47 protein-coding genes, 1 other RNA gene and 1 other annotated feature (1 of these 49 running past the window's edge) are annotated in these 57,671 nt (G+C 37.9%); of the genes, 7 read left to right on the top strand and 41 right to left on the bottom strand.

Annotated elements, in window-relative coordinates; genetic code table 11:
* The 26 genes from ftsW to recJ form a co-directional block, all read right to left on the bottom strand.
* On the bottom strand, positions 1-984 hold the 5' portion of the coding sequence (gene ftsW / locus H0Z36_RS07150; RefSeq protein ID WP_296864935.1) for a putative lipid II flippase FtsW. It extends 117 nt beyond the left edge of the window; 984 of the gene's 1,101 nt are visible here — the first part of the coding sequence; its start codon is at positions 982-984; its stop codon lies beyond the left edge, outside the window.
* A gap of 34 nt (positions 985-1,018) precedes the next feature.
* On the bottom strand, positions 1,019-2,386 hold the full coding sequence (gene murD / locus H0Z36_RS07145; RefSeq protein ID WP_296864933.1) for a UDP-N-acetylmuramoyl-L-alanine--D-glutamate ligase: 1,368 nt from the start codon (positions 2,384-2,386) through the stop codon (positions 1,019-1,021).
* A gap of 28 nt (positions 2,387-2,414) precedes the next feature.
* Positions 2,415-3,416 carry a phospho-N-acetylmuramoyl-pentapeptide-transferase gene (mraY, locus tag H0Z36_RS07140; protein WP_296864931.1) on the bottom strand — a complete coding sequence of 334 codons (1,002 nt, stop codon included), beginning with the start codon at positions 3,414-3,416 and terminating at the stop codon, positions 2,415-2,417.
* Positions 3,417-3,443: 27 nt separating this feature from the next.
* Positions 3,444-4,847 carry a UDP-N-acetylmuramoyl-tripeptide--D-alanyl-D-alanine ligase gene (gene murF, locus H0Z36_RS07135; RefSeq protein ID WP_296864929.1) on the bottom strand — a complete coding sequence of 468 codons (1,404 nt, stop codon included), beginning with the start codon at positions 4,845-4,847 and terminating at the stop codon, positions 3,444-3,446.
* Positions 4,847-6,316, bottom strand: a complete 1,470-nt coding sequence (locus H0Z36_RS07130) for a UDP-N-acetylmuramoyl-L-alanyl-D-glutamate--2,6-diaminopimelate ligase (RefSeq protein WP_296864927.1) — start codon at positions 6,314-6,316, stop codon at positions 4,847-4,849. The genes murF and H0Z36_RS07130 overlap by 1 nt, the downstream gene beginning before the upstream one ends.
* Positions 6,317-6,345: 29 nt before the next feature.
* The gene (locus H0Z36_RS07125; protein ID WP_296864925.1) at positions 6,346-8,463 is read right to left on the bottom strand and encodes a stage V sporulation protein D; all 2,118 of its coding nucleotides are present in this window, start codon (positions 8,461-8,463) and stop codon (positions 6,346-6,348) included.
* 24 nt (positions 8,464-8,487) lie between these two features.
* Positions 8,488-8,991, bottom strand: coding sequence for a cell division protein FtsL (locus tag H0Z36_RS07120; RefSeq protein ID WP_296864923.1), 504 nt, complete (start codon positions 8,989-8,991; stop codon positions 8,488-8,490).
* A 28-nt stretch (positions 8,992-9,019) separates the two neighbouring features.
* On the bottom strand, positions 9,020-9,937 hold the full coding sequence (gene rsmH, locus H0Z36_RS07115; RefSeq protein WP_296864921.1) for a 16S rRNA (cytosine(1402)-N(4))-methyltransferase RsmH: 918 nt from the start codon (positions 9,935-9,937) through the stop codon (positions 9,020-9,022).
* A gap of 10 nt (positions 9,938-9,947) precedes the next feature.
* On the bottom strand, positions 9,948-10,379 hold the full coding sequence (gene mraZ, locus H0Z36_RS07110; protein ID WP_296864919.1) for a division/cell wall cluster transcriptional repressor MraZ: 432 nt from the start codon (positions 10,377-10,379) through the stop codon (positions 9,948-9,950).
* Positions 10,380-10,683: 304 nt separating this feature from the next.
* Entirely contained in the window at positions 10,684-11,568 is an 885-nt protein-coding gene (locus tag H0Z36_RS07105) for a copper amine oxidase N-terminal domain-containing protein (protein WP_296864917.1), read from the bottom strand.
* A gap of 35 nt (positions 11,569-11,603) precedes the next feature.
* On the bottom strand, positions 11,604-13,553 hold the full coding sequence (locus H0Z36_RS07100) for a hypothetical protein (RefSeq protein ID WP_296864915.1): 1,950 nt from the start codon (positions 13,551-13,553) through the stop codon (positions 11,604-11,606).
* Between the two features lie 20 nt (positions 13,554-13,573).
* Complete coding sequence (locus H0Z36_RS07095; RefSeq protein ID WP_296864914.1) at positions 13,574-14,068, bottom strand: hypothetical protein; 495 nt, start codon at positions 14,066-14,068, stop codon at positions 13,574-13,576.
* Between the two features lie 271 nt (positions 14,069-14,339).
* On the bottom strand, positions 14,340-14,771 hold the full coding sequence (locus tag H0Z36_RS07090) for an ACT domain-containing protein (RefSeq protein WP_296865092.1): 432 nt from the start codon (positions 14,769-14,771) through the stop codon (positions 14,340-14,342).
* Positions 14,772-14,779: 8 nt separating this feature from the next.
* On the bottom strand, positions 14,780-16,081 hold the full coding sequence (locus H0Z36_RS07085; protein ID WP_296864912.1) for a phenylacetate--CoA ligase: 1,302 nt from the start codon (positions 16,079-16,081) through the stop codon (positions 14,780-14,782).
* Positions 16,082-16,095: 14 nt separating this feature from the next.
* On the bottom strand, positions 16,096-16,776 hold the full coding sequence (locus tag H0Z36_RS07080) for an endonuclease III domain-containing protein (RefSeq protein ID WP_296864910.1): 681 nt from the start codon (positions 16,774-16,776) through the stop codon (positions 16,096-16,098).
* A gap of 29 nt (positions 16,777-16,805) precedes the next feature.
* Positions 16,806-17,507 carry a tRNA threonylcarbamoyladenosine dehydratase gene (locus tag H0Z36_RS07075; protein ID WP_296864908.1) on the bottom strand — a complete coding sequence of 234 codons (702 nt, stop codon included), beginning with the start codon at positions 17,505-17,507 and terminating at the stop codon, positions 16,806-16,808.
* A 44-nt stretch (positions 17,508-17,551) separates the two neighbouring features.
* Positions 17,552-17,732: non-coding RNA, 6S RNA (ssrS, locus tag H0Z36_RS07070), on the bottom strand.
* A gap of 98 nt (positions 17,733-17,830) precedes the next feature.
* A complete protein-coding gene (gene aspS / locus H0Z36_RS07065; protein WP_296865090.1) occupies positions 17,831-19,591 on the bottom strand; it encodes an aspartate--tRNA ligase in 1,761 nt (586 codons plus the stop codon).
* A gap of 14 nt (positions 19,592-19,605) precedes the next feature.
* Complete coding sequence (gene hisS, locus H0Z36_RS07060; protein WP_296864906.1) at positions 19,606-20,868, bottom strand: histidine--tRNA ligase; 1,263 nt, start codon at positions 20,866-20,868, stop codon at positions 19,606-19,608.
* Positions 20,869-20,904: 36 nt separating this feature from the next.
* Complete coding sequence (hemZ, locus tag H0Z36_RS07055; protein WP_296864904.1) at positions 20,905-22,383, bottom strand: coproporphyrinogen dehydrogenase HemZ; 1,479 nt, start codon at positions 22,381-22,383, stop codon at positions 20,905-20,907.
* Between the two features lie 11 nt (positions 22,384-22,394).
* A complete protein-coding gene (gene pheA / locus H0Z36_RS07050) occupies positions 22,395-23,207 on the bottom strand; it encodes a prephenate dehydratase (protein ID WP_296864902.1) in 813 nt (270 codons plus the stop codon).
* A gap of 1 nt (position 23,208) precedes the next feature.
* Positions 23,209-24,051 (bottom strand): 3-deoxy-7-phosphoheptulonate synthase, encoded by an 843-nt coding sequence (aroF, locus tag H0Z36_RS07045; RefSeq protein WP_296864899.1) that lies wholly within the window; start codon positions 24,049-24,051, stop codon positions 23,209-23,211.
* A 44-nt stretch (positions 24,052-24,095) separates the two neighbouring features.
* Positions 24,096-24,464, bottom strand: a binding site (T-box leader).
* A gap of 68 nt (positions 24,465-24,532) precedes the next feature.
* The gene (locus H0Z36_RS07040) at positions 24,533-25,153 is read right to left on the bottom strand and encodes an MBL fold metallo-hydrolase (RefSeq protein ID WP_296864897.1); all 621 of its coding nucleotides are present in this window, start codon (positions 25,151-25,153) and stop codon (positions 24,533-24,535) included.
* Between the two features lie 28 nt (positions 25,154-25,181).
* Complete coding sequence (dtd, locus tag H0Z36_RS07035; protein ID WP_296864895.1) at positions 25,182-25,631, bottom strand: D-aminoacyl-tRNA deacylase; 450 nt, start codon at positions 25,629-25,631, stop codon at positions 25,182-25,184.
* Positions 25,632-25,633: 2 nt separating this feature from the next.
* The gene (locus H0Z36_RS07030; RefSeq protein WP_296864892.1) at positions 25,634-27,817 is read right to left on the bottom strand and encodes a bifunctional (p)ppGpp synthetase/guanosine-3',5'-bis(diphosphate) 3'-pyrophosphohydrolase; all 2,184 of its coding nucleotides are present in this window, start codon (positions 27,815-27,817) and stop codon (positions 25,634-25,636) included.
* Positions 27,795-30,608, bottom strand: a complete 2,814-nt coding sequence (gene recJ, locus H0Z36_RS07025; protein ID WP_296864890.1) for a single-stranded-DNA-specific exonuclease RecJ — start codon at positions 30,606-30,608, stop codon at positions 27,795-27,797. Before recJ ends, H0Z36_RS07030 begins: the two co-directional genes overlap by 23 nt.
* 151 nt (positions 30,609-30,759) lie before the next feature.
* Between recJ and H0Z36_RS07020 the strand changes: the two genes are divergently transcribed.
* Positions 30,760-30,972, top strand: a complete 213-nt coding sequence (locus H0Z36_RS07020; protein ID WP_296864888.1) for a DUF896 domain-containing protein — start codon at positions 30,760-30,762, stop codon at positions 30,970-30,972.
* Positions 30,973-30,998: 26 nt separating this feature from the next.
* Here H0Z36_RS07020 and H0Z36_RS07015 read toward each other — a convergent pair whose 3' ends face one another.
* The 7 genes from H0Z36_RS07015 to H0Z36_RS06985 form a co-directional block, all read right to left on the bottom strand.
* Entirely contained in the window at positions 30,999-31,709 is a 711-nt protein-coding gene (locus tag H0Z36_RS07015) for an ABC transporter ATP-binding protein (protein WP_296864886.1), read from the bottom strand.
* The gene (locus H0Z36_RS07010; RefSeq protein WP_296864884.1) at positions 31,702-32,478 is read right to left on the bottom strand and encodes an ABC transporter ATP-binding protein; all 777 of its coding nucleotides are present in this window, start codon (positions 32,476-32,478) and stop codon (positions 31,702-31,704) included. Before H0Z36_RS07010 ends, H0Z36_RS07015 begins: the two co-directional genes overlap by 8 nt.
* A complete protein-coding gene (locus H0Z36_RS07005) occupies positions 32,430-33,527 on the bottom strand; it encodes a branched-chain amino acid ABC transporter permease (protein ID WP_296864882.1) in 1,098 nt (365 codons plus the stop codon). Before H0Z36_RS07005 ends, H0Z36_RS07010 begins: the two co-directional genes overlap by 49 nt.
* Positions 33,528-33,542: 15 nt before the next feature.
* Positions 33,543-34,415, bottom strand: a complete 873-nt coding sequence (locus H0Z36_RS07000; RefSeq protein ID WP_296864880.1) for a branched-chain amino acid ABC transporter permease — start codon at positions 34,413-34,415, stop codon at positions 33,543-33,545.
* 84 nt (positions 34,416-34,499) lie between these two features.
* Entirely contained in the window at positions 34,500-35,645 is a 1,146-nt protein-coding gene (locus H0Z36_RS06995) for an ABC transporter substrate-binding protein (protein ID WP_296864878.1), read from the bottom strand.
* 215 nt (positions 35,646-35,860) lie between these two features.
* Positions 35,861-37,237, bottom strand: coding sequence for a sigma-54 dependent transcriptional regulator (locus H0Z36_RS06990; protein WP_296864876.1), 1,377 nt, complete (start codon positions 37,235-37,237; stop codon positions 35,861-35,863).
* Positions 37,230-39,149, bottom strand: a complete 1,920-nt coding sequence (locus tag H0Z36_RS06985; protein WP_296864873.1) for a transporter substrate-binding domain-containing protein — start codon at positions 39,147-39,149, stop codon at positions 37,230-37,232. Before H0Z36_RS06985 ends, H0Z36_RS06990 begins: the two co-directional genes overlap by 8 nt.
* 249 nt (positions 39,150-39,398) lie before the next feature.
* Between H0Z36_RS06985 and H0Z36_RS06980 the strand changes: the two genes are divergently transcribed.
* Positions 39,399-40,496, top strand: a complete 1,098-nt coding sequence (locus tag H0Z36_RS06980) for a PRK06851 family protein (RefSeq protein WP_296864871.1) — start codon at positions 39,399-39,401, stop codon at positions 40,494-40,496.
* A gap of 32 nt (positions 40,497-40,528) precedes the next feature.
* Here the strand turns inward: H0Z36_RS06980 and glp are convergent, their stop codons facing one another.
* Positions 40,529-41,737 carry a gephyrin-like molybdotransferase Glp gene (gene glp, locus H0Z36_RS06975; RefSeq protein ID WP_296864869.1) on the bottom strand — a complete coding sequence of 403 codons (1,209 nt, stop codon included), beginning with the start codon at positions 41,735-41,737 and terminating at the stop codon, positions 40,529-40,531.
* A gap of 132 nt (positions 41,738-41,869) precedes the next feature.
* Here glp and H0Z36_RS06970 point away from each other — a divergent pair, with 132 nt between their 5' ends.
* A complete protein-coding gene (locus H0Z36_RS06970) occupies positions 41,870-43,786 on the top strand; it encodes a molybdopterin biosynthesis protein (RefSeq protein ID WP_296864867.1) in 1,917 nt (638 codons plus the stop codon).
* Between the two features lie 269 nt (positions 43,787-44,055).
* Here the strand turns inward: H0Z36_RS06970 and H0Z36_RS06965 are convergent, their stop codons facing one another.
* From H0Z36_RS06965 to H0Z36_RS06940, 6 genes are all read right to left on the bottom strand, one after another.
* Complete coding sequence (locus tag H0Z36_RS06965; protein WP_296864865.1) at positions 44,056-44,862, bottom strand: ABC transporter permease; 807 nt, start codon at positions 44,860-44,862, stop codon at positions 44,056-44,058.
* Complete coding sequence (locus H0Z36_RS06960; protein WP_366508876.1) at positions 44,846-45,598, bottom strand: ABC transporter ATP-binding protein; 753 nt, start codon at positions 45,596-45,598, stop codon at positions 44,846-44,848. The genes H0Z36_RS06965 and H0Z36_RS06960 overlap by 17 nt, the downstream gene beginning before the upstream one ends.
* A gap of 38 nt (positions 45,599-45,636) precedes the next feature.
* Positions 45,637-46,644, bottom strand: a complete 1,008-nt coding sequence (locus H0Z36_RS06955) for an ABC transporter substrate-binding protein (RefSeq protein WP_366508878.1) — start codon at positions 46,642-46,644, stop codon at positions 45,637-45,639.
* Between the two features lie 327 nt (positions 46,645-46,971).
* Complete coding sequence (locus tag H0Z36_RS06950) at positions 46,972-48,354, bottom strand: aldehyde dehydrogenase (protein WP_296864861.1); 1,383 nt, start codon at positions 48,352-48,354, stop codon at positions 46,972-46,974.
* Between the two features lie 241 nt (positions 48,355-48,595).
* Positions 48,596-49,042 (bottom strand): hypothetical protein, encoded by a 447-nt coding sequence (locus H0Z36_RS06945; RefSeq protein ID WP_296864859.1) that lies wholly within the window; start codon positions 49,040-49,042, stop codon positions 48,596-48,598.
* Between the two features lie 54 nt (positions 49,043-49,096).
* Entirely contained in the window at positions 49,097-49,339 is a 243-nt protein-coding gene (locus H0Z36_RS06940; RefSeq protein ID WP_296864857.1) for a hypothetical protein, read from the bottom strand.
* Between the two features lie 917 nt (positions 49,340-50,256).
* On the opposite strand from H0Z36_RS06940, the gene fdnG reads away from it, so the two are divergent.
* From fdnG to H0Z36_RS06920, 4 genes are all read left to right on the top strand, one after another.
* Positions 50,257-53,319: a formate dehydrogenase-N subunit alpha gene (gene fdnG / locus H0Z36_RS06935; RefSeq protein WP_296864854.1), complete on the top strand. Its 3,063-nt coding sequence runs from the start codon at positions 50,257-50,259 to the stop codon at positions 53,317-53,319.
* Between the two features lies 1 nt (position 53,320).
* Positions 53,321-54,121, top strand: coding sequence for a 4Fe-4S dicluster domain-containing protein (locus H0Z36_RS06930; protein WP_296864853.1), 801 nt, complete (start codon positions 53,321-53,323; stop codon positions 54,119-54,121).
* Positions 54,121-54,801, top strand: coding sequence for a cytochrome b/b6 domain-containing protein (locus H0Z36_RS06925; protein WP_296864851.1), 681 nt, complete (start codon positions 54,121-54,123; stop codon positions 54,799-54,801). Before H0Z36_RS06930 ends, H0Z36_RS06925 begins: the two co-directional genes overlap by 1 nt.
* Positions 54,802-54,895: 94 nt before the next feature.
* Complete coding sequence (locus H0Z36_RS06920) at positions 54,896-55,729, top strand: formate dehydrogenase accessory protein FdhE (protein ID WP_296864849.1); 834 nt, start codon at positions 54,896-54,898, stop codon at positions 55,727-55,729.
* 273 nt (positions 55,730-56,002) lie between these two features.
* Here H0Z36_RS06920 and H0Z36_RS06915 read toward each other — a convergent pair whose 3' ends face one another.
* Positions 56,003-57,343, bottom strand: coding sequence for an FAD-dependent oxidoreductase (locus H0Z36_RS06915; protein ID WP_296865087.1), 1,341 nt, complete (start codon positions 57,341-57,343; stop codon positions 56,003-56,005).
* Between the last annotated feature and the right edge of the window lie 328 nt (positions 57,344-57,671).

Raw genomic sequence — 57,671 nt, 5'->3', positions numbered from 1 at the left:
AGCCCCTGCAACTACTCCAATATTGATTGCCGCCTGAAAAACTATCATGGTAGTAATTCCTGCTGCCAGCAAACTGCTGAAATTATCCGGTGCATTTATAGCTATCTTAAATCCCCGCCAGGCAAAAAGGAGAAATAGTGCAATTACCAAAAAAGCACCTATAAAACCCAACTCTTCCCCTAAAATAGCAAAAATAAAGTCGGTATGCTGTTCAGGTAAATAAAAAAACTTCTGCCGGCTACGTCCCAACCCCATGCCGAATAAACCGCCTGAACCTAAAGCATATAAAGATTGAATAGTTTGAAATCCTTCATCAGAAGCATATTTCCAGGGATTCCAAAAGGCAATAAAACGTTCCAATCTATATGGCTCAAGCATAATCGCAGCAAAGACAGCTCCTAAACCTGCTACTGACAACCCTACTAAATGTGACCACCGCGCACCTGCCGCCAAAAGCATAAAGAAAACCGTACCTGCTATGGCAAACGAAGTTCCCAAATCCGGCTGCATCATGATAAGGCCACATACTATGGCAAGCATTATTAAATAAGGTAAAAGCCCTTTTTTAAAAGATTTTATATTATCAATATTAACTTCCAGAGTTTTAGCCATAAACATAACTATTGCCAGCTTGGCCAACTCCGAAGGGGTAAAAGAGAGAAAACCTATCCCAAGCCAGCGGCTGGATCCTTTTGCTGCTATTCCCAAGGGAGTAATAACTAAAATAAGACATATTAAAGCAAAAATCGCCAAGGGATAAACTAAAGCCTTAAGCTTGGGAAGGCTCATTCGCATGACAACTATCATAGCTGCTGTTCCTATACATGCCCACATCAACTGCCGCTTAAAAAAATAATAAGGATCACCATATCTGACATTAGCAGTAACCGAACTCGAACTGAAAACCATAATGAGTCCTATCCCTACTAATGCTAAAATAGTTATAAAAAGGACAAAATCAGGTGGTCCTTTTTTAAGCCGCATTAACCTCCCCCCCTAATCACAACAAGAATTATTCTTAATCAGCCAAATCTTTAACAAGTGCACAGAAACAATCTCCCCTGTGTTCATAGTTCTTAAACATATCCCAACTGGCACATGCCGGAGATAATAAAACAACATCTCCTTTTTCAGCCAATTTTTTAGCAATCATGACTGCTTCACGCATATTAAAAGCTTCATATATAAACTTAAAATCTTCTTCTATAAATGCCTGTTTTATTTCTTCTTTGGCTTCTCCCAAAAGAATGAGATATTTGACTTTGTTCTTTGCTGTCCGGGCAAAATTTCTAAAATCAGCCCCTTTATTCCTCCCCCCAGCAATAAGTATTACAGGACTGTTATAAGCTTCCAAAGCTTTTAAAGCTGATTCTGGATTGGTGGCCTTTGAATCATTAACATAAAGAATACCATCAATTATTCCCACTTCTTCCATTCGATGTCTTACACCTTTAAAAGTCCGTAAGGTTTCTTTTATAACCTCTCCCTTAACACCTGCCAAAAGGGCAATTGAGGCCGCACATAAAACATTCTCTAGATTATGCTTTCCTTTAAGTAAAATATCTTCTAACCGGCAAATTTCATTTTCTTCTCCATTTAACCTGACAACTATCCTATCTTTTTTAATAAATAAACCTTCATTTAATATATGACTAATTGAAAAAAATATTACTTTCGCCTTACTCAAAGAGGCTAAATTTCTTACCAGATCATCATCATAATTTAAGACCGCAAAATCCTCTGCCCTTTGATTAGCAAAAATCTTAGCCTTAGCTTCAATATATTTCTGCATATTTTTATGTCTATCCAAATGATCAGGAGTTATATTAAGAATCCCGCAGATATCAGGTCTAAAACTTTTTATAGTTTCAAGCTGAAAACTTGAAACCTCGGCAGCAATAACACCTTCTTCTAATTCATCCATGATCTTAGTAAGTGGGATGCCAATATTACCACCCATCAAAGAATTTTCCCCATTTTTTTCAAAAATAGCCTGCAGTAACGCGGTAGTAGTAGTTTTGCCATTGGTGCCTGTAACTGCATATATTCGCACCGCAGGAGATTTAATTAGATAAGCAAGCTCAAGTTCTCCAATAATAGGAACCCCTTGCCTATAAGCAGCCTGAATTGGCTCTATATCAAGGGGTATTCCAGGGCTTAGTACCAAAAGGTCAAAATCTTCTTTTTTTATTTCCGGATAACCGCCAATAAAAATATCAAGTCCTTTATCTTTCAATTTTTCCGCTGTTTCTTTAATCTGTTCAGAACTGCCGCCATCGGCTATCGTTACAAAAGCCCCACGCTTAAGCAAAATATCAACCGCAGCCAAGCCGCTTCTAGCCATACCTAAAACCAACACTCTTTTTCCTTTAAAATCTTCCACCATGATTTACGTTCTCCTGTTTCCAGTATTATCAAATTAAAAAGCAGCCTATATAATAACTGCCTGCTCCTTTAAGGGATAATAAACCTAATAAAGCAAATAAAGCTGAAAGCAGCCAGAAAAATCTTACTACCTTTTTTTCAGGCCATCCCTTTAACTCAAAATGATGATGCAGGGGGCTCATAAGAAAAATCCTTTTTCCGGTAGTTTTAAAAAATGCGACCTGTATTATAACACTAAGAGCTTCTAATACATAAACACCCCCTATAATAACTAAAGCTATTTCCATTTTATTAAATGCTGCTACAGCTGCTATTGCTCCACCTAATGCCATAGAACCGGTATCTCCCATAAAAACACGGGCCGGATGACGGTTGAAAACTAAAAAACCAATGCAGGCACCGGCTAAGGCCATACAAAAAATTAACAGTTCATAATGTCCTGTCATAATGCTTGTTAATGCTAAAGCTATCGCCACAAAAAAAGTAACCCCTGAAGCTAAGCCATCCAAACCATCTGTAAGATTTACCGCATTTGAAGTCCCCATTAGAACCAATATCAAAAAAGGTATATATAAATGACCTAAATCAACTGCTCCCTTTAGTAATGGAATAATAACCTCTGTCCCTCTTTCAAAATAAAATATTAAAAACAACCCAAAGACAATTCCTATTATCAACTGCCCGATAAGTTTTTCCCTGGCTTTTAAACCTAAAGAGCGCTTCAAAACTACCTTTCTATAATCATCTAAGAAGCCAACTCCACCAAAAGCCAGCATAACGAACATGGCACCCCATGCTTCAACACTATCACCAGCCATAAAAAAAATAGCTACCATTACCGCTGTAACAATCATTATTCCGCCCATAGTAGGAGTTCCTGCCTTGACATAATGGCTTTTAGGTCCTTCTTCTCTTATACTCTGTCCGGCCTTTAAACGGGTTAAAAAAGGTATCATAAAAGGTCCCATTAACAAAACGGTTATAACCGCTATAAGTCCGGCCAATAAAGAACTTACTACATATTGAGACATAAAACTAACCCCCGCATAAATAACCTTTTATTTTGATTTTTTATCGTTAAGAAAGCGTAAATAATCTTCTATCATAGTCTCCAGTTTCATTCCTCTTGAAGCCTTAAACAAAACTGTATCTTGCCTGTTAAAATTATGGCGCAAAAATTCCTGTGCTAACTCTTTATCTTTAAAGTAATAAACATTTTCAGGATTCATGCCAGCCTCTAAAGCCCCTTTAGCTATGTACTCTGCTTTTTCTCCTACTGCAACTAATATATCGACTTTGTTTTCAAAGGCTTTAAGGCCTACTTTAAGATGTCCCGGCACTTCGTAATCTCCTAGCTCATACATATCTCCCAGAACTGCAACAAACCTTCCACTTTTTTTAAATCTCCTGCCTGTTTCTAAAGCAGCTTCCATAGATAAAGGATTGGCATTATATGTATCATTTATTACGGTGCCACCTTCATCAAAAGTCAGTACATTAAGACGATTTTCGCCAAACGCATAATTAGCCATATCATTAATGGCCTTATCGACATCTATTCCCAAAAGATAAGATAAAGCAATTGCCGCTACTGCATTATATGCCAGTTTAGAGGTAAAAGATGGAAAATGGAAAGAATAATCTTTTCCCAGAAGACTGGTCTTTATTTTTATTCCCTTTTTCTCAACATCTACCTTAACAATCCTGAAATCACAATCTTTATTATAGCCAAAGGTATATTTTCTACAAGAATAACTTTTCGCTGCATCTAATAATATTTCATTATCTCCGTTGAGCAAAGCAAAACCACCAGAACTGACATAAGGCAGGACTTCACATTTAGCATGGGCTATATTTTCTAAACTTCCTAAAGTTTCAAGATGAACCGGTTCCACATTAGTTATAACTGCACAGAAAGGTCTTACTATGTCAGCAAGCCGGTCAATTTCACCTTTAGCCCGCATAGCCATTTCTATAACTGCCGCCTGATGATATCCTTCCAATCTAAAAATAGTTAATGGCACACCAATATCGTTATTATAATTGCCTTCTGTTTTTAATGTATTGAACTGGGACGAAAGACAGGAGGCAATTATTTCTTTGGTAGTAGTCTTACCTACACTTCCAGTGACCGCAACAACCGGAATTTCAAATTGTTCACGGTAGCTTTTAGCGAGCATCTGCAAAGCTTTAAGAGTATCTTCAACTCTTATCAATACCTTATCTTTATCAATTTTTTCTGTATTTATATCCTTATGAACGATTGCCGCGCAGGCACCTTTTTCAAAAGCTTCTAAAATAAAGTCATGTCCATCAAACCTTTCTCCCTGTAAAGCTATGAACAAACTTTGCGGGGTTATTCTTCTTGAATCAATATTCACATCAGTTATAAAACCGGCATTTTCTCCATGTAATATTTTGCCACTAACGCTCTGGCATATAAAATCTATACTCAACTTCATTACTTAACAATCTCCTTTAAAAATTCTGCAGCTACTTTACGGTCATCAAATTCTAATACCTTATCTTTAATTAATTGATAAGTTTCGTGTCCTTTACCGGCAATAATTACAATATCACCCGGTTTAGCCATATAAATCGCATGTCTTATGGCCTCTCGTCTATCTACAACTACGGCATAGCGGGAATTCTCAACTTTCAACAGTCCAGGAATAATATCATCAATTATAGCCTTGGGATCTTCGCTTCTTGGATTATCTGAAGTCACAACACAAAAGTCGCTGTATCTTGCAGCCACTTCCCCCATTAAGGGTCTTTTGGTCCTATCACGATCTCCACCGCAACCAAATACGGTTATAAGCCTTTTTTTAGTAAGCTCCCGGGCTGTTTTAAGAATATTCTCCAGTCCATCATGGGTATGCGCATAATCTACTATTACCGTAAAATCTTGCCCGCATTTTACCTGCTCAAACCTTCCTGCTACCCCTGAATTCTTAGCCAAAGCACTCTTTATTATTTCCGGGCTTATGCCCTCTTTTAAAGCAAAAGCAATAGCAGCCAAAGCATTGTATACGCTGAATAAACCAATAAGCTGCATATTAATCTCAAAATCTATATTCTCATATTTGACCATAAAGCTGGTGCCCTCTGCAGTAATATTCAAATTATATGCCTTTACGTCTGCCTCATTTTCTACTGCATAAGTAACAACCTGGACATTAGCCGCCTTTATAAAATCAGAAGCATATCTATCATCATTATTTATTATGGCAAAATTTTCTTTCCTATTTGGTATCATACTGAACAATTTCAGCTTAGCATTCTTATAATCTTCCATATTTTTATGATAATCAAGATGATCTTGAGTTAAATTTGTAAATACTGCCACATTATAATCTATTTCTTTAACCCTGAATAAATCGAGAGCATGTGAAGAAACTTCCATAACCACATAATCAGCTTTTTTTTCACGGCATAAATCTACAAATTCCTCTATCTCCAACGCTTCAGGGGTAGTATGTCCCAGCTCCTTTTCATAATCATCAATCCTGGCATATAAAGTGCCTAATATACCAGTTTTATGAGAAGCCTCCTGCAAAATACTCTGTATAAGATGGGTAGTAGTAGTTTTACCATTTGTACCTGTAACACCTATTACCCGCATAAATGCAGAAGGTTTTTTATAAAAATTGGAAGCTATTTTAGCCATAGCCTCACGGGTATTAGATGTAATAATATAAGTTACATCTTTATCAACCTTTTTTTCATTTTCAGCCAAAATCGCTACTGCGCCATTAGCTAAAGCCTGGTCAATATAATTATGTCCATCTGTTTTAAATCCTTTAACACATATAAAAAGCGAATCAGGCTTAACCTGGCGCGAATCATAATGGACTCCTTTTATCTCTTTATCAATATTTCCACTTATTATTCTATATTCAATTCCATCAAGTAAATCTTTCAACAACATCTATTTTCTCCCCTTTCCAAGTCTCATTCTTATTCACCTACGGGCTGAAACTTAACCTTAATACTTGAACCAACTGTTACAACTTTTCCCGGCTCTGGAGACTGTTCATAAGCTAATCCATATCCTTCAGGCAAAAGATGAAGCCCTAAATCAGCCAGTATCTTAGCTACTTCCCTCATAGATTTGCCTTCAAGATCAGGTACTGTAACTTCTCCTTCGCTATTATTAGGCTGAAGTGCAGAAAGATGAATAATAATCTGACTACCTTTATTAACTTTTACATCAGGCTTAGGTGTTTGCTTCCATACAATATTTCCAGTTCCAATAATTTTTACATTAAGCCCTCGCGAAGTCATGGTCGAAATTGCCTCTGATAAAGTAAGATTTACTACATCCGGAACTACTACTTTTTCAATTTTATCCTCTTCAGCTTTTCCCTTATTTTCCTTGTAAAGCGGAACTTCAAGATAACGTAGAGAATCTTTCATTATCTCCCGAAAAACGGGAGCAGCTACCCATCCACCATAGTATGGATAACCTTGAGGAGAATCAACTACTACTATACATGCCAGTTTGGGTTTATCAGCCGGAGCAAAACCTATAAATGAAGCTACATACTCGTTGGGTAAATATCCACCTGTAGGGGATATTTTTTGAGCAGTCCCGGTTTTTCCGGCTACCCTATATCCTTCTATATAAGCATTTTTTCCGGTTCCATTTTCGACTACTCCCTCAAGTATCAAACAAAGTTCGCGAGCAGTTTCAGGTGAAATTACCCTTCTCACCGTCTCAGGTTCAAATTTTTTTATTATATTTCCTTCACTATCAATAATACTTTTTACCAAATGAGGTTTCATAAGCAGACCACCATTAGCCACAGCAGACACTGCAGTAATAAGCTGCAATGCCGTAACCGCATTAGCCTGCCCTATAGACATAGTAGCCAAGTCAATCTGCATAGCCCTTTCTTTAGGAACTAAAATGCCTCTAGCCTCTCCGGGGAGATCTATGCCGGTAGGCTTTCCAAAGCCAAATTTATCTATATATTTATAATACCTATCTATACCAATTTCTAACCCTACCTCAACAAAACCAACATTACATGAATTAGCCACCACTTCGCTAAAAGTCTGGCTTCCATGAGCTTTATGGTTAGAACAGCCTATCGTCTCTTTACCAACTTTAACATAACCCGGACAAAAAAACTTTTTACCCGGTGTTACTATTTTTTCTTCTAATGCCATAGCAGCAGTAATAATTTTCATAGTAGATCCTGGTTCATAAACATCATTAATCGCAAAATTGCGTCGATTAGAAGCAGGATAACTGTTATAGTCATTAGGATCGAAGGTGGGTCTTGAAGCCATAGCCAATATTTCTCCAGTTGAAGTATCCATAACTATAGCAGCAGCAGCCTTTGCTTTTTTCTCCTTAAAAACTTTATCCAGCTCGCGCTCAGTAATATACTGAATAGTTTCATCTATGGTTAATATTAGATTTGCTCCATCCTGAGGCGGAATATACTTATGAGTGGCTTCAGGTATAGGCCTGTTAGCTGCATCGTGTTCTATAACTATTCTACCTTTAGTTCCTCCTACTAATTTATCATAATAATAATCAATTCCCTCTAAGCCTTTGTTATCAATACCTGCTATACCTAAAACATGGCTGGCTAATGTCCCCTTAGGATAAAAGCGCCTGCTTTCTTCAGTAAAACCTATCCCTGGCAAATCCATCTTCCTCAGTTTTTGAGCTGCTTCATGATCTACCTGCCTCTTTATCCATTCAAAAGAAGTATTATTAGTTATTTTTTTATAAACCCTTTCTTCATCCAGCCCCAAGACCTGGGCAATTTTGGCTGCAATCTCCTTTTCTCTTTTAGAAGCCTTAACTTCTGCCGGAATAGCGTAGATCGAATCAGCACTTACCGATATTGCAAGTTCATGTCCATTTCGATCGTATATAATCCCCCTTTTAGCTTCGACCGGAATATCCCGCATTCTATTCTGCATCGCTTTTTCTGATAATTCGGCTCCTTTCACAAATTGAACCCAAAAAATCCTGACACAAAGCAAAACAAACCCTACTGTAAATAATAAAAAAAGCGTAGCTATACGCTTTCTTACTGTTAAGCTAGTAGTTTGCACCCATTTACCACTCCTACTTAACACCTATTTTTTTGCTGCCAGCAAAGATAAATTAGAATAAAGCCTGTAAAAAGGCTTTTCTTTTTCTGTTATTTTACCTGTATCTGTTTCATTAACTTCAAACTTCTCAGGCACAGACGGTTTAATCTCTGGTTCTAAAACTGCTAAATCTATTTTAGCTTCCGGCTTTCTCATCCCCAATTCAGCAACAGCTATTTTTTCTACATTTTCTAAAGAACAGCTGTTTTCAGTCAGATACTCCAATCGTAAATTTTCTGTTTCAATCTGATGAATCTCCTTTTCCAGCTGGACTATCTGATAATCTAAAGTAGCACCTTTTACACATAAATATACTAAAACCAAGGCATAGGCAAAAAACAATACTATAACCTTAAAAAGCAGCTTCTTCTTTCTAGCTCTATCCGGATTTACTTTTTTTCCCTTTGCCGGCTCTTTTGTATAAAAATTTTCGGAATAATTTTCTGAATAGCCAGTATAATCCGTATATTTATATTCTGCCTGTAACATTACTATTCTCCTCTCCCCTTTCATAGAACTATAATTTTTCGGCTACCCTCAGCTTGGCACTCCGTGCTCTCGGATTATCAAAACACTCCTTTTCAGCAGGAACAATCGGCTTTTTATTTATCAGTTTTACGAGTGGCTTATTGCCACATGTACACACAGGCATTCCTGGCGGACATATACATCCTCTGGCTTTTTCCTGCAAAAAACTTTTAACTATCCTGTCTTCTAATGAATGAAAGGTTATGACACAAAGCCTTCCACCCGGCTTTAAGATTTCAACTGCCTGTGGTAAAACCTCTTTCAAAGCATCAAGTTCCCCATTTACAGCTATACGCAAAGCCTGAAAAGTTCGGCGTGCAGGATGCTTCTTCCTGCGATAAGAAGGGGGAACAGCTGACTTAATTATTTCAACTAATTTTGCAGTAGTATCTATAGATTCAGTTTGCCGGTATTTAACGATTGCTCTGGCAATGCTTCGAGCAAACCTTTCTTCCCCATAATCATAAATAATCCTCTTTATTTCTTCTTCCTCATAATTATTTACAATATCCCAAGCAGTTAAATCCTGCTCCCGATCCATTCTCATATCCAACCTGGCATCTTCATGAAAGCTAAATCCGCGTTCTTTAATATCAAGCTGAAAAGATGATACTCCCAGGTCAAGCATTATACCATCAACTTTTTCTACATCATGCTCCAATAACTTATCCTTTAGAAATCTAAAATCAGAATGAATAAAAACGATATTAGAATAATCTAACTTTGTCCGGGTTTGGAAAAGAATTTCCTTATCCTTATCAAAAGCAAAGACTTTTGCCTCATCATTTAAATCCTGCATAAGCCTTCTAAGATGTCCTCCTCCGCCTAATGTGCAATCAACATAGACTCCTCCCGGATCAGTCACCAAATTTTCTATCGTTTCCTCCAATAAAACTGGCTTGTGCATCACAACACTCCTATATTCCTAAATCCACAAGTTTTTCTGCTATCTCTTCATAAGAAGAAGCAGCTTTATCATTATATTCTTTCCAGTTGTCAACTGACCAAATCTCAATACGTGATCCTACTCCTATTATTACTATATCCTTTTCTATTTGTGCATAATCCCTGAGATTAAGAGGCAAAACTGTTCTACCCTGTTTATCTATTTCAAGCTCTGATGCCCCGGAGAAAAAAAAGCGCACAAATGCCCTTACATCAGCCCTGGTAAGAGGAAGCTGGCGCAGTTTTTCTTCAATTAAATGCCATTCGTTTAAAGGATAAAGAAATATACAATTATCCAAGCCCTTTGTGGCAATAAATTTATTCCCTAAGCCATCCCGAAACTTAGCAGGAATCGTTATTCTTCCCTTGGCATCTAACGAATGTTGATATTCCCCCAGGAACATAAATTAAAATTCTCCTTTAAAATTATAGGGAAGTTACACCACTTTACACCACTTTAATCCACTTTATTCTACTCAAAGATTAAAATACCTCTTTTTTAAAAAAAAAAAAAATTTAAGATCATTTTTGTTATTTCGACAAAACAATTCTGCCAAATTAGAAGTTTTAAGAATAACAGGCACCTTTTAACCAAAGTTATACATTTTAAAAAATATTGTTATACTCTTAATCTATGTCAACAAATCCATAAAAAAAGGACAGCTGTAAAAGCTGCCCCTTTTTTAATTCAAGTTATTGCTGTTTAATTTAATAGGTATAGGTGAAAGTTGCTTCATAAGTAGCTTCTTTTTCGCCCAGCGGAGTATTTACCTTAGCAGTTCCATCTTTGATAGTTATATCTACAACCTGATTAGTTTCCTTATCTACAGTAATTAAAACAGTTCCTTCAACATCAAACCAGGTAGCCTTATCATTTACCTTGTTAAGTAGTTCTAATAAAGAATCCGGAGTATCGCCAGTAACAGTTATAACATAAACATCGCCTTTGTCTTCAAAAACAGCTCCTTTTACCACTTCTAATGCTGCAGCTTCCGGTCCATAAATAAGTTCAGAATAAGGACACAAAGCCGCATTTACATCACTTTTGCCCAGAGGTCCGGCATCACCTTTAATATTAGCTGTAGCTTTGCCGTCAGCTGCAATAGATGCATTTCCTTCAGCACCTACTGGCACCATACCTGCTACTTTACCAGAAATGCTTATTTTCACACTAACCGGAGCAAATGCTTTTACTATTGCCTTAGCCGTATCTTCAGCATTAGTAATGGCTGCTGTTTCCGTTTCAGTTCCAGTTTCCGGTTTTGGTTCATCTTTCGGCTCTTCTTTAGGTTCAGGCTGAGGAACAGCCGGAGCTTCTCCTAATATTACCGTTCTGGTTGCGTTATCCCAGTCTATTTTAACTCCAAGGGCTTCTGCCAAAGGACGAGCAGGAAGATAAGTACGTCCATTATAAATTATAGGACTTACATTATTCCCATCAATCTGAGGAGTCCATGCCTTGCCGTTGAGCATAAATTTAATGTCATTAGCCAAAGTTGCCTGGATAACCTGAGAAGTAGAACCAGCAACTGCTCCCACAGTAAAAGCAAAGAGCATCATCATCGCAACCAGTAAAACCATCTTTTTCTTCACAAAAATTACCCCCTCATTTTCCAATTTATCATTTTTTAAGCATTTTCCTGAACGCCAGCCTGAAAAACCTGTTTAGACGAGCGTCCAATTGCAAATAAAATAATTAAAGCCACAACGATTACTCCTGCACCATATTTAACTGCATTAGCCTGTTTACTTACTTCAGGAGTCTGGAAAACATAAGCCACACTTCCTTCAGCACCTTCCGGCTTGCCGAGGAAGGTATCAGCAGCTTTAGCTTTTTCTTCTAAAGCTTTTGCAATAGCTCCTACCGAAGCAAAAGTCTTCATGCCTTCGGCAATAGCTTCTTTAGCCTCTCCAGCTCCGCTACCAATAGCCCCTGTTCCTTCTTTAATCTTTTTAATGCCAGGAAGTGCTTTTTCATCTATGCCCGCCTGCATAGCCGCCAGAGCATAAAGCAAAGTAGCCGGACTGCCGTCTGAAGTAACTGCTTTTACCGGTTTTCCATTTCTATCAATATCTCCTAATCCTGCTACCATAAGGCCTAATCCAGCATCCACCTTACCAAGGCTGGAAGACAACATATTAGCTCCTAATTCTAAAGCACTTACACTTGCTGGAAAATCAACAGTACCGCTGGATGTTATCATTTGACCGCCATCTCTAAATACTCCTACATTATGATTCATAGCCGCAAGCTTTGGCTCAATAGCTCCGGTTATAACCTGTTCTGCAGGAGTACCGGCTACAGCCGTTTTAAGATAATTAATGTCATTATATAAGCTTGTTGAGAGCGAAGGAGTTTGTCCCTGATCAGCCGAAGTTCCAATGGTAGTCTGCATTACATTTAATACCATTTTTTGGGCAGCTAATGCGGGAATTAGTTTTTCATCTACGGTTTTCTTAATAAGACCTGCCGCATCTTTAGCTCCGGGTGTGTTTCCTTCGGCATCTGTTCCTTTTAAGGTATCATAGCTTGCCGCATCAAATGCCGGATTAGAAAGTCCAAAACGCATCATTTTTACTTTCCCTATAAGAGTTCCAAGTCCACTGCTCATCTGCTGCAGCCCTTGTTCTACCGCCTTTAAACCATATAGCAAAGTAGCATCTTTATCTTCTGCACCTACTCCGGCTTGAATTTTATCAAAACCATCATAAAGCATAGAGAGACTTTGCTGTACCTGAGAAAGCGAATCTACTTCTGAAGTAGTAGGAAGTACCGGAATAACAGCAATTTTGAAGCTGGGAAGTTCTATATCTTTTCCATCAGCCTCCAACACAATATACTGTTTAGCCGGATATTTAGGCGGAATAAGGGGAACTGTCCAGCTTACTGCAGTTTTATCCTTAATGTTTACCACTACTCCACCTGGAGACTCTCCTGGCCTGCCTGGAGCCTGGACATTAGAAAACTTTTTATTGCTGAATTCCCAACCAGAAAGAGAAACTACATAAGGCGTATAAATTTCAGCTTCCTTTTGTACCAGATTTCCCTGCGAATCGGTAAATTCTAACACCTTCTTCTCCCCAGTCTTATTTTCAAAAGTGCATACAATCTTTAAATGTCCGCTCTTGCCTGTAAGTTCAGAGGCTTTTACTTTTTTGCCATCCAAGTAATATTCCACCTGAACACTTACTGGTATATTTATCCGGGATATTTCTTTTTTATCTATGGAAGCCAGGTAGTAAATATCCTTATACTGTCTATCCCCGGGGATAGCAGCAGATATTTTGATCATACCATTTTGCTCACTCACAGGTTCTTTGCTATAAAGATTTCTTAGCGAAGAAAGCTTGAAACCTGTTTGGTCTTCAATGGTATACTGACCTTTGCCAAAAACCCTAATATGATTTAATACTTTTATATCCTTTACCTGACCATTATCGTCAAGCTGGGTTACGACCAATTCATTGTCTATAACTTTGGCTGTCCCCTGACTCAGTGCTGCTTGAGAAGGCATAAAAACCAGATACAAGGTAAGTAATAACACTAGGTATATATTCGGCTGCCTGCGTATATTCAATATCTTCCCTCCTTCCATTATTATTTATTAACTGCCATGGCAATCCTAACAACTATAAGCGATAACACCAGACCTACGAGCAGAGAAACACTTACCCCGACCGCAGCCGGCAACGCCTGTTCAGCAAGCAATGAAGCATCAGTTAAATAAACCGGGAAAACAGCAGCATTATAACCTGCCCAGCCTATAAACATAGCATCAATTCTTAAACCAATTGCAGATAATAATACAAGTACAAATATAGCAATTCCTGATACCAATGCTATATAGGCTGTATTATCAGGCGGAAGCGGGAATTTTCCGGCTAAAACTACTATACCTGCCATAGCTACTGCTACTCCTATAAGCATAGCTATCCCGGTTTTTAAATAATCGCCAAAAGGGCCAATAACTGCAAACATAGCCATAGATAATGCCGCAATATAAAAAGCACTTGCTCCGATGAGTTCCTGAAAATAAACGAATATTGCGAATAATATAGCTGCCAAAATACCCAAACTCAGGGCTTGCTTCATTTCTTCACCTCCTTTTCTATATTTTCCCATAAACTGCTGTAAATATTATACTGACAGGAACTATAAACTAGACAGGAAATTCAACTGCAGTGGTGTTATTACTAAAGTAGCTGGAATTTAAAACAATGACAGATGAACATTGATTTGCCATGATGAAGGTGTGATATTTAGAGATGTAATCATGAAATATATATGAGTTTAATCAACTTTCAATTACTAATATTTCCAGGTAGAAGACACTTAAGCCTTCTACCTGGTAAATGTTCAAAATCTAAAGCTGATAAAGCCTCTTTTCATCCAGGAATTTTATTCCCCTCTTCGTAAAAGCCTGACGCGCCTTTTCTATATCTTCTACTTTGAAGATAACCAGAGCATTATTTTCCGAGGTACCTAGAAAAGCATACAAGTATTCGATATTCAGGTTTTCCTCCGACATCTGCTCTAAAACTGCCGCAAGGCCTCCCGGAGAATCAGGAACCTGAACAGCTATAACTTCTGTTTCACTCACTGTAAATCCTGATTCCTTCAGTATTTCATATGCCTTATCTGGATCAGAAACAATGAGACGCAAAATTCCAAAATCAGAGGTATCTGCTATTGAAAGGGCTCTGATATTTATACCTGCTTCTCCTAAAACCCTGGTAACATGAGCCAACCTTCCCGCTTTATTCTCCAGAAAAACTGATATTTGTTTTGCCATAATATCCCTCCTTAAATTTTTCTCCTATCAATAACCCGCTTAGCTTTGCCCTCACTGCGTTCAATAGACTTAGGCTCAACCAAACGCACTTTCACACCTATACCTAATGCGCTTTCCAGTTCACGACGAATCAAATCTTCTAACTCTTCCAATTTCCTTATTTCATCGCTGAAAATCTTTTCTGATACTTCTACATGTACTTCCAATTCATCCAAATTACCCCGGCGATCAACTACTAAAAGGTAATACGGCTCAACACCCGGGATATTAAGCAAAACACTTTCTACCATAGATGGGAAAACATTTACTCCCCTTATTATAACCATATCATCAGAACGACCTAAGACCTTCTGCATACGCACATGGGTTCTGCCACATGCACAGGGAGTGCGATCAAGAGCAGTTAAATCCCGGGTTCTGTATCTTATAATTGGTAAAGCCTCTTTCGTTATAGCAGTAATTACTAATTCCCCTTGCCTACCATCTTCTAAAACTTCCCCTGTTTCAGGATCAATAATTTCAGCAATAAAATGATCTTCTGCAATATGTAAGCCATTTTTATAAGAACACTCTATGGCAACTCCAGGTCCTATTATCTCGCTCAAACCATATATATCATAAGCATCTATTTTAAGGTTGTTTTCAATTTCACGGCGCATATTCTCTGACCAAGGCTCAGCCCCAAATATACCTGCCTTCAATTTCAAATCAGCAGGATCTATCCCCATTTCCTTCATTACTTCATACATAAACAAAGCATAAGAAGGAGTACAGGTTAAAATAGTAGTTCCAAAATCTTGCATCAGCATAATCTGCCTCTTTGTATTTCCCCCCGAGCTAGGAATAACTGAAGCTCCTATTTTTTCTGCTCCATAATGAACCCCTAAGCCACCAGTAAAAAGTCCATATCCATAGGCATTCTGGATAACCGAATGTCTAGTTGCACCCGCACTTATCAAAGCACGTGCCATAAGTTCTGCCCAAATATCTATATCTTTTCTGGTATAACCTACTACCGTAGGTTTGCCTGTCGTTCCCGAAGAAGAATGAATGCGAACTACCTCGCTCATAGGAACCGCAAATAAACCAAACGGATAATTATCTCTTAAATCCTGCTTGGTAGTAAAAGGAAGTTTTTTTAGGTCATCTAAAGTCTTTATATCATCAGGCTTTACCCCTGCTTCATCCATCTTTTTTTGATAGGCAGGAACAAACGCATATACGCGATAAACTGTTTCTTTAAGCCTTCTAAGCTGTAATTCCCTCAACTGCTCTAATGGCATACATTCTTTTTCCTGATCCCAGTAAATCAAATTATTCGACCTCCTCATTTATTTTTCCTGCTTATTTTAAAATAATTGCAAAAATTATTTAAAGGACAAATTTTGCATTTAGGATTACTTTTCAAGCAGTAATTTGCTCCTAAAGCTACCAGTAAAGCATGGTATTCGTTGAACATCTGAACATCTGAAGCTAAATTTCGTTGAATTAAATCCTGCATTTCTTTATAGCTTATTTTTTCATGGACCATGCCTAAACGCGAAAATATCCTTATTGTATAAGCATCTACTACAAATACAGGCTTATCCCCAGCATAAAGCAAAATAGAATCTGCTGTTTCAGGTCCTATCCCCCAGAGGTCTAAAAGCTCCCTTCTTAAAACATAAAGGTCTTTTTTAAACATTAAATCTAAATCACCATGGTAATTATCCATTACATATCCGGATAAAACCTTAAGCTTTTTAGCCTTCTGCCTGTGATATAAAGCCGGCTTTATAAGATCAGCTATTTTCTCTTCTTCAGCCTCATAAAGGCTTTCCAGCTCTAATAACCCCTCCTTTTTCAAATTAGCAATCGCCTTTTCAACATTTTTCCAGGCTACTACCTGAGTCAAAACTGCTCCAACCATTATTTCCCATCTGCTTTCTCCCGGCCACCACCCCCTAGGTCCAAAAAAAGCTAATAAAACATCATATATTTCATTCAGGAATTTGTCAGTACCAGCCATACCTCTTATCTCCCTTAACCAATACCTGTTTAAACCTTATTTTCTATGATGGCGTTTATGACACAGCTGGCCAAAAGAAGCCCAGCTGTAGCAGGAACATAACTTATACTGCCCAAGCGTGTTTCTCCATTATAATCTGTTTTCACCGGAACTTCTTCAGAATACACTACAGTTACTCCTTTTAAAATACCTGATTTGCGCAGTTCATGCCGCACCTTCTTAGCCACAGGGCAAATCCTGGTTTCACTGATATCTCCTATCTTCAACATCTGAGGGTTTAAACGGTTGGCAGCCCCCATAGAACTTACTACTTTAATGTTTTCTTCCATGCAGGTCTTTATGAGGTGTACCTTGTCCTGTAAAGAATCAATGGCATCAATCACATAATCAAGCGGTTTTTCTAAAATATCACGACTGGTATAAGAAGTATAACGCAAAGGGAAAATCTTCAAGTTAACTTCAGGGTTGATATCTTTAATCCTGAGTTGCATTACCTCAACTTTAAGCTTGCCTACAGTCGAACTTAAAGCAGGCAGCTGACGGTTGATGTTGCTCTCCTCCACTACATCGTGATCTACCAGAACAATCTTGCCTACTCCTGCTCTAGCTACTGCCTCTGCTGCATAAGAACCTACTCCTCCTAGTCCGATTATTGCAACGGTTGCATTTTCAAGCTTTTGCATATTTTCACTGCCTATTAATAATTCAGTACGCTGAAAACGCCTCTGCATCGTTTTTACTCCTTTTTACTTTATCAAAATTCTTAAAATAAACAAAAAACCCCACCGAGCCGTGACAAGTCGTAGTTTAAACCTCAAAGGTCAAGTGGGTGCCCTCCTGCATGCTTTGTAGGTCCCCTCAAAACAAGAGGCTTCTACGCCACATACAGAGTCCAGGCTCCCTTTATGTTGGTGTTGGCAAAAACTTACGACTTTTCACGCACACAGCAGGGATTGCTGTTTTTTTTACATTTGCTAGCTAAATAATATCATATAATCCTATTTTCTTCAATAAAGCTCCTCTGTAATTATATTCCTGTATTTACAGACAATTTTTACTTTTCTCTTATCTTTATATGCAATTCCCTTAACTGTTTGGGAGCAACCGCAGAAGGTGCATTAGTAAGCGGACAAGAAGCACTTTGCGTTTTCGGGAATGCAATAACATCTCTTATGCTATTTCGCTTAGCCATTATCATGACTAGGCGGTCAATACCAAAAGCAATACCCCCATGAGGTGGAGTTCCGTATTCAAAGGCTTCCAGCATAAACCCAAATTTTTCCCGTGCTTCTTCCATGCTAAGACCTAAAAGAGCAAACATCCTTTCCTGTAGATCGCGCTGATGAATTCTTATACTTCCACCCCCGATTTCAGTACCATTGAGCACCAGGTCATAAGCTCTGGCTTTAACCTGTTCAGGCTTGCTTTCTAAAATATCCACATCCTGCAGACGCGGAGAAGTAAAAGGATGATGTACAGCTACATATCTTTTTTCCTCTTCATCATATTTTAAAAGTGGAAAGTCCACTACCCACACAAAATTCAGTTCATCTTCATCAATAAGATTGAGCCTGCGGGCAAGTTCAAGGCGCAGGGTTCCCAAAACCCTTGCTACCGTCTCATGGGTATCAGCACTGAAAAGCAGTAAATCACCAGGTTCGGCATTGAGCTGCTTAAGGATGTTGTTCATCTGTTCTTCGGTAAAAAATTTAGTTATAGGAGATTTAAGCTCATTTTCTGCTACTATTATCCAGGCCAAACCTTTGGCTCCATTTTCCACGGCAATCTTAGTTAAGTCATCAATTTCCTTGCGCGAAAAACTGCCGCAGGTTTTAGCATTTAAAGCCCGGACTACGCCCCCCGCTTGAATGGCAGAAGAAAAAACTTTAAACTCCACATCTTTTACCAGGTCGGTAATCTCTACAATTTCCCAAGAACAACGCAGATCAGGCCGATCAGAGCCATATTTTTTCATAGCTTCATCATATGAGATCCTTCTAAAAGGAATTTCAAGCTTTTTCCCTATTCCTTCTTCAAAAATACGTGCCATCATTTCTTCAATCAGGCTGAATACATCTTCTTCGTCTATAAAAGACATTTCCATATCAAGCTGGGTAAACTCTGGCTGGCGATCTGCCCTTAAATCCTCATCGCGGAAACATCTGGCTATTTGAAAGTATTTTTCCATTCCCGCCACCATAAGCAATTGTTTAAAAATCTGAGGGGATTGAGGCAAAGCAAAAAACTCACCCGGGTGTACCCGGCTGGGAACTAAATAATCCCGTGCTCCTTCCGGAGTGCTTTTGGTAAGAATAGGGGTTTCGATTTCAACAAATCCTTTACCATCCAAATAATCCCTTATAGTTTTTACAACTCTATGCCTTAATATTAAATTATCCCGCATTTCCGGACGTCTGAGGTCAATATAACGATATTTAAGCCGTAAATTTTCATCTACATCAATCCCATTTTCTATATAAAAAGGCGGGGTTTTAGAAGGACTTAAAACTTCCATCTCTTCCGCATATATTTCAATCTTCCCGGTTTTCAGATTTGGGTTTTCAGTAGCTTCCGGCCTTAAACAAACTTTTCCTTTTACAGCAATCACATATTCACTTCTCACCTGTTCAGCCAAACGAAAAGCCTCTTCATTTACTTCTGGACTAAAAACAACCTGAATTATACCAGAACGATCCCTGAGATCAATAAATATAAGTCCTCCATGATCCCTTCTGGTATCAACCCAGCCATTTAAAACTACTTCCTGGCCTACATTAACAACATCAAGGTCTGTTGCACTGTGAGTTCTCTTCATCAACCCTTTTCCTCCTAACTAACCTCTAATTCACGTTTTATGAAATCGATAATCTCATCATGTCCTACTTTCACCTGTTCTTTAGTTTTCATATTTCTTACGGTAAGAAATCTATTTTTTACTTCATCTTCGCCCAATAATATCACCAGTTTAGCACCAAGCTTATCCGCATATTTCATCTGCGCCTTAGGACTTTTTCCGGTATAATCTTTATCTGCCCTTATACCTGCACGACGCAAATCTGTAAGTATCTTTACCCCTATATCCTCGTATTGTCCCTCCATAACTGCCACAAAAACATCAGTCATTCTTTTGTTCAAATCATCGAAATTATCCAGAGCTAATAAAAGTCTTTCCATACCCAGGGCAAAGCCTATTCCTGGAACATCAGGGCCTCCACATTCTTTTACCAGGCCATTATACCTTCCTCCACCACCTACCGCACTTTGAGCGCCAATTCCCGGTATATGTACCTCAAATGCAGTATTAGTATAATAATCTAATCCTCTTACCAGATTATCATCATGCTTATAGGATACCCCATTATCATCTAATGCCTTTCTTACCGAAGCATAATGTTCTCTGCATTCATCACATAAACTGTCATAAATAGTCGGATAGCCTGCAATAGCCTGATGGCAAGCTTCATTCTTGCAATCTAAAACCCGCAAAGGATTTTTCTGGTAACGGCTACGACAATCAGGACACAGCCTATCTTTTACGGGAGTAATATAAGAAATCAGTTTTTCACGATACTCCTTGCGGCATACTGAACATCCTACCGAATTCAAGTGTAGTTCATAGTTTTTCAAGCCCAGTTTATTTAAAATTTCTACCAGAAGAATAATAACTTCAGCATCAATATAAGGACTATTGCTGCCAAAAGCCTCTACTCCAAACTGGTGAAATTGCCTGAATCTTCCTGTCTCTGGCCTGTCATAACGAAACATAGGTCCAATATAATACCATTTAACCGGCAAAAGCCCGTTGTAAAGGCTGTGTTCCACCAGAGCCCTGGCACACGAAGCCGTCCCTTCTGGCCTCAAAGTAAGGCTGCGCTCTGACTTATCGATAAAAGTATACATTTCCTTATTTACTATATCCGTACTTTCTCCTACTCCGCGTTCGAAAAGCTCAGTATGTTCAAAAACTGGTGTTCTTATTTCACGATACCCAAAAAGGGCAGCAGTCTCACGCAGAATTTTCTCTAGATAATGCCATTTAGATGAATCAGGGGGTAAAATGTCATAAGTCCCCCGTGGGGCTTTTACTTGCATTTTTTATCCTCCAGACTAAGTTATTCCTTGATAATTCTAATTTAAGCATTTTAGCTTGTCAACTTTGCGATTCACAAGGTTGTAAACTGTCTCACAGTATACTTCAGGATTTTTAGGGTTGTAAAGAGAACTCAAAGTCCAATCTTCCGAGTTTACAAACTTGCTGGCTGCTCCTCCCCCCAAACCGATAATAGTTTGCCTCTCTTCAATCATCTGAATATTATATAAGCAAAACCTGTCATTTTTGGAAAAACCGGTATTTTCCATACTGGCCTGCATATATTTTTGTCGATATAAATAATAAGGAATATATCCTGCTTCATTTAGAACATCAGAAAAATATTTAACACCTTTCTGGACCTTTTCAATCTGATTTTTACTTACAGTTTTCCCCTCTTTTTCTGCCATTTTGGCTCCTCTTTTGACTGCTAGGGTGTGAACAGTAACATTTTCAGGTTGCAAAAGTAAAATTCTCTCTGCTGTGTGCGCATTTTCTTTTAAGCCTTCTCCAGGCAAGCCTACAATAATATCCATATTAATATTTTCAATCCCGGCTTTACGTGCCCACTCGAAAGCTTCTACCACCCCTTTCACATCGTGATTTCTGCCGATAGCTCTAAGAGTTGCATCATGCATAGATTGAGGATTAATGCAAACCCGATTCACTCCGGCCTCTTTTAAAATCTTTAACTTGGAATAAGTAAGAGTGTCAGGTCTGCCCGCCTCTACAGTAATTTCTGAAGTACAAACAGAAATAAAATTATCTTTTATTAATCTGAACAAATACTCAGTATCTTTTTCAGAAAGCACTGTAGGGGTGCCTCCGCCTATATAAATAGTCTGAACTTTCACCTGTTTCCTATTAAGAAAAGCGCTTATAGCTTCTATTTCAAAAGTTAATGCCTTAAGAAAAGGAGGGATTTCATCTTCATAACTTCTCAGTACCGCCCCTGGAAAAGAGCAATAATAGCAGCGGCTGGGACAAAAAGGAATCCCTATATAAATACTTACCAGCTTATGTGCTTCGTCTTTATTCAAAAGATAAGACCGATTATTACAAGCTACCTCGGTTAAAAGCTCAGCCTTATCCTCTTGAAGCAGATACTCTTCCTTAAGTATTTCCTTAATAGCATCTGGCAGATAACCTTTATCTAAAAAGCGATGAACCAGCTTTACCGGCCTGACCCCGGTAAGTATTCCATAGGTATTAACCCTTTTACCCAAATGTTTATGCAAAAGCTTAAAGATAAAAATTCGCGCCGCTTTATGCATTTCATTTTGTTCATTTTCATCCGGCAGGTTATAAAGATAGCTTAAATCCGTTGTCTTTTCCTCCTGTCTTATTTCACCGGCAAATACTAAAACATTATCTTCCTTATGTGCTGAAACAGTAATTACTGTTTCAACATCCAAAGATGGTTCCAGGGTAATTTCGGCACCTGGATAGCCCATTCTGACAAGTTCATGAACATAATCATAAAGAACAACCGGAGTCAAGTTCATATATATAAGCAATTTTCTTCCTCCTATCCCTTCTTCTTGTACATACCCAAAAATTTTATATCCTTGCTGTATACAGCTAAATCATCTAATATTTCCTTAACAGAAACCCTGGAAAAAGAATTATCAAATTCAATATAAAAGGCAAAACTATCTTCTATTTTACAACTGCGCCGGGACTCAATTTTAACTAAATTTATATTTTTTCGGGCAAAAACCTGTAAAGCCTTGTATAATGCACCAGGTTTATTATCCAGGCTAAAAATAAGGCTTCCTTTTTCTCCTTTATATTTAATCTCTTCCGCTCTCTTTACATGAATAAAGCGAGTTTTATTAAAACTGTTCTCTATACCTGAAAACAATATTTTCATATCATAAAGAGAAGCTGCATATCTGCTACCTATTGCCGCTGCCTTTTTCTCCTCTTCTTTAACTATTTGCACAGCACGGGTAGTGCTTGAAGTTATCTCAGTTCTTATATGGGGAAGATTTTTTTCTATAAAACTGCTGCACTGCATAAGAGCAGCAGGATGGGATACCAAAAGTTCCAGTTCCTCTATTTTATAATCATGACTGCTCAATAAACACTGCTCGATATCAAGCACTATCTCGCCATGTATACTCACATTATAATCATTCAAAGCCTGTATAGTATTGTCAATTGATCCTGCATGAGTATTATCAATAGGAGTTAAAATATCATCTACTTCGCCGTTAATCAACCTTTCAAAAAGCTCATTTATACTCGATGCTACATATATCTCATCTGCCTTCGGCCAGTATAGATGAGCTGCATCTTCACTGAAACTCCCTTTAGGTCCTAAAACCGCATAACACACCTTATCTCAGCCTCCTCCGGCAAGCTCTAGCTATTTCTTCGAGATCACGCATCATGAGGCTAAAATCGCGCGGAGTCAACGACTGTTCCCCATCTGATAAGGCCTTATCAGGATTGGGATGCACTTCAACCATAATGCCATCTGCACCAGCTGCGACTGCTGCCCGTGCCATTGGCATAACCAAATTTCTTATACCAGTTGCATGACTTGGATCAACTAAAACAGGTAAATGAGACAACTCCTTAACCAGAGCCACAGCTGACAAATCCAGGGTATTTCGGGTCCATGGTTCAGAAGTTCTTATACCTCTTTCACACAAAATAACCTTTTCATTGCCTCCGGCTAATATATATTCTGCCGCTAAAAGCCACTCCTCAATCGTAGCTGAAAGTCCACGTTTCAACACTACCGGTTTATCTATTCTTCCTAATTTGCGCAAAAGGGCAAAATTGTGCATATTGCGTGCACCTACCTGTAAAATATCAGCATATTCAGCTACTAAAGGTATATCCTCTGTATCCATAACTTCAGTTACTACCGGCATATTCATTTCTTCTCCTATCTTTGCCAGTATCTTAAGTCCAGATTCTCCCAGACCTTGGAAGCTGTATGGAGAAGTTCTAGGTTTATAAGCACCAGCCCTCAGAATAACAGCACCTGATCCTCTAACCTTAAATGCCGTTTCTTTTAAGATTTCCTCATTTTCTACTGCACAGGGTCCAGCTACTACAACAATCTCCTCTCCTCCGATAGCACACCCTTTTATATTTATCACCGTATTATCTTTTTTACTGGAGCGTAAAACCAGCATCTCTCTGCCGTATTTAGCCGCTAAATTTTTCATTATAACCACCCTTTCTTTACAATAAATAAACCTCTCATCCCTAAATAAGGGACGAGAGGTTTTATGCTCCCGCGGTACCACCCTATTTGGCAAAACGCCCGCTCTTTTAAGGATACGGGATATAACCTTACCTTAAATAAAAAAAGCTTTTCATCCCTATGGGACGAGAAGCTTTTATCTTCCCGCGGTACCACCCAATTTGCCATTAAGGCCCGCTCTTTAAAGGATACAGGTTTTATCCGATATCCCCTCTCTTTTAACGGTGAGAGTTCCGCCACAACCTACTTGCAAATGTTTCAGCCGGGTGCTCCAAAGTGAACTTCAGTTTGCTTCCTTATAGAGATGCTTCCAGCCTACGGCATCTCCTCTCTGGATAATTCCACAAACCTACTTTACTTTTTCATCGCATTTCACAGGATATTGACTTGATATATTTGTTTAGTATTGTGTCATATAAATTCACATTTGTAAAGAGTTTTTTCTATAAAAATGGATTATGTGTGCGTTCAAATCCAATGGTAGTAGCTGGTCCATGTCCGGGATAACATATCACATCATCATCATAACACAGAAGCTTTTCCTTTATATTGGTAATAAGCTGCTTATGAGAACCTCCTGGAAAATCAGTTCTTCCTACTGATCCCTGAAAAAGGGTATCACCAACAAATATAACATCACCAGTTTTCAAGCATATGCTTCCTGGACTGTGCCCCGGGGTATGAATAACTTTCAATTCTACGGTATTGCCTATTTTTATTATATCACCATCTTTAAGCAGCTTATCAGCCGGTGGACTGGTTATTTTACCCCCAAACAGAATGGAAAAGTTAGCTACCGCACTGGTAAGCATCTTGGCATCAGCTTCATGAATAAGTATCTCTGCTCCAGTAGCTTCCTTAACCCCCCGGTTCCCCCCAATATGGTCTACATGTCCATGGGTGTTTATTATATAAACTGCTTTCAGATTTTCCTGCTGCAGCAAATTCAAAATTGCCCTGGGGTTTCCCCCTGGATCTATAACTGCAACCTCTTTGGTTTCCTCACAGCCCACGATATAACAATTAACACCTACCGTATTAATTTCCAAAGCTTTAAGTATCACTTATTTTCTCCCCCTATTTATGTTTTCACTAAAATAACCGTTCACTATCTAAAAGAATAGTACAGGGCCCATCATTTTCAATAAGTACTTTCATATCAGCTCCAAAAACCCCGGTTTCTACTTTTATATCCATACTTCGTAAAATTTCTAGGCTGTAATCAAATAATTCCTGAGCTTTCTCCGGCAATTCGGCTTCAGTAAAACTAGGTCTTCTTCCTTTTCTGGCATCTCCATATAATGTAAATTGGCTAACCAAAAGAATTTCTCCCCCCACATCCAAAAGGGAAAGATTCATCTTTCCCTTTTCATCTTCAAATATACGAAGATTAACAATTTTATCAATTATATACTCCGCATCTTTTTCGGTATCCCCTTTTTTTATACCTAATAAAACAGTCAACCCTTGTTTTATTTCGCCTTTGACCTGCCCTTCCACTGTAACCATGCTGTGATTGGTTCTCTGTACAACTGCTCGCAATCTTATTCACTCCTTACTTCACCTGGTAAAACACGCCGTACTTCTACGACATCCTTTACTTTTCTTATTCTCTGCATAGCAGCATATAAACGCTCGATATCTTTAATTTCCAGTTTAAGATTAATTACTGCTTCGTCATTTTTAGTAACCCGTGAATAAACGGAATTGATATGAATTTTCATATCAGCAATTACTGTCATAACATCAGTAGTCAAACGATCACGGTCATAAGCTTTCACTTCAATTTCTACATTAAACATTCCTCTATCATCTGACCATTCTACCTCAATAATCCGGTCAGGCTCATTTTTAAGATAATTCTGCAGATTAGGACAATCCTGACGATGAACAGAAACCCCACGGCCTCTAGTTATATATCCAGCTACCCTATCTCCCGGCAGAGGATTACAGCAGCGGGCAAGCCTAATAGCTACATCATCTACTCCTTTTATCCGTAAAGCAGCGGTATCGCGGTTCCTAGTAACTGTCCTCTGGTTAACATTTGCTAGCTGAATTATATCTTCAACATGGGTACCCGGAAAAAACAATTCTTTCTGGCGGTTTACCACCTGATTAGGAGTTATAGCTCCATCCCCTACAGCAGCTAAAAGATCGTCAGCACTATTTAAATTAAACTTTTTAGCTACCTCGGTAAGCTTTGCTTCTTTCATAAGTTCTCTGGGATCAAAGTGCTTCCTCTTAAGTTCTTTCTCTAAAATATCCCTTCCTCTAATTATATTGCCTTGCCTTTTTTCCCGGTTAAACCACTGTTTAATTCGGCTTTTAGCAGTTGAAGTTTTTACAAAGTTAAGCCAGTCATAGGTCGGTCCCGGAGAATGTTTTGAAGTTATAATCTCAACTATATCACCATTCCCCAGGGGGTAATCAAGAGGAACTATTCTGCCGTTAACCTTTGCTCCTATGCATTGATGCCCTACTTCAGTATGCACCCGGTAGGCAAAATCCACTGGACACGCTCCTTTAGGAAGCTCAATAACTGCTCCCTTAGGAGTGAATACAAAAACTGTATCATCAAAAAGGTCAATCTTAAGAGACTCCATAAATTCCCGGGTATCTTTGACATCCTGCTGCCATTCTAAAAACTGCCTGAGCCAGGAAAGCTTTTCATCGAATTTTTTCTCTTTCGGATTATCCCCCTCTTTATACCTCCAGTGGGCAGCAATTCCATACTCAGCAGTACGGTGCATTTCCCAGGTTCTTATCTGCACCTCAAAAGGTTCTCCCCCTTTGCCTATTAAAGTAGTATGCAAAGATTGGTACATATTTGGTTTAGGGGTTGCAATATAATCCTTAAATCTTCCAGGAAGAGGCTTCCACATAGTGTGGATTATTCCCAGAACACCATAGCAATCTCTTACATCATTTACTATAACCCTTATTGCAATCTTGTCATAAATCTCATCAATATCTTTATTTTGTTTTACCATTTTTTTATAAATACTGTAAATATTCTTAGGCCTTCCTGCAATATCAGCTTCAATGCCTATTTCCCCTATTCCTCTTCTAATCTGTTCAATCAATTCATGAACATATTCTTCTCTTTCTTTGCGCTTTTGTTTTAATCTTTTAGCAATTTCATAGTACATTTCTTTATCAAGATAATAAAAGGCTAAATCCTCGAGCTCCCACTTTATCTTAAAAATCCCTAGCCTGTGCGCTAAAGGAGCAAAAATCTCCAGGGTTTCACGGGCAATTTCCTTTTGTTTTTCCTCACTTTGATGGTAGTGCAAAGTGCGCATATTATGAAGACGATCGGCCAGTTTTATCAAAATAACCCTTATGTCTTTAGCCATAGCAATGAACATCTTGCGCAGGTTTTCCGCTTGGGCATCCTCTTTAGATTTGAAATTTATACGACTGAGCTTAGTTACTCCATCAACTAAAAGGGCAATTTCCTCGTCAAACTCATCTGCGATATTAAAGTAAGTAAGATGGGTATCTTCAATAACATCGTGAAGTAAAGCTGCAGCAATTGTTTCTACATCAAGTTCCAAATCAGCCAGAATAAGTGCTACTTCTACCGGGTGAATGATATAAGGCTCTCCCGATATCCTTTTTTGTCCAGCATGAGCTGCCTGAGCACAGTTATATGCCCTTTCAATCAGTTCAATATCTGCATCGGGAGCATATGATTTTATTTTTTCAATTATTTTTTCCGGGCCCATTATCATCACCACGCCAAAATCTGATTATCTCACTCTTGAACTCACAAAACGCTTTCTTCTCTGCCAATCCCTCTAAATAATAAGGAGAATCAGAAATATCAATTTTAGAAACATTCGGTTTAATAAGCTTTATTTTCATAATATTACCTTTTTTTCTGATCTGACACAAGCCTAGATCAATAAGAATATAAAAAACAGGAATTAAATCAGAAGGTTTCATCTCTCTCGCAACAAAATTCGAAATATCTGCTGCCAGTTTATCTATTTCAAAACAGAGCGGATTTTTTCCAGCTTGCAACAAATAAACCAACACTTTTTTAACAGTATCAAGATCGGGATAATTTCTTTTTAAAAAATCATCATGTTCATATATTTTTTCCGGATTAAAAAGTGCAATAGACCTAACCTCGTCTGCTGCAACAATCTGTTCCGTAACCATCAAAGCCTCATAAATATTTAAAGGCATATCGGCAAAAACCAATTCGTCCAAACCATAAACAGAAATTCCTGCTGCCCCATCGGTCAATAATACTCCCTTATCACCGTAAGAAAAACCACGGCGCAGCCCTTCCCGTATCCTTAGATTATCTTCTCCTGCTTCTATCAATAAATCAGGAATCTTTTCTTTCCACAGTTGAACAGTGCTTTTGCGGTTAGTATACATTAAAACTTTTTTAGGTTCTGTATATTGCCAATCCTTCATCCATTTTATATTAAAAAATCGCTTCTTCTTCCTTTCATCAAAGTGCATAAGGGTATAGCCAGAATCAAAACTTCCTTTTAACATGACCTGAATAATAAGGGGCAACCTATCTAAATCTCCTTTTTTAACCATATAGTCAAAAAAGGCCTTGGTCATCAAAAAAATCTTATTGTTGCCATCTATAAGTCTCTTTTTTATCTCATTTCTTTTTTCTAAAGATATTCTCCCATGAAGCTCGCATAATACCTCCGATTTAAAAAATAACTCCAGCTGAATTTTATGCTTTTTCAAAACCCTGTAAGTAGGATAAAGTAAAATAACCGGTTTTTGCTTTTTTATCTCAGCCAAACATTTTTCAACAATATCAATATTTGACTTAAACCTATCAGGCAATAAAAGAAGGTTGTCCGGCAAAAAAGAAGGCTTCATTTCTTTTATTTTAAGCTGAATGCTCTTATTCCCTCTAAACTCATTATAATCAAGGGAAAAAACTAAATCATGATAACATTCCTTCCAGGGAAGCTCAAAAAAATCAGGTCTGCCAAAAGCAACTGCTGAAAATTCCCCTGGGGTTAAATTAATTTTCGCATGTTCCTTATCTTTGCCTACCAAATTAATCGAGGCAATTTCCATTCTTCGGAACATAAAATAAGGCACATCATTTCCTTCCCCATACGGTTTAAGCATTTCCAACTCATCCAAAAGCTTACAGCTTATATCTTCAGGTTGTAATTCATAGTCAATCAAACAAAAAGATTCAAATGAAGATTCAGTAATATTTGTTTCAGCCCAGGCATGTAATTTATTTTTAAAAGCATTAAATTTATCCTTCTGTATACTAAAGCCTGCCGCCATTCTATGTCCACCAAAATGAATAAGCTCAGAACTGCATGATGATAAAGCATCATATAGGCTTATATCCTCTATACTTCTCCCTGAACCTCTTCCTTTATCTCCTTCCCATGATATCAATATAGCCGGTCTGTTATATTTTTCACATATGCGCGCAGCAACAATGCCTATTACACCATGATGCCAGTTTTCACCGGCAACTACAATTATTTTTTCTTTAGAGAGGTCAACTTCATTTTCAATCTTTAAAACTGCTTCTTTTCCAATACTTTCTTCCAAACTCCTGCGCTCATTATTTAAATTGCATAACATTTCAGCCAGTTCATTACATTTATCCTCATCATCACTCAAAAACAGCTCAATACTTTTATCAGCCTTATCAAGCCGGCCTGCAGAATTGATGCGGGGAGCTATAATAAAGCTTAAATGCCAGGGAGTAATATCCTCTTTATCAGCCAGGCCGGTTTTATTTAAAAGGGCTTTTAACCCCGCATTTCTAGTAAATTTAAGCCTTTTCAACCCTTCCTTAACTATAATCCGATTATCACCTGTAAGGGGCATAATATCAGCCACAGTAGCTAAAGCAGCCAATTCCAGCCAATCATGAGCTTTATCCCCTACTAAAGCCTGAGCTAATTTAAATACTACCCCGGCTCCTGAAAGGTTAAAAACATCTTCAATTACATCCAGTTTAGGATTTATAATAACCTCAGCCTCAGGTAAAACTGAAGGAGGAGTATGATGGTCAGTTATTATAACATCCAGCCCCATCTCTTTTGCTTTTTCCACTTCTTTAACTGAACTTATTCCACAGTCAACACTTATAATCAGGTTATAACCTGACTCTGCCAGCTTAACAACTGCTTCTTCATTCATTCCATACCCTTCAGTAAAGCGATCCGGGATATAATAATCCGCCTTACAGTTCAAATATTCTAGGCACTTAAGCATAATTACCGTACTGCATACCCCATCTACATCATAATCGCCATATACTACAATCTTTTCCTGACTTTCTACTGCTTTTTTAATCCTTACCACTGCTTCATTTATACCCTTAATATCATAAGGAGAAATCAAATCTTTAAGTCCGCCAAACAAAAATTTACGGGCTTTCTCTTCGCTGTTAATTCCTCTTTGAGTAAGCAAAGCTGCAAAAGGCAATGATATATCGAGTTTATTTTTTAAAACTTCTGCGTCTTTATAGTTAAAACTTTTTAATTGCCAAACCGCCATTTTTCCTCCTGCATATTACTTTAATAAAATTAAAATTAACTCAAATTATAAAATTCATTATAACTAAAATTCAGCATTTTTGGTGGATAATTTTCTTTTTTTATTATAGACTTTCGAGTATACAGAAAATTTTAAGCTAAGGAGGACAATAATGATAAACAATAACAATGAAAATGAACCTAAAATAACTGAGGAGAAAATAAAACGCATAAACGAACTGGCACACAAAAAGAAAAATGAAGGCTTAACAGAAGCAGAATTAGAAGAGCAAAAACAGCTTTATGCTGAATTCTTAAACAATATCAGAAAACAAGTTGAAGTTCAGCTTTTCGCAGCAGGATTTTCTAAAAAAATAAAAAACTAGACCCCATCAAAGCGGGGTCTAGTTTCCTAACCTTCTCCTAAATAAGCTTTCCTCACTTCATCATCGGTACGCAGTTTTTCAGCTGTATCACTTAAAACTATGTTTCCTGTTTCTAAAACATATCCGCGGTGAGCAATACTTAGTGCCATATTAGCATTTTGCTCGACTAATAGAATAGTAAGCCCATCCTTTTCATTCATTTCTTTTATAAAAGCAAATATTTGTTCAACTATTATCGGAGCTAAACCCATAGAAGGCTCATCCAACATTAATAGCTTAGGTTTACTTAAAAGAGCCCTTGCAATCGCCAACATCTGCTGCTCACCGCCTGATAAAGTGCCTCCTAACTGGGTTTTTCGTTCTGCTAATCGCGGGAACATATCAAATACTTTTTTCATATCTTTTTTTACACCGTCACTGTCATTGCGGAGATAAGCTCCCATTTTCAAGTTTTCTTCCACCGTAAGTTCAGCAAAAATTCTCCTTCCTTCTGGGACCTGTACAATCCCTCTTTTTACAATTTCATCTGTACGACATTTTATAATTTCTTCATCTTCAAATTTTATACTTCCTTTGCGATTTTTTATAAGTCCAGAAATAGAATTTAAAGTTGTGCTTTTTCCCGCCCCGTTACTCCCAATAAGGGTAACAATTTCCCCTTTATTTACCGTAAAGCTTATCCCTTTTAGAGCATGAATAGCACCATAATGAGCATTTAAATTCTTAACTTCAAGCATTTGCTTCCCTCCCCTGCTGTCCTAGATAAGCTGCAATAACCCGTTCATTACGTTGAATTTCTTCGGGAAGGCCTTCGGCAATCTTTTCACCATGATCTAAAACAGCTACCTTATCCGAAATTTTCATGACCATTTTCATGTCATGTTCAATCAAGAAAACAGTATAACCACTGTCGCTGATTTGTCTGATAATTTTCATCATATTTTCTTTTTCCGTCGAATTCATCCCTGCCGCCGGTTCATCCAAGAGCAAAAGCTTAGGTTCAGTAGCTAAAGCCCTGGCAATTTCGACCTTGCGCTGATCCCCGTAAGGTAAATTAACCGCAATTTCGTCAGCATATTTATCCATTCCTAAAAACTCTAACTTTTCCATGCACTTTTTTTCTACTTCCTTTTCTTCAAACCGGGCAATAGGAAGCTTCGCCAAAGCCCCCCATATTCCGGTTTTAGTTCTGCAATATTGTCCAACCTTCACATTGTCTAAAACTGTCATAGATGAAAATAGCCTTATATTTTGGAAAGTACGGGCAATTCCCAGCTTTGTTATATCATAAGGCTTATATCCTTTTAAGGGTTTACCCATAAAAGTAATACTACCTTCGGTAACATCATATATACCTGTAATCAAATTAAAAAATGTAGTTTTACCTGCTCCGTTTGGTCCGATAAGGCTTACAATCTGGCCTTCTTCCACTATCAGATCAACATTAGAAACCGCCTTTAATCCTCCGAAGGCTTTAGTAACTTTCCGAGCTTCAAGAATTGCCATGATGGTTTTTTCCCTCCTCTCAGACTGGTCATACTTATCATACCTTCCGGTCTTGCAATCATCATAATAATCAAGAGAAGCCCATATATAGCAAAACGATAAAGTTCGACTGTTCGCAGCATTTCCGGTAATATAGCCAGTATGGCAGCTCCCACTATAACTCCAGGAATACTTCCAATACCACCTAAAACTACCATCATAAGCATAGTTACTGATTCTAAATAAGTATAGCTATCGGGATTGACATAATGTATATAGCTGGCAAATATCGATCCTGCTATACCTGCCAAAGCAGCTCCCAGGGTAAAAACCAGTATCTTAAGATATGAAGGCTTAACTCCCATAGCCTCTGCCGCTATTTCATCATCCCGAATAGCAATCAGACCTCTTCCCAATCTCGAATTTAAAAGGTTATAAGAAATGATGACTGTAATTACCACCATAAGGTATATAAAATAATACCAACTTATATTATCATTAAAAACAAAACCAAAAATACTTGGGGAAGGAATTCCCGGTATTCCCGCAGGTCCCCTGGTTATGTCTCCACCATTTATAAGGGCCAGCCGTACAATTTCTCCAAAACCTATAGTAGCAATGGCTAAATAGTCCCCTTTAAGACGCAAGATAGGAACCCCCAGCAGGAAGCCAAAAAGTCCTGCAACTACAAAACTTAAAATAAAAGCTAACCAAAAATTTAATCCTAAGGAAACCGTTAATAAAGCTGTAGTATATGCTCCTATTGCATAGAAGGCAGCATGTCCAATAGACAACTGTCCCGCGAAACCTATAATGAGGTTTAAGCTTAAAGCCAAAATAATATATATACCCACTATCAAAATTGTTCGCAAAAGATAAGGATTTCCTGCAGTAAGCCATGGTAAAGCTATCAAAAATATTCCAAACCCCCCCAGCAAATAACGGCGCTTTTTCTCCTCAAGCGATGTAACCCAGAAAGTCACTTGATCGAACAACATCGATAAAAATTTAACTACGATATATAAAACTAGTGCAGCTATAGTTAAGTTAAGTAAAACCTTAAAAAACATTACTAAAACACCCCCTTAAACCTTCTCCTGTGTAACTTTGCCCAGTATTCCTGAAGGTTTAATAAGTAGTATGAGTATAAGGATAATAAAGGCAATCCCATCCCTAAACCCTGATGAAATATAAGCTGCACCTAAACTTTCACTTATTCCCAAAACCAGTCCTCCCAGCATTGCTCCAGGAATAGAACCTATACCACCCAAAACTGCAGCAACAAATGCCTTAAGTCCAGTCATAAATCCCATCATAGGATAAACAGCCTGATAATACATTCCTACCAGAATTCCGGCTGCTGCACCTAAGCTGGAACCAATCGCAAATGTTACATAAACCATACGGTCGGTATTAATTCCCATAAGCCTTGCAGTATTCATGTCCTGGGCAGTACACCGCATAGCTATACCTACCTTAGTCTTGTTAACCAGGAGATGTAATAAGATCATGAAAATAATTGTACATACTAAAATAATTACTTGCAGGGTTGTAAACTTAAGTCCTAAAATAGAGTAGTTGTGCATGTCTATCAAAACTGGGAAGGTATTAGTCTGAGGCCCCCAAACCAACATAGCAAAATTTTCAAATAAAATAGCTGCTCCTATAGCGGCCAAGAAAAGATTAATTCTGGGAGCATCAAAAAGCGGTTTATAAGCAAGTCTTGAAAGTAAAATCCCTACGATAGAAGCTCCGGCCATACCTACTAAAAAAGCTACAATAAGCGGAGCATTGAATAAAGTCACACTAGATAAAGCAAAAAAGGCACCGATCATAAATATATCTCCATGAGCAAAGTTTATAAGCCTTATAATTCCGTAAACCATTGTAAAACCAATGGCGGTGAGGGCATAAATACTGCCTAAAGCAAGTCCGTTAACCAGCTGTTCACCAAACAAAACTACCCCTCCTTTTTAGATTATTAAGGGCGGAGATATCCAGGTCTTTATTCCTCCGCCCCCTTTAAAACACCGCTTTATAGCCTACGGCTGTAATTCATCCGGCACAAACTTGCCGTTTTTAACTGTAAGTATGATTATAGAACGGTTATTTTCTCCTCTTGAATCAAAGGTTATCGGACCAGCTACACCCGGGAAGTCTTTTACTTCTCTAAGATATTTATAAACACCTTCGCGGGTAGCTCCGTTAGTTTTGATACCTTCCAAAATCATCTTGGCTGAGTCATAAGCTAAAGCAGCATAAGTATCAGGTTCTACACCATATTTTTCTTTGAATTTAGCTACAAATTCTTTGGTTCCAGGAAATTCAACATCCGGGTGGAAGAATCCGGTAAATCTGATGCCTTCTACTGCATCTCCACCTAATTTAATAAGCTGTTCAGAGCTTATTCCTTCAGTTCCTAAGATGGGTATATTAAATCCGATTTCCTTCATCTGCTTTGCAATTAAAGCACATTCAGTATAATATCCAGCCATAAAGAGAAGTTCAGGATTAGTCTTTTTTATCTTTGTAAGCTGAGCCTTAAAATCTTTAGTCTGTCCTTCAAAATAGGTTTCAGAAGCAGTTACAGTTCCGCCTAATTCTTTAAACTTTTTGGTAAAGTCATTATTTAACCCCATACCAAAGTCATTGGCTGTATAAATAACTGCAACTTTTCTTACTCCCAGCTTATTATAAGCATATTCGGCAAGCTGATAAGCCTGATGAGTATCGGTAAGTGAAATTCTAAATACATGAGGAGTTTTTCCATCAGTAATCTGTTTGTTAACTGAGTCAGTTATAACTGGAATACCTGCGCTTTCATAAATTTCCCGAGCTGCTAAAGTACAGGAACTATTCCAGTGACCTATAACTGCAAGCACATTAGGATTAGAGGCAATTTTCTGAGCAACATTAGGAGCTTCTTTAGGATTTCCGATGTCATCTTCCACTTGAAGTTTAACCTGGCGTCCATCAATTCCTCCTGCTGCATTGACTTCCTCAATCGCAAGCTTAATAGCCTTTACCTTCATATCGCCAAATTGAGCTGAATCACCTGTCATAGGGTTAGCACTGGCAATAATTATGTCACCAGCATCTTTTCCTCCTTGTTGGCCTTCCCCACATCCAGCGGCTAAGCTGAAAAGCATAGCCAAAACTACGAATAACACCAGACCTTTTCTCTTCATATAACACCCTCCTTAAAATTTTATAAATTTTACTTCTCGCTACACTATCAGAGCAAAATATGTGCCAAAATCTCCAAATACTAATTTATCTAGCTTTGATAATTAAGTATTGAATAAACATTAAAAAAAGCAGCAAAATATGCCGCCTTTAAAAAAATAAAGCGGCACAAAATTCCTCTAAAGAGGAAATTTGTCCGCTTGGTAATAACCAGTTTTTAATCCATTAAATCACCATTTTCATAATAATTTTTTAGTTTATTGCGAAGGGTTCGTTCACTTATTCCCAATAACCGAGCAATTTCCTTCTTTGGTCTATTTAACTTGGCCAAATTAAGCAGTATAACTTTGCGTTCAACCTCATCTAAAGGTTCTCCATACCTAATAGTTATAACTTCTTCCTCTTCTTTTGAATAATTAGCTTCTTCTATATCCTCAAAAATATAACCAGGAAGATCTGATATTTCTATAACATCTCCTTCACTTACCGCACAGGCCCTTTCCAGTATATTCTCAAGTTCTCGGACATTACCCGGATAATTGTAATGTTCCAAAACAATCATGGCAGCAGGGCTTATATGCTTGGGATTTTGTCCCAATCGTGCAGCAAACTTTTTAAGGAAAAAACTGACCAGCAAAGGTATATCTTCTTTTCTTTCTCGTAAAGGAGGAAGCTTTATCTCTATGACATTAAGACGGTAGTATAAATCCTGCCTGAAATTACCTTTCTTTACTTCCTCTTTTAAGTCTTTATTGGTGGCAGCAATAATTCGGACATCTACTTTACGCTGCTCCCTGGAACCTAGCGGAGTTACCACTTTATCCTGCAATACCCGTAAAAGTTTAGCCTGTAGCCCTAACTCCATCTCTCCTATCTCATCTAAGAATAGAGTTCCCTGATTAGCTAAAAGGAATTTGCCTTCATAACGGCTAACTGCGCCAGTAAAGGCACCTTTTTCATAACCAAAAAGTTCACTCTCTATCAGATTATCAGGTAAAGCCGCACAGTTAACCACCTGAAACGGCTTATTCCTCCGTATTCCCAGAGTATGAATAGCCCTTGCCACCAATTCTTTCCCTGTCCCGCTTTCTCCGGTTATTAAAACAGTAGAGTCAATATCCTTTACTTTATTTACCAGTTCAAACACTTTGCGAATTGATGAGCTGCTTCCTACAAAATTTAAAGAAGTATCAGCCAAAGTTTGATTATCCTTTTTTTCCATTTCCCGGTTAGCTTTAGTTTTTTGTACCGCTTGACTTAAATATATTTCCAGTTCATTTAAATCGACCGGCTTGGTTATATAATAAAAAGCCCCCATTTTTACCGCTTCAACTGAATTTTTAATAGAGCCATACGCAGTAAGAATTATAACCTCCAGTGAAGGATACTCATGCTTTATCGTTTTCAATATATCAAGCCCGTTTTCTTCCCCTAAACGCATGTCTAAAAGCACAGCATCCACATTCTCTGATTTAAGTACTTTAAAAGCTTCCTTGCTGTTGTGAGCAATTTTTATTTCATACTTTTCTTCCAAGGCAAAACTCAAAGCTTCACATATATTTATTTCATCATCAATAATCAATATCTTATTCACCTTTCTCACCTCCATTGCTTATACTCGAAGGCAGCCATACCTCAAATCTTACACCCTTATTCTGTCTGCTGCTTACTTTAACCATTCCTCCATTTTCCCCAACCATCTGTTTAACCAAAGCTAAACCTAAACCTGTTCCTCCTTTAAGCGAAAAAAACGGATCAAAAACTTGTTCCAAATATTCTTCAGGTATCCCATAACCGGTATCTTTTACTATTATCCGAATCCAATCATCAAAATCTACAGAAACTAAAGCTATTCTTCCTCCAGGAGAAGTTGCCTTAAAACTATTTAAAAGCAAATTCAATACTATCTGTTTTAAATGTCCGGGATCACAATAGACCTGTCCTTTAAGTCTGGTTTGAAATATTATCCCTTTTTCTTCACATCTGGCACTTATAAGTTCAACTACCGGATTTAATACTTCTTCTACTTCACATAATTCTGGTTCAGGAGTGCGGGGTTTGGCATAATCAATCAGTTCATTTATAAGTTGCTCAATACGGGCTATCTCCTGAGGAATCACCCTTAAAAGCCTATCCTGAAAGTTCTTATTTTCTATTTTAGTAGGAATTAAATCAACATAAGTCTTTATAGAAGTTAAAGGATTTCTTATTTCATGTGCGATACCTGCAGTCAAAGTAGATAAAGTCCTTAATTTCGCCTCTTCTAAATTCTTCTTAGCCAGTTCCCTTTCTGCAGTAATATCATCAATTGTCCCCAATAAGCAAACCACCTGATTTTTTTCTTCTATTACCGGATCTATCGAAATATTTAAAACTTTATTTCCCATATGGACAGTTTTTTGAATTTTGCTGTGAAAAGCAAAAATTTTTTCAATATCTTCATCCTCAAGAAATGTGAAAATCCCTATATTTCTAAAAAATTCTCCTCTTATATCTCTGCTGAACAATCGCAAAGCCGCCGGATTAGCAGTGGCTATCGTTCCATCACGATTTATGGTAATAATACCCACAGGGGTATTTCGCAAGACAGCTTCCTGCATATCTGCATAAGCCTTAATTTCAGCAGTCCGCTCCTCAACTTTTTGTCTTAAACTTTTATTTATATTTTGAAAAATAAACGCAACTGCTAAAAACAATAAAAAAGAAAATATTCCAGCAAACAGGGTAATCCTGAAATTGCGTTCTACATCAACAAAAGAGCGTCCAAACCATTTGCGGTATATCTTATCATATGTGCCTTTGCTCTTTATGCGTTTTAATCCTTCGTTAAGCATATTTAAAGTTTCCGTATCACCTTTTCTAACTACCGGACAATAGTTAGTTTTAAAAAAGGGTTCTCCAACCTCTTTAAATTTTCCAAGTTGACGCCTTTTTTCCAATACATACCATCCAGTAAGCTCATTACCTACAAATACATCAACTTCTCCATCTATTAAAGCATATACAGCCTCTTCCTGGGTAGCAAAACTGACTATATCAACCCCTTTGATCTGTCCCACCACATATGCGGAAATATCCCCACTCTGCACAGCTACTTTATGCCCAGGCAAATCTTTAAGTGAAGCAATAGTATTTACATATCTAGGTACAAAAATAGCCTGGCTGTTTACTACAATAGGATCAGCAAAATCAAACTTATTTGCCCGCTCTTTAGAATAAGTCATGCCCTGAATAATATCCACTTTGCCTTCGCGTAAAGCTTCCTGAGCTTCATACCATTCCATAGGGTAAAATTCTATGGTATAACCCTGCTCTAAAGCAATAGCAGTGATAATATCCACATTAAAACCGCGGTAATTATTATTGCTATCTACAAATTCATAAGGGGGGTACTGCTTGTCCCCTGCCACCTTAAGTATTTTTTCTAAAGCAAAAGCAGACTGATTTGATAAAATAAACCAAAATAAAGGAACAAAAATATAGTATAAGAGTCTATGTTTATTCATAATTAAATTTCCTACCACCTTATATAGTATAAAAAGATCTACAAAAACATTTTAACATACCAAATATATATCATTTATCATTTTATAAATAGCAGTTTATTCCATACTATTATCGATCATCGTGTATACATATTCCTTAAAACCCGCATTTAATCAATAATCCCTATTTTTTTTTAAACAATACCAGGAGTAAAACACATAAATTTCTCATATAAATAGCAAAAAATATATTTTAGGGAGGTATATAGATTGGCTAAAATACGACATGTCTTCCCGGGTGGAAATACCTGTCATGGTTTTTATTCTTTTTACGAATACATGACAGTTCCTGAAATCCAAAGAAAATTTATATTAAAAGGCGGTCCCGGGGTCGGTAAGTCTACATTTATGAAAAAAATCGGAGAAGACTTTGCTCAAAAAGGCTTTGCTGTAGAATATCACTGGTGTTCTTCCGATAACAACTCTTTAGATGGAGTAGTCCTAGGCGATCATCAATTTTGCTTTCTTGACGGCACTGCTCCACATATAGTAGATCCTAAATTCCCCGGGGCTGTCGATGAAATTATAAACCTCGGCCACTTCTGGGATCGGAATAAAATAGCAGCCAACCGTGACAAAATTGAAAGGCTTACTCACGATATATCCCTCTGTTTCAAACGCGCCTATATTCGGTTAAAAGAAGCCAAAATCGCATACGAAGAATGGTCTTCTTATTTTGAAGAAGCAGCAGATTTCAGCGCAGTAAAACGCAATATAAAAGGTTTAAGTGAAGATTTTTTAAGCAATATAAAAGAAACTAAAGACAAACAAAGACACCTTTTCCCGGGTGCTATCACTCCTGAAGGCTTAGTTACCAAAATTGATAGTATCATCTCAGAAGAAACCAGCATCTTCGCAGTAAAAGGAAGTCCTGGAAGCGGTATATCTCAACTTTTTACATTCATTACCGAACTCCTGGAATTAAACGAAATAAAAGCAGAAATATATCACAATCCCTTTGATCCTAAGGAAATAGACTTAATTCTACTACCGGAAAGCAACCGGGCTTTAATAAATATTTCCTCAACTATATTCGACTACGTTTCCCTGCTTCCTAATAATAAATATAAACGGCTGCTTGACTTTGACCAATTTGCCAAAAAAGCACTAATAGACTCATACACCAAACTTATCTATTCGGCCCAAGAAAGAGTAGACACAGGAATTAAAGAAGCAATCAAATTTATAAAGACAGCCAAAAAATACCATGATGAATTAGAAAGCTTTTATATACCTGCCATGAATTTTGAAGCTATAGAAGAACTGCGTCAAACTACATTAGAAGAACTTTTAAATTCTATATCTTAAGTAAACAAAGGCGAAGCTTTAGAAGCTTCGCCTTAAAAAAATATAACTTCAACCTTTTCTCCTTTAGAAAATCCCTGTTTTTCATAAGGAACATGGATATAACCATCAGCCATAGCCAAAATACTCATCATACCTGATTTTCCCAAAACAGGCACAGCTTCCTTCAAATCACCATTATCAACAATCCTTACAGGGACAAAATCATCCCTTCCTGCCTGAGAAGCTATATTCATACTCATAAAAGCCTCTGTTTTAACAGGCATAGTACAGCTTAACAAAGGTTTCAACAAAACATAAAAAATAGTTAAAGCGGAAACCGGATGTCCTGGCAATCCTACTACCAATTTTTCTCTTATTTTAGCCGCCATCGTAGGCTTTCCCGGCTTTACGGCTATACCATGAAATAAAATTTCGCTATCCTCAAAACTTCTAAGCACATCTAAAGTAACATCCATAATTCCTACTGAGCTTCCTCCAGAAATCAAAACTATATCATTCCATGTTAAAGCATCCTTAAGATATGACTTCAGTTCATTAAAATTATCCTTTATAATGGGATAATTTTGAGCTTTGCATCCGCAAGCCGAAACGGCAGCAGCCAAACTATAGCTGTTTATATCTCTTACCTGCCCGGGAAGAGGTTTTTTATTAATCGGAACGATTTCATCTCCGGTAGAAATAATTCCTATATTATATGAATCAAAAACCTCAATTCTATCTATACCCAGTGAAGCTAAAAACCCTATATCTTGAGGTCTCAACAGTTTGCCTGATTTAAAGACTTTTTGTCCAGCTCGGACATCTTCTCCTTTTTGTATGACATTTTCCCCTGGTCCTACCGGCCTGTGAATTAGAACCGTATTTTCATCCAGTTTTTCAGTATATTCCACCATGACTACTGCATTTGCATTTAAAGGCAGCATCCCTCCGGTAGGTATCCAAACACATTTACCCGTTTCTATCTTATAAGAAACTGTATCACCCATTTTTATTTCCCCTATGCATTGCAAAAAAGCAGGCATACTTTCACTGCTGCCAAAAGTATCTTCAGCAAGGACTGTATAACCGTCTACAGTTGAACGGTCAAAAAAAGGAATATCTTCAGAACTTACTATATCTTCAGCCAATATACAATTATTGGCTTCATTAAGAAAAACCTTTTTTCTCAACTTCAGAGGAAAATTATTTTTTAAACTTATTAAAGCCTCTTCATATTTTATAACCTTGAAAAATTCTGGCATAACTAGCACCTCAATTTTAATAATCTAATTAAATTATAATAACAATCTGACAAAACAAATATAGATTTATAATACTAAACATCAGGGCCTAAATGAGTTAAAATATTTAAAAAATATAAGCGAGGAAGAAAAATGGCAAGAAAAGTATATATTGATAACATTCCCCTGGAACAAGCCTTAGAAAAATTCATGGAAGCACTGCAAAAAAAATCTTATTTTGTTATTGAAGAAGAAGAAATTGAAACTGCACATGCCCAGGGACGTATACTAAGCCAGGCTGTTTTTGCCCGCATTTCTCATCCGCATTATCCGGCAGCCGCTATGGACGGAATAGCTGTAAAAGCTTCTATGACATTTAAAGCCAGTGAAAGAAATCCGGTAAAATTAAAATTAAATCAAGATTATATAGAAGTCGACACCGGTGATTATGTTCCGCGTGAATTTGACGCAGTTATAATGATCGAAGATGTCAACTTTACTGGTGAATATGCTCAAATAATTAAACCAGCTGTGCCGTGGCAGCATATACGATCTATCGGGGAAGATATGACAGCTCACGACATGATTTGCCCTGCTTTTACCGAAATTGGACCTGAAGAGATCGGCTCTCTCCTTACGGCAGCAGTAAATAAAATTAAAGTGGTAAAAAAACCTGTTGTAGCCATTATTCCTACTGGAACAGAGCTTACTAGCTACGGCAGCGAACATATGGCTCCAGGAGAAATAATCGAATCCAACAGCCGCATGCTGGGTGGCTTATCTACAAGCTGGGGTGCTTCTTACATACAATATGATATAATACCTGATGATAAAAACAAACTTAGAGAAGCTGTGATTAACTTAAAAGATAAAGCAGATATACTGGTAATATGTTCCGGATCATCAGCCGGTAAAGAAGACTATACTGCTGAATTAATATCTGAAATGGGAGAAATTATAGTACACGGAATTGCTATTCGTCCTGGTAAACCAGCGATACTTGGCATAATCGATAATAAGCCAGTAATTGGAGTTCCCGGCTACCCGGTATCAGCACATCTCGTATTTAACCTTTTTGCTAAACCAGTTTTATATCGTAAGCAGAAGCGCTCCCTGCCGGAAGAAGATCATATTATCTGCAAAACTTCACGAAAAATATCTTCTCCTATGGGGGTAGACGATTTTATCCATGTAAACATCGCCAGGATCAAAAATGAATATATTGCTTATCCTTTAAACCGCGGAGCAGGTATAACTACCAGCCTGGTAAAATCTGATGGAATCCTTCACATTCCGCGCGGAAATGAAGGACTTAATGCAGGAGACAAATGTCATATTACATTAAAAACACCCCGCCAGGTTATAGACAAAAGTTTAATATGTATAGGAAGCCATGACATAGCGCTGGATATACTGAGGGATTTGCTTTTCAGCAGGCACAATATAAGGCTAATATCCAACCATGCAGGCAGCATGGGAGGAATAATGTCACTTCTTCGTGAAGAAACTCATTTTTCCGGTCTACATCTTTTAGATCCTCAAAACGGAGAATATAACTTAAGCTATCTAAAAAAATATCTTCCTCAAAAAAAATGGCTTTTAATTCACCTGGCTAAAAGGGAACAGGGACTAATCGTAAAAAAAGGAAACCCTCTTAATATTCAAAAACTGTCTGACTTGACTAATCCTGACATACGCTTCATAAATCGACAGCGCGGCTCAGGTACCCGTATTTTACTGGATTATCTTTTAAAACAGCAAAACATAAATCCTGAACTGATAAACGGCTATAATCGTGAAGAATATACACATTTGGCCGTTGCCGCCGCAGTAAAAGGAGACACGTGTGATGTTGGACTGGGAATTTATGCAAGCGCGAAAATATTCAACCTCGATTTCATTCCCATCGCCCAGGAAGATTATGAGCTCTGCCTTTTACCTGACCTTTTAAGTGAAAGCCAAATAGATCTAATCCTTAAAGTGATTAAAGACCAAGATTTTATCCAAAAAATCAACCTTTTAGGAGGATATGACCTTAAGGAAACAGGACATATCAGATATGAAAATTAAAATTTTCGCTTAGAGATTATCGCAAAATTTTTAGGAAAACATTGTTAGTGCCTGTCCCGGTGACAATCTCTCTTGACAAAAAACAATAATTGTGATAGAAACAGTTTACTGGTAAAATTGCTACATTAAAGAACAGTATATATATAGTTTACAAAAAGGGGGCTTATTATCGGATTGATTAATAAGCCCCGTAAAATACAATGATAAAAACAGAAAAGTCCGAAAATGTTCTGAATAAAAATACAAGTGTAAGATGTTTTATTTACTAATCAATTCCATTTAATAAGCTTTTTCTCCAGATACGCCACCAGCAAATACATAAAGGTAGCTGCGATAATAAGAATGATTACACTGGTCATAACCAGATCAAGCTTGAAAACCTGACTTCCATATACTATAAGATAGCCAAGCCCTGCCCTGGAAACCAAAAATTCTCCCATAATTACTCCTACCCAGGATAAACCTACATTAACCTTAAGAGCAGAAATAGTATTGGGAAGACTTGCAGGTAAGATTACTTTTCTCAATATGGTAAATTTATTTGCCCCGAAAGATTTCAATAGTTTTATCTTTTCTTCATCTACAGAGCGAAAACCATGCAGCATAGTAATAATACTTACAATAATAGAAATCAATAAAGCCATAGCAATTATTGCTCCCTGCCCATTTCCCAGCCAAACAATGAGTATAGGCCCAAGTGCTACTTTAGGCAGGGCATTAAGAACAACTAAATAAGGCTCAAAAACCTGAAACAAAAAATCAGACCACCATAAAACAACCGCTATAATAAGCCCACCGACAGTCCCCAGCATAAATCCTACAAAGGTTTCCCATATGGTTGTAGCTATATGGACATAAAGGGAACCATCTGCATGCAAAAGCCTTAAAGTCGCAACCATTCGGGACGGTTGACTGGTTACAAAAGGGTCAATCCAGCGCAAATCAGCAGCTATCTCCCATAAACTGAAAACAGCAACGATAAGCAGCAACTGAGTGCTTATCACTTTAATCTGGTGTCTTCTCAAATCTTTTAAATATTCTCTTCGCCGCCAGGATATTTCAGTATTTTTTATCATTTATTTCCAGATCCTCCCATATGCGCTCAAAATAATAGCGAAAGCGCTCATCTTTTCTATTTTGCAGAGGTGAATTTCCCTTCTGGGTAAACTCAATATCATAAATATTTTTAATTTCTCCCGGGCGACGGGAAAGAACTGCTATGCGGTCTGACATCGATATGGCCTCTGCTATATCATGGGTAACAATCACCGCTGTTTTATTTTCCCTTCTCAAAATACTCCATACTTCATCTGCTATAGTTAGACGGGTTTGGTAATCCAGAGCTGAAAATGCTTCATCCAGGAGAACAATATCCGGATTTACGGCTAATGTCCTGATCAGCGCCACCCTCTGCCGCATCCCCCCCGACAGTTGATGGGGATAATAATTCATGAAATCCTCCAATCCATAAGTCTTAAGCAAATTTTCCACATTTCTGCGGGCAAGATTTAAATCCTGTTTTTGAATTTCCGGTCCGATAAGGCAATTTTTTATAACTGTTCTCCATTCAAAAAGACAATCTCTCTGAAACATATAGCCTACTGTTCCATCCACCTCTACTTCACCACTGGAAGGAGACAGGAGTCCTGCTATTATATTCAGAATAGTAGATTTTCCAGAACCGCTCGGGCCAACAATACTTACAAATTCGCCCTGGTAAACGGTAAGGGAAACACCCCGCAGGGCCTCAGTTTCCCCCTTTCGTGTTTGAAAAACCATAGTAATATTTTTGAGATGAACTTTATCTTTCAAGATATAAGTCACCTCCCTTTTCTCCGGCTGGCAATCAATCATTTAACAGCAGCAGTCGACTGCTCGGCAAATGAATTTACAATCAAATGCGTTGGGTCAACCGGCTTCTTTATTTCTCCTGCCTCTATAATTACATCCTGCAGGCGGTTGAAAGCTTCTTTGTCTACAATCGGTTCATTTGCCCAGGTGTCTTGAGCCTTATAACGTTCAATTACCGTTGTCAAAAGTTCTATATCTGTATCGGGAAAAAAGGAATGCATTGACTCAGCTATTTCTTTTGCCGAATGATTCTCCAGCCACTTTTGTGCCTTATAAATAGCATTAGTAAACTTCTGAACAACTTCAGGATTTTCTTGTATATAACTCTTGCGGGCCATATAAACAGTATAGGGTAACTCCCCACTGGCAAGCCCCATAGAGGCTACTACATAACCTGCTCCCTGCTTTTCCAGCATACTGGCAGTAGGTTCAAAACTGGCCACATAATCGCCAACTCCACCTTTGAAGGCTCCTGCCGTAGCCGTAAACTGCAGATTGGTTATAATATTTACCTCCTCATGTGGTTTTAATCCATGCTGTTTTAAAACATACTCCAGAACCATCTCCGGAACCCCACCCGGACGACCTCCGATTATAGTTTTACCTCGCAGATTTTCCCATTTAAAATCCGGCTCGGTATTCCTTCCCAGCAGAAAAGAACCGTCCCTCTTTGTTAACTGAGCAAAATTTAAAACATAGTCCTCCTGCCCCTGAATATACACATATATTGTGGCTTCGGGACCAGCCAAACCTATATCAGCCGATCCGGATAAAAGTGCTGTCATTACCTTATCTGCTCCCTGCCCTGTCGTAAGCTCAATTTCCAGGCCTTCCTCAGCAAAAATACCTTCATTAATTGCTATATACTGCGGAGCATAGAAAACCGAATGTACTACCTCACAAAGACGCACCTTCTGCAATTTCTCAGTTTTTTCATTACCAAAGCCGCACCCCCATCCTGCTACACTCAAAAACAGAATCAGCAATACAGCCAGCCATACCCTCATTTTTTTCAAATATATCCCTCCCCTAAAATTGTCAGCTTTATAAACCTTATTAGCTTTTTCTAGTATTATATTGCCGCTTATTAATTACTGTTACATAATGCAGTAAAATAATGTCCCCAACTATAAAAGGTCCTCATGAGTGAGGACCTTTAAAAAGCTCAATTAATTTTTACCATCTGGTTTCACCTTTTTCCGCATATCCAATAACATTTTCCCGATATACTTTTTCACCTTCCCCTGATTCATTTTCCGGTTTTCTTATTTTATATCAGATTTTATCTATAATCACACAAATGAAAATATATAAAAACAGTAAACAGCAATTTACTACATAAACTTCATCAGCTTTTTTATTCGTTGCAGGGAAACAGTATAAGGGGGATATTTGACCTTAAGATCAAACCAGAAGGTATTCTTAAGGACACTCTTTTTATGCACAAAAGTATTAAAACTGGCCTCCCCGTGATATTTCCCCATTCCACTCTCTCCTATCCCTCCAAATGGTAAATACGGAGTAGTCATGTGGCTCAAGGTATCATTTATTGATACCCCACCCGAGGTGGTTTCCCGCAGTACCTTTTCCTGCTTCTTATAATCCCGTGAAAAGAAATATAAGGCAAGCGGCTTAGGCCTTTTATTGATAAAACATATTACTTCATCAAGATCTTCATACTCCAGAACAGGCAAAATAGGCCCAAATATCTCCTCCTGCATTACAGGATCAGTAGGAGAAATATTATCAATTATGGTAGGAGCAATATACCTATCTTCCCCCCGGGTTTCCCCTCCACATACAATGTTTCCATTATTCAACAGACCCTGCAAACGTTCAAAATGTTTATCATTTATAATCCGTGAATAATCACGGCTTTTCATGGGGTCTGGCCCATAAAACTCGTTTACCGCTTCCTTTAAACAGTCCAAAAATTTATCCTTAATCTGTTTATGCACCATCAAATAGTCTGGTGCCACACAGGTCTGCCCGGCATTTAAAAATTTCCCCCAGGCTATGCGGCGGGCAGCATAATTAAAATCAATATTATAATCAACAATACAGGGGCTCTTTCCTCCCAGTTCCAAAGTCACAGGAGTAAGATGTTTAGAAGCTGCCTCCATTATTATTCTGCCCACGACCGGGCCTCCTGTATAGAAAATATGATCAAACCTGTTTTCCAGCAAGGCAGAACATTCAGGTACTCCACCTTCAACTACCGCTATGTACTCCTCAGGGAAATTTTCAGTCATCATCTTCTTAACCACCCCAGAAACACTGGGGGCTATTTCTGAAGGTTTCAATACTGCACAATTACCACCGGCTATGGCTCCAATAAGAGGGGCTATAATCAACTGGAAAGGATAATTCCAGGGCCCAATAATTAAAACCAAACCCAAGGGATCTGAGTATATATAACTTTTAGCTCCAAAATAAACCAGCGGGGTTTTAACCTTTTGCGGGCGGGCCCACCGGGGCAGATTTTTTATCATAAAATTGAGCTCACTTTTGACAAAACCCACCTCAGTCATATACCCTTCCAATTCCGATTTTCCCAAATCAAAATGCAAAGCCTGAAGAATGTCAGCTTCATTTTCTTCAATAACAGCAGCCAACCTTTTTAACTGCTGAATCCTGAAATCTATATCCCGTGTTTTGCCACTCTGAAAAAAATCCCTTTGCTTATTAACCAAACTGCTGATGCTGTCGTTTACCATCCTTTTTCCTCCCGCTAAATAAATTCACTTATTACTTATAATTATAAATTGAAACTTTTACACAACAGCGACTTCGCCTCCTTGCATTTTGGGTTTCTTCACCTATAAAATTCGGCAAGATAAGGGGGGAAGTCCTTTTTTTATCCTTTAAAAATTCCGATATTTCCCGGGTTAGTTAATATGAAAAAGTCTCATTTCAGTGTTACCTTAATTAAATTATCTTAACCTTGTTCAGTAAACTTTATTTTTCTCTATTGTCCTTTAAATCCGAATCTGCAATTAACTGACCAACTGCATTAGGCATAGCTCCAATACCTAGTTGTATACAGTCCCCATCATGAATATATTCTAAAAGATTCTTAGCTATTTGAATATCAGCTTCAGTAGGTTTGGGAAGCTCAGGAACTGCGAATATCTCTTGATCATCAGGAGCTTCAACTATATAATCTATTTGCGATATGTGAATAGCTTCTTTTACTCCTCCATAACATACCGGCATATTTTTATTTACTTCAACAACTCGAACCTTTAAATTTAAAAAACATTCTAGTTCTTCTGAGCTATTTGGTCCAAAATTAAAATACCCTCTATCATCCATTGGATCTACCTGGTGCCAATGATGATCCATCCCTTTAAGATTATTTACTTCACCAGCATTAACAAATATAGTAGTAGTATGACAAAGCAAAGGAACATATACAATTCCTTTATAATATTCAGCTAATCTTCTCGTCAGAACACTTTAGTGCCAATCCTGATAAGTAAAACTATCGGGATATTGGACAACTTCCGGAATTGGCGGTACAGTTACAGCAGCAGCTACTAATACATCCCTCAATTCTTCATGCCTTTCTGCTAATACCTTTACAAGCTGTACAGGTTTACCATTAAAATAGCCTAGTTTAATACCGTCCCCCGATTTCACCATCTTAACAACTTCTTCAGCAGTAGTAAGTTTTGCCTTATATTCACTCCAATATGACATTTTCTTCCCCCCCAATATAAATATATTGTTAAATTTCCATCACGCATTCATTTTATTACATAAGACCACAATATAAAATAAAAAATCCTCTAATTACGTCAATACGTTTTTTATGAGTGATAATAATTTCAAAATGAAATCATAGTCTAAAAAGATATATAACCAAACCTGCCTTCAGTGTACTTTTGAGGCTATTTTCTTGCCATTCTTTCGCTCAACGACAATACCTTTATGTTTACACCAACTTTGTCTTCAACAATGGCTTTATCAAGCGATTCAAGATAGGCACTCATCATATCTTAAATATTTGCTTAATCTGTCCGCAAAGGTTCTTATGGTTTAAGGAGAGGAGCAATGTCGCAAGACGGTGAAGCTAAACCTTGAGGGACTTCCTGAACCATAGGAAAACAGTCGGTATGTTGAATAATTAGATGAAATTGTGAGAAATCGTAAGGTTATATTCCACATAAATTTGATGCGGTTATCACGATTGAAGATAGTAACTTTATTGATGAATATGTCCAAATAATGAACCCTGCAGTCCTCTGGCAACATATATGTTCTATATGAATTATGTTTTCTCCCTTATCTACTCGCCGAAAATCAGATGGAAATGATTCTAAATACTATTAAAGATAACGAATTTCATCAAAAATTAATACCTTTCGGAGAATACAACATAAATGAAGCCGGTAAGATAATTTACTAAAACTAACATAAAATGATTTTATTTAATTAATAAAAAAAATATATATTGTGTTTTTTTCTCCTTAATATAAAGGACTTTTTTTTTTATTGTAGAATTTTTTTATAAATAAACTTTTGTGTTTAATTAATTTTTTTAGGATTAATTTTAGTTTCTGCAAAATTACAATTAAAACTAATTTTAGTGCGTGGAGAAAGGAGAGGGTGATGGTATGAAGGTTACCAGAAGGCAATTCTTAAAGGTAACCGGGGTCACTGCAGCTACTTTAGCAGTAACAGATTTGGGCTTCGATCTAACTGCTACTGCCAAGAAGCTGAAAAGTGTCCGTATAAAAAACATTAAACCTGTTCCGACAATTTGTCCTTATTGTGGTGCAGGTTGTGGTTTAGTGGTTTACACCAAGAAAGATGTTCCTGCCAATGAACCTCAAATCTTAAGCGTGCATGGCGACCCGGATCATCCTATTAACAGAGGAGCAGCTTGTAGCAAGGGCGCTGCCTTAATGAACATAAGGGAAATTTATGACCCTAAAACCGGAAAACAACAGATAAATCCTAAAAGAGCGAAAAAACCACTTTACAGGGCTCCTTATAGTGATAAGTGGGAAGAAAAAGATTGGGATTGGATGCTTGATACCATAGCTCAAAGAGTTAAAGAAACAAGAGATAAATATATCATCCATAAAGAAAACGGAGTCATTGTCAATCGCCTCGATAAAATTGCAAGCTTGGGTGGTGCTGCTTTAGATAATGAAGAGGTAAATCTTATCGTAAAAATGAATCGAGCCCTGGGTATGACATATGTAGAACATCAGGCACGTATCTGACACTCCGCAACGGTTGCCGGTCTGGCACCAACCTTTGGACGCGGAGCAATGACTAACCATTGGAATGACTTAAAAAATACCGATTGCTGTTTGATCATAGGAAGTAATGCAGCAGAAAATCATCCTATTTCTTTCAAGTGGTTGACTGAAGCCAGAGAAAAAAGAGGAGCTAAAATAATTCATGTTGATCCACGTTTTACCAGGACTTCTGCGCGTTCTGATATCTATGCCCCAATTCGTCCCGGAACTGATATTGCCTTTATAGGTGGAATGATTAATTATATACTGGAAAATAAACTTTATCATGAGGAATATGTAAGAGAATATACTAATGCAACCTTTATCGTTAAAGACACATATGATTTTAACGATGGCCTGTTTTCAGGTTATGACCCTGTTCAACGCAAATATGACAAAAATCAGTGGGCATATGAAATGACAGAAGATGGTCAGTATGTAAAAGATATGACTATGCAACATCCCCGTTGTGTTCTGCAACTGCTGAAAAAACATTTTTCACGTTATGATATTAAAACTGTCTGCAAAATAACCGGTACCCCTGAAAACAAATATCTTGAAGTTTTAAAAACCTATTGTACCACCGGAGCACCTGATAAGGCTGGAACTATAATGTACGCCATGGGTACCACCCAGCATACCGTCGGTACACAAAATGTGAGAAGCTATGCTATCCTGCAGCTTCTTTTAGGCAATATGGGAAAACCAGGCGGTGGAGTCAATGCCCTTCGTGGTGAATCAAATGTTCAAGGTTCAACCGACTGGGCTCTTCTCTATCATATTTTACCTGGTTATCTAGCTTCACCACAAGCTAAACACAAAGATCTGAAAACTTATCTGGAAATGGAAACACCCAAAACAGGTTATTGGAAAAATAAACCTAAATTTATGGTCAGCTTTTTAAAATCATATTGGATGCAAGACGACCCTGAAAAATCCTATCATTATTTACCTAAACGTGAAAACAATAAGAATTACTCACACATAGCAATGTTTGAAGCCATGTATAAGAACGAAATTGAAGGCTTGTTTATCTGGGGATCAAATCCAATTGTAGGAGGACCTAATGCCAACAAAGAACAAGCTGCTCTTGCCAAATTAAAATGGATGGTTGCAATTGATCTATGGCAAACCGAAACATCTGAATTTTGGACTTACAAAGCAGCCGATAGACCAACTGACAAAGACGAATATGGAACTAATTTAACCCCAGATAAAATTCAGACAGAAGTTTTCTTTTTACCAGCATGTGCATCTTTTGAAAAAGAAGGTTCTGTATCTAACAGTGGAAGATGGATGCAATACCGCTGGAAAGCTGCTGATCCCGTTGGAGAATCACGGGCTGATTTAGAAATTGTTCATGATCTGATGTTGAGAATCAAAAAGCTTTATCAAGGAAGTACCAAACCTCAGGATGAACCAATAACTCATCTTACATGGGACTATGGACCTGAAGGTCATCCTGATATTGATAAAATAGCTCGAGAAATTAATGGCTTTACAGTTATAAATGGCAAACCTGGCAAACAAATAGCTAATTTTACTAAATTAGCAGATGATGGTTCTACGGCATGCAGCAACTGGATCTATTCAGGATGTTATCCGGATAATGAATATTTAGCCAAAAGACGCGACAACCGTGACATAGCTTATCCTGGAACTAAGCCAATAGGCAGCTATTCTAATTGGGCCTGGTGTTGGCCTGTTAATCGTCGCATCTTATATAACAGATGTTCAGCTACCCCGGACGGAAGACCCTGGGATAAAGAAAGAGTATCTATCTTTTGGGATGGTTCAGCATGGGTAGGTAATGATGTTCCCGACTTTGCTAAAAACAAAAACCCCAATGAGCCTGGTGGGAAAAATGCATTTATAATGCGGCCGGAAGAAGTTGGATGTATCTTCAGTGCATGTGCTGAAGGGCCTTTTCCTGAACATTATGAGCCATGGGAAAGCCCAGTTAAAAACTTGCTCAACAGTCAACCATTTAACCCAGCAATAGTGGAATGGGAACCCAAAAAACGCGGAACCACCGACAAATATCCAATAATTGGAACTACCTACCGTGTGTCTGAACATTGGCAGTCAGGAGTAATGACTAGAATGCAGCCCTGGTTAGCCGAATTAGTTCCAGATGTGTTTGTAGAAATGAGTGAAGAACTTGCCAAAGAAAAAGGTATTCGTAATGGGGACAAAGTTATCATTATGACTACTAGAGGAGATATAAAAGCTGTCGCTTGTGTTACCAAACGTTTTAAACCCTTAAATGTTGCTGGTAAAAAAATTCACCATATAGGCGTATTATGGCATTTTGGGTTCAACGGCTATGCTACAGGTGATCCTGCTAATCGATTAACGCCACATGTAGGCGATGCTAATACCACTATACCTGAATATAAAGCATGGCTGTGCAACATAAGGAGGGCTTAGTATGGCAAACTTAACTAATCTTTACGATGTAAGCAAATGTACAGCCTGCCGTGCATGTCAGGTAGCATGCAAAAACTGGAATCAGCTTCCGGCAGCAATAGAACCATTTAAAGGCAATTACCAAACCCATGAAGATACTAATGGAGACACTTATACTATAGTTCGTTTCATTGAACATGAAGACCCAGTCGGTGGTGTAACTTGGAATTTTCTTAAGTACCAGTGTATGCATTGTTCTGATCCGGCATGCATGAAGGTATGTCCACGTGGTGCATACAGCAAGACAGAATGGGGAGCAACTATTCACGATCCGGATAAATGTATAGGCTGTCAGTACTGCACCTACGCTTGCCCCTTTGGAATTCCTAAATATCGTGAGCGTGAAGATAAAGTAGCAAAATGCACGCTTTGTGCCGACAGAGTAGAAGAAGGTATGCAGCCAGCCTGTGCTGCTACCTGTCCCACTGGAGCTCTCAAATTCGGCGACCGGTATGAATTGCTTCAATATGCTGAAGAAAGAGTCAATTTCTTAAGAGCAAACGGTTATCCCAATGCAACTATTTATGGAAAACTGGAATTAGGTGGGCTTAATAAAATATATATCCTGACTGATACACCAGATAAATTTGGGCTTCCAGTTGATCCCAAAATTCCAGGCCAGATTCCCTTTTGGCAAGATATTGTTCAGCCATACTTTGGCTGGTTAATCCCCTTAGCACTGGCAGGTTCAGCGGTAAGTTTTGTAACAACCCGCCTCCTGGCCAACAAACATAAGGAAAATAAAAAAGGGGGGCATGAATAATGCAGCTTTTGACTGAATACCGCGAAGATGTGGAAAGGGTAGAAAGGTTTAACTTTGTATCGCGCCTTACCCACTGGGGACATACGGTAACCTTCTTACTCTGTCTTTTGACTGGTTTAATACTCTTTTTAGATGGAGTAGACTGGTTAGCTGCAATATTTGGCGGATATAATAGTGCCGGTCTGATACACAGGATTTCTGCTGTTTTCATGACTTTATTTATAATAATATTCATAATCTTTGATTTTAAAGGAATAAAAGCATGGATAAAGGATATTTTAAGTTTTGGGAAAAACGATATAATTTTTATTCTAAAATTTCCCCTGGAGTTTTTGGGCTTCGAAGTAAAAATGCCACCACAAACCAGGTTCAATGGGGGCGAAAAAGGTAATTCTATACTTACTCCTACCTGTGTAATACTTCTGGTATTAAGCGGATATATTATGTGGTTCCCGGCAGCTTTCCCTCCTGGACTGGTAAGGGTAGCCTATCCTGTTCATGACATAGCTATGATACTTTCTACCTTTATGGTATGCATGCACGGATATTTAGGCTCCTTCCACCCAGGTTCAGGTGAATCCTTCTGGGGCATGTGGAAAGGTACCGTTAGAGCTGACTGGGCTAAACATCACCATCCTATATGGTATGAAGAAACTTATGGGGAAAAGAAAGCAGAATAAGACTATTTTAAAACCTCAAAATTTAAATTTCCGGGGAGTTCATACTCCCCTTTTTATCACATAAAAACTAAAAGCAAAAGGAGAGGGTTTTATCATGATAAATCGAAAAATGCCAGTCGAACTTCCATCGGGATACATAGATTTTTTTCAAAATTTAGAAAATTGGCAAAATGAACAGGAAATATTTTTAAAGCAAACCTGCAGTTTTCCTAAAGTAAATTTAATTAAAATACTTAAAGAAAATAAAAAGCCTTTGGTAAAAGTAAAAAAAATAGAGATTCCTATCTCAGAATACGAGGAGTTACTGAAAAAATTCTTATCCTTTTTAAACACTTCCCGTCCAGATACAGCACAAGCTGTTGACATTATTGAAAAAAACATTAATAACCTAGATTTAGCTTCAATTGTTAATCAGCTCGTGGTGAATGAAAATTCCTTTCCCTACGATCTATCAGAACAGCTCAAAATTTCTTCTGAACTGATCTTATTTATCTTCGACCATGCACTACGGCCATTTTTGCGTATTTTAGCTTCCCCGTACAGTCAGGAACTATTGGAACAGGAATTTAACTCCTGGGAATTCCCGGGCATATGTCCTGTCTGTGCAGCAAAATCCAATATAAGCAGACTCAGAGCCGAAGACGGTCGTCGTTTCATGTTCTGCGACCGCTGTTTTATGGAATGGGAAGCCGCCTATCTAAAATGTATTTACTGCGGGAATAACGAACCGCATACCATACATTATATAAATGTTGAAAACGATGATGCTTATCAGATATATATATGTGACAAATGCAAAGGTTATCTAAAAACTTATGATGAACGACAAGCTGGTGAAAAAACCGACCTTTTCATAGCAAATATCGAAACTATTTATCTGGATATGCTAGCACAGGAAAAAGGCTATCAAAATCATGAACAGGACTAGAACTAACTTCAAGCAGGCATTCTTAAATTGCCCCTTTAAATAAAGTCTGCCTCACCAAGGTCAACCTGTGCTTCCCAGGAATAAAGAGGACGGTTCTGATTTGATGATTTTTACCATAAAAAGTAAAACAATTGATGGTTCAGTATGTCAGGTATCGCCAAAATATTCTTACAGGCTTAAAATCCCCTTTCCTCCGCAATTTCTTTTCTGCTGTCAACAGGTATGCCTGCTACACAAAAAAAGCAGGCAAAGCCTGCTTTCTTACATATTTATTTATATTTTCTTGACAGCCTGGGTCGCTGATACTAAATTTATATCCCAAACCGGTGAAAATGGTGGCGAATAGGCCAAATCCATATTTCTCAATTGATCTACTGTTCCCTTCGTATAAATTAAAGATGTAATTGCATTCAACCTGGGATGAATTTCCCCTCCCACAAACTGAGCCCCCAAAATCCTTCCTGTTTTCTTTTCAAAAACCAACTTCATCTTTATCTTTTTAGACCCTTTATAATAATGAGCCCTGCTTTCCGATTTTACAAAAACAGCATCAGCATCAAAGCCTTTTGTCAGTGCCTCCTGCAAGGTTAATCCTGTTTTAGCATATTCAATATCTTCAAACTTAGTTATCAATGAACCAACTACACCTATAAATGAATCACTTCCACCCGCGAGATTTTTACCTGCAATTCTTCCCTGCTTATTGGCTGTCGTTCCCAGCGGGATATAAACATTTTCTTTGGTTATAAAATGATTTACTGTAGCACAGTCTCCAGCTGCATAAACATCCCTTAAATTAGTTTCCATTCTATCATTAACAACTACCGCGCCATTTTTTGACATATTCAGCCCCTTATTTCTCAAAAAATCTGTATTTGGCCTAACTCCAATTGAAACTATAACTATATCTCCTTCAAAGATTCCATTTTCAGTTATAACTTTAAATTTCCCGTTTTCTTTTACTATATCTTTCACCAATGTTTCAAAAACAAACTTCACACCTTTTTCTTTTACCGATGTTACAAATTCCTCATGAATTTCCGGCTCTATATTACCCAAAATATGGTCCGTTCCTTCAAAGATCGTAATTTTTAAACCACGCTTTTTCAAAGCTTCTGCCACTTCAATCCCGATAAACCCTCCACCAATAATAACTGCATTTTTGGGCTGTTTATCTCTGATATAATTCAAAATATTGGCCGCATCATCAGGATTCCTTAATTTAAATATTCCATCTTCTCCCCAGGCCTGAAACGGTGGAATTATAGGTGATGCTCCGGTTGAAATCACTAATTTATCGTATACAACTGCTTTTTCATCATCTTCTGATTTTACATAAACCACCTTACGCGAAAAATCTATTTCATATGCTTCATGATTTACAAAAACATCTGCACCCTTTTTTTCTTTAAATGCTTGAGGAGTTAAGGTGATCACAGATTCGGGAGAAGCAACATCTCCACTTATCACATAAGGCAAACCACATCCACCATATGAAATATACGGCTCTTTTTGAAATATTGCAATTTTCAAGTTCTTACTGCTTCTCTTTGCACTTGCCGCAGCACTTGTCCCGGCAGCAACTCCTCCTAATACTACCACATCATATTCCATTTTTTTCACTGCAACACCCCCATTATTTCTACTTCAAGTTTTTCAATAATTTTACAGATTAAACAGGTCGGCAAATCACTTTCAAACCCAATAGAACATTTCTTCACCGATTACCAGATTACCTCTTTACTTTTCCCTTAGATTTTCCCATAACCCAATAATCTGCCAAAACAAAAATTAGTCCTCCTTTTTGAATACACCGGTGTAAGTCGGTCTTAACCTGGATTTTTTTATTTCAAAACTAACCTCCTAAAGTCCTGCTTTCAACATTAAGCAGAAAAAAATTAATCCTGGCAACGACCTACTCTCCCACAGCTTATGCTGCAGT

This window comes from Thermosyntropha sp. (assembly GCF_017656155.1).
Taxonomy (GTDB): Bacteria; Bacillota; Syntrophomonadia; order Syntrophomonadales; family Syntrophomonadaceae; genus Thermosyntropha.
The sequence above is the reverse complement of the archived record's forward strand: the minus strand, read 5'-3'. Positions and strand labels throughout refer to the sequence as shown.

Excerpts from the sequence above, each read along its gene's own strand:
- murD (WP_296864933.1), bottom strand. The coding sequence starts at position 2,386 with ATGGTGGAAGATTTTAAAGGAAAAAGAGTGTTGGTTTTAGGTATGGCT.
- mraY (WP_296864931.1), bottom strand. The coding sequence starts at position 3,416 with ATGTCTCAATATGTAGTAAGTTCTTTATTGGCCGGACTTATAGCGGTT.
- murF (WP_296864929.1), bottom strand. The coding sequence starts at position 4,847 with ATGAAGTTGAGTATAGATTTTATATGCCAGAGCGTTAGTGGCAAAATA.
- H0Z36_RS07130 (WP_296864927.1), bottom strand. The coding sequence starts at position 6,316 with ATGTTGTTGAAAGATTTACTTGATGGAATTGAATATAGAATAATAAGT.
- H0Z36_RS07120 (WP_296864923.1), bottom strand. The coding sequence starts at position 8,991 with ATGTTACAGGCAGAATATAAATATACGGATTATACTGGCTATTCAGAA.
- rsmH (WP_296864921.1), bottom strand. The coding sequence starts at position 9,937 with ATGCACAAGCCAGTTTTATTGGAGGAAACGATAGAAAATTTGGTGACT.
- mraZ (WP_296864919.1), bottom strand. The coding sequence starts at position 10,379 with ATGTTCCTGGGGGAATATCAACATTCGTTAGATGCCAAGGGAAGAATA.
- H0Z36_RS07095 (WP_296864914.1), bottom strand. The coding sequence starts at position 14,068 with ATGAAGCAAGCCCTGAGTTTGGGTATTTTGGCAGCTATATTATTCGCA.
- H0Z36_RS07080 (WP_296864910.1), bottom strand. The coding sequence starts at position 16,776 with ATGGCTGGTACTGACAAATTCCTGAATGAAATATATGATGTTTTATTA.
- H0Z36_RS07075 (WP_296864908.1), bottom strand. The coding sequence starts at position 17,507 with ATGCAGAGGCGTTTTCAGCGTACTGAATTATTAATAGGCAGTGAAAAT.
- aspS (WP_296865090.1), bottom strand. The coding sequence starts at position 19,591 with ATGAAGAGAACTCACAGTGCAACAGACCTTGATGTTGTTAATGTAGGC.
- hisS (WP_296864906.1), bottom strand. The coding sequence starts at position 20,868 with ATGCAAGTAAAAGCCCCACGGGGGACTTATGACATTTTACCCCCTGAT.
- aroF (WP_296864899.1), bottom strand. The coding sequence starts at position 24,051 with ATGAAAAATTTAGCGGCTAAATACGGCAGAGAGATGCTGGTTTTACGC.
- H0Z36_RS07030 (WP_296864892.1), bottom strand. The coding sequence starts at position 27,817 with ATGGGCCCGGAAAAAATAATTGAAAAAATAAAATCATATGCTCCCGAT.
- recJ (WP_296864890.1), bottom strand. The coding sequence starts at position 30,608 with ATGGCGGTTTGGCAATTAAAAAGTTTTAACTATAAAGACGCAGAAGTT.
- H0Z36_RS07020 (WP_296864888.1), top strand. The coding sequence starts at position 30,760 with ATGATAAACAATAACAATGAAAATGAACCTAAAATAACTGAGGAGAAA.
- H0Z36_RS07015 (WP_296864886.1), bottom strand. The coding sequence starts at position 31,709 with ATGCTTGAAGTTAAGAATTTAAATGCTCATTATGGTGCTATTCATGCT.
- H0Z36_RS07010 (WP_296864884.1), bottom strand. The coding sequence starts at position 32,478 with ATGGCAATTCTTGAAGCTCGGAAAGTTACTAAAGCCTTCGGAGGATTA.
- H0Z36_RS07005 (WP_296864882.1), bottom strand. The coding sequence starts at position 33,527 with ATGTTTTTTAAGGTTTTACTTAACTTAACTATAGCTGCACTAGTTTTA.
- H0Z36_RS06995 (WP_296864878.1), bottom strand. The coding sequence starts at position 35,645 with ATGAAGAGAAAAGGTCTGGTGTTATTCGTAGTTTTGGCTATGCTTTTC.
- H0Z36_RS06985 (WP_296864873.1), bottom strand. The coding sequence starts at position 39,149 with ATGAATAAACATAGACTCTTATACTATATTTTTGTTCCTTTATTTTGG.
- glp (WP_296864869.1), bottom strand. The coding sequence starts at position 41,737 with ATGCCAGAATTTTTCAAGGTTATAAAATATGAAGAGGCTTTAATAAGT.
- H0Z36_RS06970 (WP_296864867.1), top strand. The coding sequence starts at position 41,870 with ATGGCAAGAAAAGTATATATTGATAACATTCCCCTGGAACAAGCCTTA.
- H0Z36_RS06965 (WP_296864865.1), bottom strand. The coding sequence starts at position 44,862 with ATGATAAAAAATACTGAAATATCCTGGCGGCGAAGAGAATATTTAAAA.
- H0Z36_RS06955 (WP_366508878.1), bottom strand. The coding sequence starts at position 46,644 with ATGAGGGTATGGCTGGCTGTATTGCTGATTCTGTTTTTGAGTGTAGCA.
- H0Z36_RS06950 (WP_296864861.1), bottom strand. The coding sequence starts at position 48,354 with ATGGTAAACGACAGCATCAGCAGTTTGGTTAATAAGCAAAGGGATTTT.
- H0Z36_RS06940 (WP_296864857.1), bottom strand. The coding sequence starts at position 49,339 with ATGTCATATTGGAGTGAATATAAGGCAAAACTTACTACTGCTGAAGAA.
- H0Z36_RS06930 (WP_296864853.1), top strand. The coding sequence starts at position 53,321 with ATGGCAAACTTAACTAATCTTTACGATGTAAGCAAATGTACAGCCTGC.
- H0Z36_RS06925 (WP_296864851.1), top strand. The coding sequence starts at position 54,121 with ATGCAGCTTTTGACTGAATACCGCGAAGATGTGGAAAGGGTAGAAAGG.
- H0Z36_RS06920 (WP_296864849.1), top strand. The coding sequence starts at position 54,896 with ATGATAAATCGAAAAATGCCAGTCGAACTTCCATCGGGATACATAGAT.
- H0Z36_RS06915 (WP_296865087.1), bottom strand. The coding sequence starts at position 57,343 with ATGGAATATGATGTGGTAGTATTAGGAGGAGTTGCTGCCGGGACAAGT.